Origin of the sequence: Flavonifractor sp. HCP28S3_F3, assembly GCF_052065355.1 — a bacterium.
Classification (GTDB): domain Bacteria; phylum Bacillota; class Clostridia; order Oscillospirales; family Oscillospiraceae; genus Flavonifractor.
In genome coordinates this window covers 57672-105651 of record NZ_JBQHUF010000013.1, presented here as the reverse complement: position 1 = coordinate 105651, position 47980 = coordinate 57672, and the positions used below count along the sequence as shown (strand labels likewise).

General features: G+C 54.9%; 44 protein-coding genes (1 of these 44 running past the window's edge). 21 read left to right on the top strand and 23 right to left on the bottom strand.

Annotated features, from left to right (window positions below):
- Positions 1-177 precede the first annotated feature (177 nt).
- The 9 genes from ACTNB1_RS11955 to ACTNB1_RS11915 all read left to right on the top strand — a co-directional run bounded on the left by ACTNB1_RS11955 (position 178) and on the right by ACTNB1_RS11915 (position 6528).
- Entirely contained in the window at positions 178-945 is a 768-nt protein-coding gene (locus ACTNB1_RS11955) for a class I SAM-dependent methyltransferase (RefSeq protein ID WP_002586626.1), read from the top strand.
- Between the two features lie 171 nt (positions 946-1116).
- Positions 1117-1539: a sigma-70 family RNA polymerase sigma factor gene (locus ACTNB1_RS11950; protein WP_002586616.1), complete on the top strand. Its 423-nt coding sequence runs from the start codon at positions 1117-1119 to the stop codon at positions 1537-1539.
- A complete protein-coding gene (locus ACTNB1_RS11945; protein WP_002586615.1) occupies positions 1532-1744 on the top strand; it encodes a helix-turn-helix domain-containing protein in 213 nt (70 codons plus the stop codon). Before ACTNB1_RS11950 ends, ACTNB1_RS11945 begins: the two co-directional genes overlap by 8 nt.
- Before the next feature lie 497 nt (positions 1745-2241).
- The gene (locus tag ACTNB1_RS11940; protein WP_002596229.1) at positions 2242-2640 is read left to right on the top strand and encodes a plasmid mobilization protein; all 399 of its coding nucleotides are present in this window, start codon (positions 2242-2244) and stop codon (positions 2638-2640) included.
- Complete coding sequence (locus ACTNB1_RS11935; RefSeq protein ID WP_002596230.1) at positions 2612-4237, top strand: relaxase/mobilization nuclease domain-containing protein; 1626 nt, start codon at positions 2612-2614, stop codon at positions 4235-4237. Before ACTNB1_RS11940 ends, ACTNB1_RS11935 begins: the two co-directional genes overlap by 29 nt.
- A complete protein-coding gene (locus tag ACTNB1_RS11930; protein WP_002596231.1) occupies positions 4227-4613 on the top strand; it encodes a cysteine-rich VLP domain-containing protein in 387 nt (128 codons plus the stop codon). Before ACTNB1_RS11935 ends, ACTNB1_RS11930 begins: the two co-directional genes overlap by 11 nt.
- 15 nt (positions 4614-4628) lie before the next feature.
- Complete coding sequence (locus tag ACTNB1_RS11925; RefSeq protein ID WP_002596232.1) at positions 4629-5480, top strand: replication initiator protein A; 852 nt, start codon at positions 4629-4631, stop codon at positions 5478-5480.
- Positions 5477-6319, top strand: coding sequence for an ATP-binding protein (locus tag ACTNB1_RS11920; RefSeq protein ID WP_002596233.1), 843 nt, complete (start codon positions 5477-5479; stop codon positions 6317-6319). The genes ACTNB1_RS11925 and ACTNB1_RS11920 overlap by 4 nt, the downstream gene beginning before the upstream one ends.
- Before the next feature lie 14 nt (positions 6320-6333).
- Positions 6334-6528 carry a transposon-encoded TnpW family protein gene (locus ACTNB1_RS11915; protein ID WP_002596234.1) on the top strand — a complete coding sequence of 65 codons (195 nt, stop codon included), beginning with the start codon at positions 6334-6336 and terminating at the stop codon, positions 6526-6528.
- A gap of 64 nt (positions 6529-6592) precedes the next feature.
- Here ACTNB1_RS11915 and ACTNB1_RS11910 read toward each other — a convergent pair whose 3' ends face one another.
- On the bottom strand, positions 6593-6793 hold the full coding sequence (locus ACTNB1_RS11910; protein ID WP_002596235.1) for a hypothetical protein: 201 nt from the start codon (positions 6791-6793) through the stop codon (positions 6593-6595).
- Between the two features lie 225 nt (positions 6794-7018).
- On the opposite strand from ACTNB1_RS11910, the gene ACTNB1_RS11905 reads away from it, so the two are divergent.
- Complete coding sequence (locus tag ACTNB1_RS11905) at positions 7019-8635, top strand: recombinase family protein (RefSeq protein WP_002596236.1); 1617 nt, start codon at positions 7019-7021, stop codon at positions 8633-8635.
- 63 nt (positions 8636-8698) lie between these two features.
- On the opposite strand, the gene ACTNB1_RS11900 is transcribed toward ACTNB1_RS11905, so the two are convergent.
- Entirely contained in the window at positions 8699-10795 is a 2097-nt protein-coding gene (locus ACTNB1_RS11900; RefSeq protein WP_441169743.1) for a fibronectin type III domain-containing protein, read from the bottom strand.
- A gap of 178 nt (positions 10796-10973) precedes the next feature.
- On the opposite strand from ACTNB1_RS11900, the gene ACTNB1_RS11895 reads away from it, so the two are divergent.
- Entirely contained in the window at positions 10974-11582 is a 609-nt protein-coding gene (locus tag ACTNB1_RS11895; RefSeq protein WP_441169742.1) for a TetR/AcrR family transcriptional regulator, read from the top strand.
- 56 nt (positions 11583-11638) lie between these two features.
- On the opposite strand, the gene ACTNB1_RS11890 is transcribed toward ACTNB1_RS11895, so the two are convergent.
- From ACTNB1_RS11890 to ACTNB1_RS11840, 11 genes are all read right to left on the bottom strand, one after another.
- Positions 11639-12970: a trypsin-like peptidase domain-containing protein gene (locus ACTNB1_RS11890; RefSeq protein ID WP_441169740.1), complete on the bottom strand. Its 1332-nt coding sequence runs from the start codon at positions 12968-12970 to the stop codon at positions 11639-11641.
- A gap of 29 nt (positions 12971-12999) precedes the next feature.
- On the bottom strand, positions 13000-13758 hold the full coding sequence (locus tag ACTNB1_RS11885; RefSeq protein ID WP_441169739.1) for an HAD family hydrolase: 759 nt from the start codon (positions 13756-13758) through the stop codon (positions 13000-13002).
- Positions 13759-13760: 2 nt separating this feature from the next.
- The gene (locus tag ACTNB1_RS11880; protein WP_441169738.1) at positions 13761-14813 is read right to left on the bottom strand and encodes a cysteine protease StiP family protein; all 1053 of its coding nucleotides are present in this window, start codon (positions 14811-14813) and stop codon (positions 13761-13763) included.
- Positions 14797-15939, bottom strand: a complete 1143-nt coding sequence (locus tag ACTNB1_RS11875; protein WP_441169737.1) for a phosphoribosyltransferase domain-containing protein — start codon at positions 15937-15939, stop codon at positions 14797-14799. Before ACTNB1_RS11875 ends, ACTNB1_RS11880 begins: the two co-directional genes overlap by 17 nt.
- Before the next feature lie 20 nt (positions 15940-15959).
- Positions 15960-16526, bottom strand: a complete 567-nt coding sequence (locus ACTNB1_RS11870; protein ID WP_441169735.1) for a rhomboid family intramembrane serine protease — start codon at positions 16524-16526, stop codon at positions 15960-15962.
- 64 nt (positions 16527-16590) lie between these two features.
- Positions 16591-19233 (bottom strand): calcium-translocating P-type ATPase, PMCA-type, encoded by a 2643-nt coding sequence (locus tag ACTNB1_RS11865; protein WP_441169734.1) that lies wholly within the window; start codon positions 19231-19233, stop codon positions 16591-16593.
- A 97-nt stretch (positions 19234-19330) separates the two neighbouring features.
- Positions 19331-19936 (bottom strand): TerD family protein, encoded by a 606-nt coding sequence (locus tag ACTNB1_RS11860; RefSeq protein ID WP_441169732.1) that lies wholly within the window; start codon positions 19934-19936, stop codon positions 19331-19333.
- 85 nt (positions 19937-20021) lie between these two features.
- Positions 20022-20603: a TerD family protein gene (locus ACTNB1_RS11855; protein ID WP_441169730.1), complete on the bottom strand. Its 582-nt coding sequence runs from the start codon at positions 20601-20603 to the stop codon at positions 20022-20024.
- Positions 20604-20617: 14 nt separating this feature from the next.
- Entirely contained in the window at positions 20618-21199 is a 582-nt protein-coding gene (locus ACTNB1_RS11850; RefSeq protein ID WP_441169729.1) for a TerD family protein, read from the bottom strand.
- A gap of 35 nt (positions 21200-21234) precedes the next feature.
- Positions 21235-22389 (bottom strand): toxic anion resistance protein, encoded by a 1155-nt coding sequence (locus tag ACTNB1_RS11845; RefSeq protein ID WP_441169727.1) that lies wholly within the window; start codon positions 22387-22389, stop codon positions 21235-21237.
- A gap of 2 nt (positions 22390-22391) precedes the next feature.
- On the bottom strand, positions 22392-24662 hold the full coding sequence (locus ACTNB1_RS11840) for a YceG family protein (RefSeq protein WP_441169725.1): 2271 nt from the start codon (positions 24660-24662) through the stop codon (positions 22392-22394).
- Positions 24663-24884: 222 nt separating this feature from the next.
- Between ACTNB1_RS11840 and ACTNB1_RS11835 the strand changes: the two genes are divergently transcribed.
- A complete protein-coding gene (locus tag ACTNB1_RS11835; RefSeq protein WP_441169723.1) occupies positions 24885-25850 on the top strand; it encodes an HpcH/HpaI aldolase/citrate lyase family protein in 966 nt (321 codons plus the stop codon).
- 413 nt (positions 25851-26263) lie between these two features.
- Here the strand turns inward: ACTNB1_RS11835 and ACTNB1_RS11830 are convergent, their stop codons facing one another.
- A complete protein-coding gene (locus tag ACTNB1_RS11830; protein WP_441169721.1) occupies positions 26264-27205 on the bottom strand; it encodes a glycyl-radical enzyme activating protein in 942 nt (313 codons plus the stop codon).
- A gap of 24 nt (positions 27206-27229) precedes the next feature.
- Positions 27230-29599, bottom strand: coding sequence for a glycyl radical protein (locus ACTNB1_RS11825; RefSeq protein ID WP_441169719.1), 2370 nt, complete (start codon positions 29597-29599; stop codon positions 27230-27232).
- Positions 29600-29796: 197 nt separating this feature from the next.
- Between ACTNB1_RS11825 and ACTNB1_RS11820 the strand changes: the two genes are divergently transcribed.
- Entirely contained in the window at positions 29797-31665 is a 1869-nt protein-coding gene (locus tag ACTNB1_RS11820; RefSeq protein ID WP_441169717.1) for a helix-turn-helix domain-containing protein, read from the top strand.
- Positions 31666-31777: 112 nt separating this feature from the next.
- On the opposite strand, the gene ACTNB1_RS11815 is transcribed toward ACTNB1_RS11820, so the two are convergent.
- Positions 31778-33478, bottom strand: coding sequence for an FAD-dependent oxidoreductase (locus tag ACTNB1_RS11815; protein WP_441169715.1), 1701 nt, complete (start codon positions 33476-33478; stop codon positions 31778-31780).
- 201 nt (positions 33479-33679) lie between these two features.
- Here ACTNB1_RS11815 and ACTNB1_RS11810 point away from each other — a divergent pair, with 201 nt between their 5' ends.
- The 5 genes from ACTNB1_RS11810 to ACTNB1_RS11790 all read left to right on the top strand — a co-directional run bounded on the left by ACTNB1_RS11810 (position 33680) and on the right by ACTNB1_RS11790 (position 38408).
- Positions 33680-34237: a C-GCAxxG-C-C family protein gene (locus ACTNB1_RS11810; RefSeq protein WP_441169713.1), complete on the top strand. Its 558-nt coding sequence runs from the start codon at positions 33680-33682 to the stop codon at positions 34235-34237.
- A gap of 30 nt (positions 34238-34267) precedes the next feature.
- On the top strand, positions 34268-35035 hold the full coding sequence (locus ACTNB1_RS11805) for an SDR family NAD(P)-dependent oxidoreductase (protein ID WP_441169711.1): 768 nt from the start codon (positions 34268-34270) through the stop codon (positions 35033-35035).
- A 152-nt stretch (positions 35036-35187) separates the two neighbouring features.
- Positions 35188-35571 (top strand): VOC family protein, encoded by a 384-nt coding sequence (locus ACTNB1_RS11800; protein WP_441169709.1) that lies wholly within the window; start codon positions 35188-35190, stop codon positions 35569-35571.
- A 33-nt stretch (positions 35572-35604) separates the two neighbouring features.
- The gene (locus tag ACTNB1_RS11795) at positions 35605-37107 is read left to right on the top strand and encodes an alanine/glycine:cation symporter family protein (RefSeq protein WP_441169707.1); all 1503 of its coding nucleotides are present in this window, start codon (positions 35605-35607) and stop codon (positions 37105-37107) included.
- 92 nt (positions 37108-37199) lie between these two features.
- The gene (locus ACTNB1_RS11790) at positions 37200-38408 is read left to right on the top strand and encodes a MalY/PatB family protein (RefSeq protein WP_441169705.1); all 1209 of its coding nucleotides are present in this window, start codon (positions 37200-37202) and stop codon (positions 38406-38408) included.
- A 324-nt stretch (positions 38409-38732) separates the two neighbouring features.
- Here the strand turns inward: ACTNB1_RS11790 and ACTNB1_RS11785 are convergent, their stop codons facing one another.
- Positions 38733-40664: a hypothetical protein gene (locus ACTNB1_RS11785; protein ID WP_441169703.1), complete on the bottom strand. Its 1932-nt coding sequence runs from the start codon at positions 40662-40664 to the stop codon at positions 38733-38735.
- 54 nt (positions 40665-40718) lie between these two features.
- On the bottom strand, positions 40719-41741 hold the full coding sequence (locus ACTNB1_RS11780; RefSeq protein WP_441169701.1) for an LCP family glycopolymer transferase: 1023 nt from the start codon (positions 41739-41741) through the stop codon (positions 40719-40721).
- 509 nt (positions 41742-42250) lie between these two features.
- On the opposite strand from ACTNB1_RS11780, the gene ACTNB1_RS11775 reads away from it, so the two are divergent.
- The 3 genes from ACTNB1_RS11775 (at position 42251) to ACTNB1_RS11765 (ending at position 43370) form a co-directional block, all read left to right on the top strand.
- On the top strand, positions 42251-42382 hold the full coding sequence (locus ACTNB1_RS11775) for a hypothetical protein (RefSeq protein ID WP_441169699.1): 132 nt from the start codon (positions 42251-42253) through the stop codon (positions 42380-42382).
- Positions 42383-42578: 196 nt separating this feature from the next.
- Entirely contained in the window at positions 42579-42914 is a 336-nt protein-coding gene (locus ACTNB1_RS11770; RefSeq protein WP_441169697.1) for a phage integrase SAM-like domain-containing protein, read from the top strand.
- A gap of 9 nt (positions 42915-42923) precedes the next feature.
- A complete protein-coding gene (locus tag ACTNB1_RS11765; protein ID WP_441169695.1) occupies positions 42924-43370 on the top strand; it encodes a site-specific integrase in 447 nt (148 codons plus the stop codon).
- A gap of 730 nt (positions 43371-44100) precedes the next feature.
- On the opposite strand, the gene ACTNB1_RS11760 is transcribed toward ACTNB1_RS11765, so the two are convergent.
- The 5 genes from ACTNB1_RS11760 to ACTNB1_RS11740 form a co-directional block, all read right to left on the bottom strand.
- Positions 44101-44478 carry a hypothetical protein gene (locus ACTNB1_RS11760; RefSeq protein ID WP_154250731.1) on the bottom strand — a complete coding sequence of 126 codons (378 nt, stop codon included), beginning with the start codon at positions 44476-44478 and terminating at the stop codon, positions 44101-44103.
- Positions 44479-44582: 104 nt separating this feature from the next.
- Entirely contained in the window at positions 44583-45152 is a 570-nt protein-coding gene (locus ACTNB1_RS11755) for a DUF6935 domain-containing protein (RefSeq protein ID WP_204859624.1), read from the bottom strand.
- Positions 45153-45201: 49 nt separating this feature from the next.
- Complete coding sequence (locus ACTNB1_RS11750) at positions 45202-46344, bottom strand: hypothetical protein (protein WP_441169693.1); 1143 nt, start codon at positions 46342-46344, stop codon at positions 45202-45204.
- A 15-nt stretch (positions 46345-46359) separates the two neighbouring features.
- Positions 46360-47676 carry a TPM domain-containing protein gene (locus ACTNB1_RS11745; RefSeq protein WP_441169691.1) on the bottom strand — a complete coding sequence of 439 codons (1317 nt, stop codon included), beginning with the start codon at positions 47674-47676 and terminating at the stop codon, positions 46360-46362.
- 17 nt (positions 47677-47693) lie between these two features.
- Positions 47694-47980, bottom strand: partial view of a hypothetical protein gene (locus ACTNB1_RS11740; protein ID WP_204859627.1) — the final stretch only. The gene runs 850 nt beyond the window's last position; only the last 287 of its 1137 coding nucleotides appear in the window; its start codon lies beyond the right edge, outside the window; it ends in the stop codon at positions 47694-47696.

Here is a 47980-nt window from a genome sequence, read left to right as displayed (position 1 = left end):
CGGGCGGAGCGTATGCCTTACAGAGCTGAAAGGATATCAGGCCGCTGTCGGTCAGCCGGTCATCCAGCCCCGCCGTCCAAACAGCCGCCTGGACAAGGTGCGCCATATGTTTCAGAAGGTAATGTAAAGATACATAATCGTCAAGACGGCAACAATCAGAAGTTATGGAGGGTAACAATGGAATATAGTAAGGAAGATTTAATGGAAGCAAAAAAGCAAATTTGGGGAGTGGGAGAGAACATGGGAACAGAGGAAAGTAAAAAAATCTGGGAGGAGAACGCACAATTTTGGGATAATGCAATGGGTGACGAATCTAATGAATTTCACAGAGAGGTAGTGCGTCCCAAAGTAACGGAACTTCTATCTCCTAATCCTGCGGATTACATTTTGGATATTGCGTGTGGCAATGGAAATTATTCTTCGTATCTTGCACAAAGAGGCGCTTCGGTTGTCGCTTTTGATTACAGCAAAAAAATGATAGAATTGGCTAAAAGACGGCAATCACAATATGCAAAACAAATTGAATTTTGTGTGGCGGATGCGACCGATAGAAAAAGTATATTAGAATTAAAAAGAAATCGAGCCTTTACGAAAGCAGTTTCTAATATGGCAATTATGGATATTACGGATATTGAACCACTTCTTATGGCTGTTTATGAACTGTTGCAGGAAAGCGGAATTTTTGTCTTTGCAACGCAACACCCTTGTTTTGTCACGTTGACTGAAAAATATATGACACCGCACAGTTACTATGATATAGCGATTGAAGGGCAACCGAAAGAGCAGATTTATTATCATCGTTCCATACAAGATATTTTTAACCTTTGTTTTAGAGCTGGATTTGTCATTGATGGATTTTATGAAGAATGTTTTAAAACCAACAAAGAAATTCCTATGGTAATGATAGTAAGGCTTAAGAAGGTAAAACGTGATAGCTTAAAATAAATTCAAGTTTGTCGGGTAAATAGCAAACCCAGCCGAGCCAGTCAACGGTCAAGATGAACGGCGCATATGCGCAGCCGTTGACAGCCCCGCCCGCCTTTGCTGGTAGGCAATCAAGGGGCGACAGCAAGAAGTGCCACCGCCCCGCACTATTATTCAGAAAGGGGAATTTCCATGACCGACCAGATAGCCTATCAAGAATATATCCAGCGCAGGTACAACGCCTTTTGCAAGACTGTTATCCGCTGTGCCGCCTTGGACAAGATTTTGAAGCTTAAACGGCAATGGGAACGGCAAGTTTCCCTTGACTATCTGATGAACGAGAAGTTTGTCCAGTTTGCCGCGTCGGAGCCGGACGAGGAATACCCATTTACCGTCTGCGGTCAGACCGTCCTGCTCTGCAACGCCGCCCTTGCCGACGCGATCTCTGTTTTGCCGGAGCAGACGCGGGAAGAAATCCTGCGCTATTACTTTCTGCGCCAGCCGCAGCGCGTGATCGGCGCGTGTATTGGCCGGTCACGCAGCACAGCGGGGCGGCATATCCAGCTTGCCTTGCAGCGGCTACGCGAAGAAATGGGGGTGAGCCGGTATGAGTAGACTTCTCCCCTATGAAACAATCCTCAAAGCCCGTGAGGGCGACCCAGAAGCCGTGAACGCTGTCCTGCTCCACTACGCCGGATATATCCGCTATTTCTCAAAAGTGAACGGGCAGGTCAACGCCGAGGTGGAGGACTATGTAAAGCAGCGGTTAATTGACTGTCAATTCAAGTTCCGGCTTGACGAACCACCGGACAAGTCATAAAAACTGAATACCAGCCGCCACCGACGCGGCCAGCGAAAGCAGTAAGTCTTGAAAAAGATTTACTGCTTTTTTTGTTGTCCGGCTCCGCTCCCGGCCATTTTGCCCCCTGCCGGTTGTAGTAGTAAGCGAGGAGGGAATTTTTCTGCCCTGGTGTTTGGCATTTGGAGCATTTACCCGTAGTAGAGGGCAAAGAGAAAGGATTTCTCCAACACCGGGTAGAAACCACTGCGTCCGGTGTCATTTTAGCGAAAGCGGGCAGGAATGCCCTTTACAGGATTAGTAGTAGCAGAAAAAGAGAAACAAACTTTTGTGGTTGCAGTTTTCCAAAAAAGTGGCGGACGGAAGTGAGAGAAAGTTTGCAGTCACGGAGAGCAAGTTTCTACCACGGTGCCAAAATCCGCAATTCTGCAGTTTTGCCCCTCGCGGGAAACTTGTTGGGGAGTGCCTTCCCCAAACCCTGCTCATGCGCCCTTACGGGCGAGAAAGGAGGTCACACCATGCGAAAGAAATACAACACGCCCCACCGCAGCCGCGTTGTGAAAACCCGGCTGTCCGAAGATGAGTATGCCGACTTCACAGCGCGGCTTGCGCCCTATGGTATCAGCCAGTCCGAATTTCTCCGGCAGGCGATACGGCGGGCGACCATACGCCCGGTTGTCCATGTGTCGTCGGTCAATGACGAGTTGCTTTCCGCTGTCGGGAAGCTGACAGCCGAGTACGGCAGGATCGGCGGCAACCTCAATCAGATTGCCCGGTATCTGAACGAATACGGCGTACCCTACAACACCCTTTCCGGCGAGGTACGCGCCGCCATATCCGACCTTGCCGTCCTCAAGTATGAAGTCCTCAAGAAAGTAGGTGACGCGGTTGGCAACACTCAAGCATATCAACTCTAAAAACGCCGACTACGGAGCCGCCGAGCAATATCTTCTCTTTGAGCATGACGAGTTTACCATGAAGCCCGTCCTTGATGAAACCGGCAGGCTTATCCCCCGCGAGGACTACCGGCTGTCCACGCTGAACTGCGACGGGGAGGATTTTGCCGTTGCGTGTATGCGGGCCAATCTCCGCTATCAGAAAAACCAGCGGCGGGAAGATGTGAAAAGCCACCACTACATCATCAGCTTTGACCCGCGGGACGGGCCGGACAACGGCCTGACCGTAGACCGGGCGCAGGCGTTGGGGGAACAATTCTGTAAAGAGCATTTTCCCGGCCACCAGGCCCTTGTCTGCACCCACCCGGACGGGCATAACCACAGCGGCAACATTCATGTGCATATCGTCATAAACAGCCTGCGGATTGAGGAAGTGCCGTTCCTGCCCTACATGGACAGGCCGGCCGATACGAAAGTCGGCTGCAAGCACCGATGTACCGACGCTGCCCTGCGCTACTTCAAATCCGAAGTCATGGAGATGTGCCACCGGGAGGGGCTTTATCAAATCGACCTCTTGAACGGCAGCAAGAACCGCGTCACCGACCGGGAGTATTGGGCGCAGAAAAAGGGACAGGCCGCGCTGGACAAGCAGAACGCCCCCATGATTGCCGATAGTATCACGCCCCGGCAGACCAAGTTTGAAACGAACAAGGAGAAGCTGCGGCAGACCCTACGGAAAGCCCTTGCCACCGCCGCCAGCTTTGACGAGTTTTCCTCTCTGTTGCTGCAGGAGGGTGTGACCGTCAAGGAGAGCCGGGGGCGGCTTTCCTACCTCACGCCGGACAGGACAAAGCCAATTACCGCCCGGAAGCTGGGCGACGATTTTGACCGCGCCGCTGTCTTTGCCGTTTTAGAGCAAAACGCCGCCAGAGCAGCCGAAGCGCCAGCCAGATCCCCCGATCCCCCACGCACCATAAAAGACCGCTTGCAGGTTGCCAGAGCCGAGATAGCCGCCCCGAAACAGGACGGAGTGCAGCGGCTTGTGGACATTGAGCAGAAAATGGCCGAGGGCAAAGGCCGGGGCTATGAACGCTGGGCGAAGATACACAATCTGAAGCAGGCCGCCAAAACGCTGTCCGTCTACCAGCAATACGGCTTTACTTCCCCGGAGCAGTTAGAAGCCGCCGTTGACACCGCCTATCAGAAAATGCGCCAGACCAGCGGCGAACTGAAAGCACTGGAAACGAAGCTGCAAGGGAAAAAGAAGTTGCAGCGGCAGGTGTTGGCCTACGCCCAGACCAAGGCCGCCCGCGACGGGCTGCGGGCACAGAAATCCGAGAAAGCCCGCGCCGCATACCGGCAGGCCCATGAGAGCGATTTTATCATAGCCGACGCAGCAGCCCGGTATTTCAAGGCGCATGGCATTACCAAGCTGCCCGCCCGGAAAGCGTTGCAGGCCGAGATCGAGCAGCTTATCTCCGAGAAAGACGGCCTGTATAACACCTATCACGAACAGAAACAGCGGTTCAAGGAGTTGCAGACCGTCAAGCGGAACATCGACCAGATTTTGCGCCGGGACGAGCCGCACCGCAGAAAGGAGCAGAGCCATGAGCGATAACCTGCCCCACATGGACTACCGCCAGCACCGGCGGGCGCGGCGGCTGGTACATGAGTGCTGTAACTACGATGAGGGGAACTGCCTGCTATTGGACGACGGGGAGCCTTGCGTGTGCGTCCAGAGCATTTCCTTTTCCCTCATGTGCCACTGGTTCCGTGTGGCTGTCCTGCCCCTTGACGGGGAGCTGGCCGCAGCCCTCTTGTGCCGGGGAAGCCGGAAACGGTGTGCCGTCTGCGGGGCGGCCTTTGTCCCCAAATCCAACCGGGGAAAATACTGCCCCGACTGCGCCGGGCGCATGAAGAAAATCAAAGCCGCCGAGAGAAAGCGGAAACAAAGGCAGAGATGTCACGCTTTAGAGCCTTTCAAACCCGCATAAATCAAGGCTTTTTTCGTGGGTGTCAAAGGGTACGCGATACATTTATCCTTTTCCCCCGGAAACGGCGTTTTAATGCGTGACAATACGCCAAAATCAACCCGAACACAGGGAGGTGATCCTATCGCTGATTATATCAGGGCAGACACGCGGCTGCCCGCCTATCTGCCGTATCCCCGTTTCCTGCTGAAAATGGAGATTTCACAGACCGCCAAGCTGCTGTATTCGCTGCTGTTAGACCGTTCCACCCTCTCCCAGAAAAACAAGTGGCTGGACGACGAGGGCAGGATTTATATTATCTATCCCATCGCGGAGATAGCAGAAATACTGGATAAAGGCAGCACCACCATCAAGGGGGCGCTTAATGAACTGGACACGGCGGGGCTGTTGGAACGGGAACGGGGCGGCTTCTCCGCACCGAACCGGCTTTATGTCAAAGTACCGCCAGTGCCACAGGTACAGTTTTCAGACCAACTGATGGCCGGAAGTCCGCCCCTCATAGAGCCGGAAAACCGTCCTACTGATGGTCAGAAAACCGACCTTATGATGGTCGGAAAACCGTCCCCTAACCAAACTACTATAAACAACCTTACAGAGAGCCAAACAAAGGGAGTGAGTGGGGGGCCGTCCGCGCCCTATGGCCGATATGGAAATATTTTTCTGTCACAGACCGAATACGACGAGTTGCAGGCAGAGTACCCTGACAGGCTGGAACGGTTCATCGAGGAAATGAGCCGCTACCTTGCCGCCAACGGGAAAAGCTACCAGAACTATGCCGCCGCCCTGCGGATATGGGCGGGGAACGACAAAAAGGAAGCCCCTAAAAAGGGCATACCAGACTACTCATGCAAGGAGGGCGAGAGTTTATGAAGAATGAAATCAACGCGGTTTTGGAGAATATGACGACCACCATCCCGGAGCCGGAGGACTACACCGGCGAGGACGGTTTACTGTACTGCGGCAAGTGCCGCAAGCCGAAAGAAGCCTATTTTGCGCCGGATAAGGCCGCTATCTTCGGGCGCGACCGCCACCCGGCAGAGTGCGACTGCCAGAGAACCGCCCGCGAGGAACGGGAAGCCGCCGAAAAGCGGCGCAGACACCTTGACACCGTGGAAGAACTGAAACGCCGGGGCTTTACCGACCCCACCATGCGGGACTGGACTTTCGAGAACGACAACGGCAGGAACCCGCAGACCGGGCTTGCCCGCCGGTATGTGGAGCATTGGGAAGATATGCGGACAGACAATATCGGCTGCCTGTTCTGGGGCGGCGTAGGCACCGGCAAAAGCTACCTTGCAGGCTGTATCGCAAACGCCCTCATGGAGAAAGAAATCCCCGTCCGCATGACGAACTTTGCTCTTATCCTCAATGACCTTGCCGCCAGCTTTGAGGGGCGCAACGAGTACATTTCCCGCCTTTGTCGTTATCCGCTGCTGATCCTTGACGACTTCGGCATGGAACGCGGGACGGAATACGGGCTGGAACAGGTGTTCAATGTGATTGACAGCCGTTACCGCAGCGGCAAGCCGCTGATCGTCACGACCAACCTTACGCTGGACGACCTGCACAACCCGGAGGACACCGCCCATTCCCGGATTTATGACCGCCTGCTTTCCATGTGCGTCCCGGTACGCTTTACCGGCGACAACTTCCGGCAGGAAACCGCCAAGCGGAAAATGGAGAGCATGAAGAAACTGATTACCGACTGAAAGGAGTATTGCCTATGGCAGATAACAAGCAGCACGACACCCGCACCACCCGCCGCCCTGACTGTGTGACGGAAATCCGCATGGGCAATTCCGTCCTTGTCGTGTCCGGCTATTTCAAGAAAGACACCACAACCACAGCCGCCGACAAAATGGCGCGGGTACTGGAAGCGGAAGCCGCTGCTACACAGGAGCCGACTTATCCGGCGTGAACCGGGGCATGGAAAAGCGGCCATGCCAGGGAGCATGACCGCTGGAACGAAAATCGGAAGTGCTTTAGCAATTCTTAATCTCATTCTCTATAAAATAATTTGCAATTTCAAAGGCTTTTATTCTTCTCTTTGCCAATGTGATTTGTGATTTATAACGCTCGGAATTATCCTTTGATTCAAATGTTTTTACTGTTTCTCTTAGCTTGTGCAGAGTTGAATCAATTTGCCTTTTGGCCGCGGTTAATTCATCTATTGTATACTTCATGTTTTCTCCTTTAACTTCTGATTTTTTTGTTAAATCAGAGTATACCACGGAGTTATGAACTTTTCTACTGCAAATATGGGACGACAACCCATACCATAAAAATCGGAAAATTGAAAAGCTGTAAAGAAGCAAATTTAACGCTTTTGCCGCTGTACAGCCCCCGCCGTTCCGTGGTACAATGAAACCACGGAATAGTGGGGCTGGCTGTCGGAAACGGAGGATTTTATGTTAAGACAAGCCACCCAAAACCTCATTACCGCCCTTTATCCGAGATTGTCCCACGAGGATGAATTGCAAGGCGAGAGTAATTCCATATCGAACCAAAAAAGGATACTCGAAACCTACGCAAAACAGAACGGCTTTACCAATCTGCGCTGGTACACCGACGACGGTTTTTCCGGCGCGAACTTCCAGCGGCCCGGATTTCAAGCCATGCTTGCGGACATTGAAGCCGGGAAAGTGGGTACGGTCATCGTCAAGGACATGAGCCGGTTAGGGCGAAACTACTTGCAGGTAGGGTTTTACACGGAAATGCTGTTCCCTCAAAAGGGTGTGCGTTTTATCGCTGTCAACGATAATGTGGACAGTGCCAGCGAGGGCATGGACAACGATTTTACCCCGCTGCGAAATCTGTTCAATGAATGGCTGGTGAGAGATACGAGCAAGAAAATCAAGGCAGTGAAAAAGTCAAAAGGCATGAGCGGCAAGCCTGTTACCAGCAAGCCGGTTTACGGCTATGTGATGGACGAGGACGAGAATTTTATTATAGACGAGGAAGCCGCCCCGGTGGTGCAGCAGATTTACCAGCTTTGCCTTGCCGGGAACGGCCCGACCAAGATTGCCCGTATGCTGACGGAGCAGCAAATCCCCACGCCGGGGACGCTGGAATATCAGCGGACAGGCAGCACCCGCCGTTATCACCCAGGCTATGAGTGCAAATGGGCGACCAACACCGTCGTTCATATCCTCGAAAACCGAGAGTACACCGGATGTCTGGTGAACTTCAAAACGGAAAAGCCTTCTTATAAGGTCAAGCACAGCATAGAGAACCCCGTCGAGAAGCAGGCCATTTTCGAGAACCACCATGAGCCGATCATCGACAAGGAAACATGGGAACGGGTGCAGGAGTTACGCAAACAGCGCAAACGCCCGAACCGCTACGATGAAGTGGGGCTGTTCTCCGGGATTTTGTTCTGCGCCGACTGCGGCCATGTGCTGTATCAGCAGCGGTATCAGAACAAAGACCGCAAACAGGACTGCTACATCTGCGGCAGCTACAAGAAGCGCACCCGCAACTGTACGGCGCACTTTATCCGCACCGATCTGTTGACCGCTGGTGTCCTGGCAAATCTCCGGCAAGTGACCGAATACGCAGCCAAGCATGAGAGCCGGTTTGTGAAACTACTTGTCCAGCAGAACGAGATCGGCGGCAAGCGAAAGACCGCCGCAGCCATCAAGCAGCTTGAACAGGCGCAGGAACGCATTTCTGAAATCAGCCGCATTATCAAGCGGCTGTATGAGGACAATGTAAACGGCAAAATCAGCGATGAGCGTTTCATGGAACTGTCGGCTGACTACGAAGCCGAGCAAGCGGAGCTGAAAAAGAGAGCCGCCGCCCTGCAAGCCGAACTGGACAAGTCACAGGCAGCTACCGTCAACGCCGAGAAATTTATGGGCATTGTCCGCAAGCACCTTGCCTTTGAAGAACTGACCCCCACTCTCTTGCGGGAAATGATCGAGAAAATTGTGGTGCATGAGTGCAGCTATGATGAGAACGGCACCCGCAGGCAGGACATTGAGATTTATTACAGCTTTGTCGGCAAGATTGACTTGCCCGAATAACCGCCCGACCTATCCGACACAATGGCCAAGTGTCGGATAGGAACGGCAAAATTTTTTGCACTTCTATTGCTTCTTTATCACACATAAGCAAACGGCCAGGGTGACCCCGCTGATCTCCTCCACTGCCTCCGCCATGTGGTCGGCCACCTTGCTCAGGCCCAAATCGGCGGGGTCGTTGATTACGATTTTGGAGCCGTCCGTCAGCGTAAATTCTCCGTCGTAGCCAAACCACTCCTGCACGGAGGGCACAATGCCGGGCTTGGCATTGGCACCGCAGCTGTCAAACCAGCCGGTCCCCTCATAGGCGGCGCTGCCGCTGTGGTCCGGGATGGTCACATCGATATTCTTCCGCGCAGTGTCCTCGGGATCGGTATCGCTGCTCAGCTCCAGCAGCAGCGTCACCCGCCGCTGGCCGATATTGGTGCCCAGAATGGTGCCGTCATTGGACACGATCTGTTCCAGCTCGCTGCCGACGACCTTCAGCGTATATCCCTCAGCCACCTCGGGCAGGGGGATCTGGGTATCCGCCTCGCCGATGGCGGGCAGCGCGGTGATCTTGTCCATCTCCGAACCGGCGTCCACGGGCGGCACATAGACATTGCCCTGGATGGAAATGTCGTCATAATAGCCGGGGGCAACGCCCTGCGGATTGGTCCAGTCGTCACCAAAGGTCAGTTTATTAAAGGACGTGATATCGGTAGCTGTGTTGATCAGCTTCCCGTCGATGTACATCTTCAGGCTCTGGCCGTCGGAGCAGTCCCATTTGAACTCATGCCAGCCAGCCGTCCGCGCAACACCCGTGGCCTTGTAATTACCTGCACCCGGATAGCGCATCATATATTGGCCCTTGTTCTGTTTGCTGTTGATGCCGATACCCGCCATCTTACCGGGAGCATCCGAACTCTCCACGAACGCCACATGAAGCGTGACGCCGGAGGTCGTCTGCATGGTATCGTAATACCACACCGAGATGACGCCGTGCAGCACGTCTTCATTGGACCAGACCAGAGCAGTCTGCTCCGCACCGGCAGAGAAGCTCTTCCCGGTACCGGTGGTATGGTCCTGATCTTCGCTGGTCTCCGCCGTGGGATATTTGGCGGTCCAGCTGGGATCGATTCCGTCCTCAAAGTCGTCCCGGAACTCCACATCCCAGGTAATCTGAGGGGCGGCCTCTGTTGTAAAGCTAATGGTAGCAGGCTCCGATTCGTTGCCCGCCCCGTCGCAGGCGATTACTTTTGCAGTATACTCCGTTTCAGACGCCAGGCCCGTCAGGGTAAAGGTCTCCGCCGTAGGAGTGCCTCTGGGATCGCTTTCATCTCCTACGTACACCTTGTAGCCGGTCACCCCGACGTTATCCGTTGCCGGGCTCCAGGTCAGCACGGCCCCGTCGCTGGTAGGCTCAGCAGAAAGACCCGCAGGGGTGGAAGGTGCCTCTTCATCCGGAGCTACCGGCCCGTAAATCTCGATCTCCTTCAGATTGACATTGACGCCGGGCGCCTTTGCATTTACCTTTTCACAGTAAAAGCGGACATACCGGTCCACGGTCGTGATCTGAAGGCCGGGAACGCTCTCAGATGTAATGACGTCCACGTTGGCAGCCGTAGCCGGATTGGTGTTGCCGGTTTCATCCGCCACGTTCTGGCCATCGGCATTTTTGACCGCGCCGTCAAAGGAAGCGCGCTCTACCCGCACTACCGTTCTCCAGTCCTCCGCGTCCGCGCCGCCGGTGGGCGAGGTCTGGATCTCATAGACCATGGGCCATACCTTCATGTTGTAATACAGCTTGATGGAGCTGATGTCGTGGGTGCCTTCCCCCAGATCCACCTGAAGCCACTGCGCCGCCTGCTCGGCAGTATCTTCCACCGCGCCGGAGGGCTTCATATCGCCGGAGGCCCACTGTTTGTCATACTTTCCGTCCACTGCGGTCTCGGGCGTTGTGCCGTCCCCGCTCTCTGAGGCCAGCACAGGACACCCCAAGGCCAGGTTTCCTGTTTCGCTGTTTTTCTGCTGCCCGTTTTGCACAAGCATTTCCGAACCTTCGTCCGCTCCCCAGGCAGGCCTCTCTGTACCTGCCGCCAGCGCGGAGAAGGGCAGGCAGCCTGCAAGCATGAGCAGGACCAACAGCGTACTCAGGATGCGTCTACTTGATGTACATTTCATACCATATCTCCCCCCTAAAATATAGACCTACTGGTCTATATTTTAGGGGGGCACTTTCTCCGTGGCAAGTATGATTTTTTATCATACTTATGAAGAATATTGAAACTTTTTTCGTTTTATGGTATACTGTAAAAAATTTTTTCTACAGATTATGACCAGCATAAGAGGTGATACAGGGATGACACAGGAAGAGCGCCGGACGCAGATGCAGGAACGGATCCTGTCCGCCGCCTGCCATGAATTTGGACGCAAAACATATGAAGGGGCATCTGTCAATCTTATATGTGAGCATGGAAAATTTTCAAAAGGCGTCCTATACCACTACTACCCAAGCAAGGACGATTTGTTTTTAGGGTGCGTTGATCATTGCTTCCAGTCGCTAACCAGCTACTGCATCACCCACCTGCCAGATCCCATCCCCTGCTCTCAGGAGGTCGTCAACGCCTATTTCCAATGCCGGTATGATTTCTTTTTGGCTTTCCCTGATTTGGAAAAGATATTTTCCCGTGTTCTGGCCAATCCTCCCGTTCATCTTATTAAGCAGATCAGCGCGCTCAGGCGGCCCTTCGATGAATTAAACTATCGGTTGTTGTCCGGCCTGGTGACCCATAAAAAACGGCTCGCCAGCATGCCTCTTTCTGATATATTGGCTCTGATGGAGCTTTATCAGTCTTATTGCAACAGGTCTCAGCAAATGCGGGAAGCGGTCAAACAGGGCATGCAGGCCTGTGAAGAATTACGGCAGAACTACCTGGACGCATTTCTGCACGGAGTGCTTAACGACTAACAAGAAAGCGCCCCCTGATGTAGCTTCATTTTCCTACATCAGGGGGCGCTTTCTCGTTACAGCAGTCCTTTTGCAAACTCTAAAATTGCCTTGTAATCAACCGCCAAATTAAGGTTTTGTCCATCATCAAATCCGGCTGTAATGATACCGATCAGATTTCCGTACAGGTCTAACAGTGCTCCGCCGCTGCTGCCGTGCGAAGTCGGCGCAGTAAACTGAATCATGGACCGCTTTCCCACTGTTCGGAAGCCGGAAATGATGCCGTCAGAAACGGTGTTGAACAGTCCCAGAGGGCTCCCGATCGCAACGACCTTTTGTCCTCTGACCAATGCAGACGTCTCCCGGCATACAGGGATCGGCGCTCTGCGCTTGTCCATACGTAAAATCGCCAGATCAAGATCCTGATTATACTTGATCAATTCGTCGGTATAGAATACATCCGGCTCTTCTTCCAAAAGAACGCCATAGTAATGTCCGCCTGCCGCTACATGAAGGTTCGTCAATATATAGCCGGATTCATTGATAATAACGCCGGAGCCGGTTTTAAAGCACTGATTCTGTGCGTCGAAAACCTGCAGCATTACCACAGACGACGCCATCGCAGCAAGCTCCACATAGCTCAGCGGCTGGCGCTCCTCCGCCGGCCTTTGCGGCGTTCCGGCGTTGGAGCGCTGCACGGTACTTTCCCTGGGACGAGACTGGGGCGGAGACTGGCGAATCACAACAGGTGCAGGCTGTTTGTCCGGGGCCTCCACGCGCACGGAAAGCGCCAGCAGCTCGGGGTCATCCACGCAGACGTCCTGCTGCTCACTCAGATACAAAACATCGCAGCCCATCCGGTAGAGCAGAAGGAGAAACAGATATTCCGGCAATTTCACCGTGCCGCAGCAGACAAACTTGGGAAAGCAGGCAATTTTTTGCGTTTGAGTAAACAGGCGGGGAAAGTATTGGTCAATCCAGTAGAGCATTTTGATGGCAAAGTTGCGGACAATGGATTCTTCCGCCCGCCCGCTGCTCTTTTGAAACAGCTGCAAGCTCTCGCGAAAGCCGGCCTCAAACGCCTCTTCCAGGATCCTGTTCTGAAAGGAAAAGGGCAGCTTGTACTCGCCCTGATGATACAAGGCGACATACTGGGCCAGCTCCCCCTGGCCGGGCTGCTTAGGCAGCGCAGGAACAAACACATACCCGCCGCAGTCCTCCCGGGCATCCTCCTGCCATATGTGCAGTCTCTCTACAATACCGCCATATTCGTGCTTGCTCAGATAACGGATAAAGTAGGTTTCTTTGCGGAAATTGGAATATCTTCCGCTCCGCGCAAAAAAATCCTCCGCCGTGTGCTCAGAAGGCGGGCAGAGCACCGCCTGAAAATACTGTGTGTAGTCTGCCATGCACAGGACTCCTTTCCCTTGGGTGTCCGTCACCCGATCCGCACCGCCGCCTGCCGCAATACAAATTCATAAAAGCGCTCTCCCGGTCCGCAGACGACCGTCTCCCGACAAGGGAGGCCTGCGGCCAGGTCCTCCTGGGGTACGATGGCCACATCGGCCTGCTCCAGCATGGGGCGGTCAATGGGGCTGTCTCCGGCGCAGATCACCCGTCCGGCTCCAAACCGCTGCCGCAGTCTGCGTACCGCCGCGCCCTTGTTCAGCGGCGGCGGGAAAAAGTACACCTTGCGTCCGGTGACCGCCACATCCAGAGCTGTGGACCCGGCCAGCCGTTCCCGGAGCGTTTGGGCCTCTTCCGGGTTATCACAGGCGGCAAACACAAACATATCGTCCACCATACGAAACCGCCTGGCCTGGCTCTGGCGCTCCAGGGCCGACAGCATCTCCTCCATAGCCCCTCGCCAGGGTTGGACTGCCTGGATAGAGACCTGCTGCCAGGCTTGATCGATCTCCCCGTCTATCAGCAGCAGCCCGCCGTTGGCGGCCACCGCATACCGGGGACGGCACTGGACGGGAAACTGAATCCTGCGGTACTGCTCCACCGACCGGCTGGTAATGGGAATAAACAGAGCGCGGGTCATCAGCCCCTCCAAACAGGCCGGCGCCGTCGGAGGCAGGTAGCCCTGAGGCTCCCCCTCCAGGTATTCCACACACAGATCGGTATCCAACGCGTGCTTTTTGGAGAACAGCAGGGTATTGTCCAAATCGCTTGCAAAGATCGTTTGTTCCATAATCAGTTGTCGGCCAGCTGCCGGATCAGGCCGCAGGCCCGATAATGGACCAGCGGATACTCCACCAGCGGGACCCCCTTCTCCTTTGCCAATTGGTAAATATGGCCCAGATGCGCCTCGTCCTCCATGCTGTGAACCAGGATCTTCCAGGGCATCCGCCGCAGCAGCACCCGGGTGGCCTCTCCGATGCTGGGCTTGACCAGGTTGCGGTCGGAGATGGAAAAGACCCGGCACAGCCCGTCCACCTCCTCCAGAGCGCTGAGGGCAGGCGCCTCCTCCTCCCTCTCCTCCCCGGCATCCGGTTGGAAGTGGGCAGCCACCGTGTCGATAAACTGGTACGTGAGGTCCTGGTCCAGCAGCTGGGCATAAAAGGCCGCACCGTGGAAGTCGTGCTCTCCGATGATATCCGTCCGGTAAACAGTACGGCTCAGCAGGCCGGACACCGTGGAGTTGAGGCAGGAGCTGGCGATGAGGAAATCATCGTGGGTCCCCCATTTTTCCGCCAGGCGGGCCGGGTCGGACAGCACCGCCAGCCCGGCACTGACGCCGGGGTAGTCCTCCATGGCCCGGCTCAGCTCATTCTGAATGGCCCCCTTGCCGGTCCAGCCGTCCACGAACTGGAGCTGCTCCGGCCGGTGGCGGGCCAGCAGATAGGCCATGGCGTTGCGGTCGATCCCCTTTCCCCGGATGATGGAGATGGTATAATGCTTCACGTCGGCGTGATAGTACTGGGCGATATACCGTTTGAGCAGCACACCGATGGAAGTGCCCGCCCTGGCCAGGGAGACCAGCACTGCGTCCGGTCCCTTGTCCTGCCAGATCTGCCGGGACACAGCGGCCACCGCCCGGGCGGTCATGGGAGCGTAGCGCTCCAGGGCGTCATGGTAGGCCGCCAGATAGGCCGGTGAGGGCTCGTATTCAATGGGCAGCATTTCAGAATAATGCACCCCGCTCTGGATCCGCTTCTCCCGTTCCGCCGTGGGCAGAGGCTTCACCAACCCGGTGACATCCTTCAGCAGGATTTCCACATCCTGCGGCTTATAGGTACCAAACATTTTGCCCTCCCTGGACATAATAGATCTTCCGGTCCTCCGGGAGCGGAAAGGCTCCCAGCAGGCTGGTCAGTGCCTCCGTCCCCTCAACCGGCGTGTCGGAGACCACAATAATGCTATCACAGGCATCCATATTATAGAGATAGGTGGTACGGCTCTTATCATAAAAGCTGGGCAGCTTTGCTCCGGAACGGATGGGATAGCCCGCCTGGGCACAGATGCCGATGGGGCTTCTGGTTGTGGCGTGGCAGCGGACCTGACAGCCCTCCCGCTCCAGCGCCTGTCCCAGCACCAGGGCAGGGTACATACATTCCTCCGTCCCCAGCACGATCACCCGGCTGCCAGACCGGATACTCTGTCCCGGCCCAGCCAGAAAAGCCTGGGCCAGTCCGGCGCAGCTGTCCTGGTAGGTCCCGATGGGCATACCCAGTCTGGGGTCCAAAAGTTTTCCACACGTCAAAGTCCGGCTGTGGAAAACTTTCGGCACCGGCGCCGCCGGAGACGCCTCTGCTACCTCCAACCCCTCTACCAGGGCAGTATAGTCCTCCTGGGGGAGTTTGACCAAGTATTCGCTGCGAATCCCCGCCTCCTCCAGCAGCTGCTGGTTCTCCGGAGAGACCCGATTGAGAATGGAGGCGGCTACGATTTGCTTCTCCGCCAGCTGGGGATATCTCCGCCGCAGCTCCGCCACCATATTGCGCAGGGTTTTCCCGGTAGAGATCTCGTCATCCACCAGAATCACCGTGTGGGTGGCTGCCAGCCACTCCGGCAGGCAGTCGCCCCTCAGCTTCTGCTCCACCGCGTGGCTGTGTTCCTCCCGGAATTCCAGCCACTGCTCTGCGTGAGGAAAGGCCTCCCGGGTGGTGTGGAGATACATGCAGTCCGGCCCCATGGAGGCGGCCACCGCCGCGCCGATTGCGGTGGCGGTCTCCGCGAAGCCGAGCACCAGCCTGGTGCCGGGGTATCGCTCCGCCAGCAGGCTGCCCAGAGCCCCCATCATGTCCAGGGCTGCCGAGGGGCTTACCGGGATATGCTTGGCTTGCAGCGGATTCACCAGCAGGTAAGACCGTTTGCTGTTCTGAAACCGCTTGGCCAGCCGGAGCGTATTTTCTTTGGTGTAATCAGGCATAGCTATTATCCTCATTGTTATCAAAACTTTCGTCGGCCGCCCAACAGGAAGCCAAAGGCTGTGCCGCACAGGCCGCCCACAATGTGCATCAGATTGGCCACGTTGTCCCGCACAAAGATCATGGCGTATACCTCCTGCCCCAAGTACAGGATGCCCACCAGCAGCAGCGTCAGCGGTATTTTTCCATCCCGCATGCCGGAGAGAGAGCCCAGCATGATAAGCATGAACACGATGCCGCTGGCGCCCAGCAGGGCAATATGGGGAAACAGGAAAAAGTGCAGCACCCCGGAAACCAGCGCCGTCAGAATGATCGCAGCCAGCAGGGACCGGCTGCCGTATTTTTCCTCCATAGGGGGGCCCACTACCAACAGCAGCAGCATATTCCCTAAAAAGTGGCTGCCGTCGGCGTGGCCCAGCACGTGGCCCACAAAGCGCACGTAGGTCAGGGGGCTGGCCAGGGACGACCGGTACACCGAAAACAGGGCGGAGGTCGTCCAGCCCTTTGTCAGGTAACCCAGCAGCAGAGCCAGCAGGGAGAGAAAGAAAAAGCTGAGGATCACCGGCGAATTGTACTGCAATTTTTTCATGTGACAGGGCCTCCCATGTTTGAAAAAAGGGGTACTCCTATGCAGGAGTACCCCTTTTCCGGTCCTATTTCGGGGTGACAGCTTTCCGAATCATATCCACGGGGATCATGGTCACCGCCAGAATCCCCACCACCAGCCAGCCCATGGGCGGGAAGGGCACGCAGCTAAACATGCTGCTGATCCACGCGCAGACCGGCACCAGTGCCGCGTTGACGATCAGTGCCTGAATGACCACGATGGCAATAAACACCTTCATAAAGCCGGTGTTCTCGTTCAGGCCCTTAAAGATGGCAAAGCCGTCGTCACGGACGTTAAAGCCATTGAACAGGGCGCTCCAGATAAAGAGCACAAAGTAAGCCGACAGCTTCTGGTCCGTGTTGGCAAAGAACTGGTCGAAGAAGGGGAGCTTCAGGAACAGGAAGCTGAGGGCGGTGAGCCACAGACCCATGGTGAGGATCTGCACCATCATGGGCTTGCTCACAATGCTCTCGTCTCTCCTGCGGGGCTTTTCGGTCATATACCGCTCCTGGGCGGGCTCGTTGCCCAGCATGATGGCTCCCAGGCCGTCCATCACCAGGTTGACGAACAGCAGGTGGGTCACCTTCAGAGGCTCCTCTACCCCGAAGAAGGGGGCAATGGCGCTGACCACCACGGCGGCCACATTGATCACCAGCTGGAACTTGCAGAACTTCAGGATGTTGTGGTAGATGGTCCGGCCGTACCAGATGGCGTCCTTGATCGACTTGAAGTTGTCGTCCAGGATGACGATCTTGCCGGCCTCCTTGGCGGCCTCGGTACCGCTGCCCATGGCAAAGCCCACGTCGGCCCGCTTCAGGGCCGGGGAGTCATTGACGCCGTCGCCGGTCATACCCACCACCAGGTTCATCTCCTGGCACAGACGGACCATGCGGGACTTATCCGTGGGCAGAGCACGGGCGATGACCCGGATACGGGGAATGATCTCTTTCACTTCATCGTCCGTCAGATCGTTCAGCTGGCCGGATGTGAGCGCAACGTCATCTTCCGTCTTCAGAAGGCCTGCGTCCTTTGCAATGGCAACAGCCGTTTCCAGCCGGTCGCCGGTGATCATAACCACCTGGATTCCGGCATGCTGGACGGCCGCAATGGCTTCACGGGCCTCCGGCCGGACATCATCCCGGATTCCCACAAATCCGATGAGTACGGTATCCTCGTGGATCTGGTTCTCCACCAATTCCTGCTCGGAGTAGCCAAAGGCCAGGACGCGCATAGACTTGCTGGCCAGCTCATCGATTTTCGCGTTGATCACGTCCAGAGAGAGGGTCCGCTCTTCACCGCCGATGCTGAGGTATTTGGTGGAGGCGGTGAGCAGCCGCTCCGGCGCGCCCTTGTAGAAGGTTTTCTTCAGCTCACCCACATATGCCTGGCTGAACTTATTGGCTGAGTTAAAGTTTTGGGCGAGCGTCACGGAGCAGGAAGTTTCCAGCTGCTTGAACGTATCCGCCCCCAGGAACTTCATCAGCGCCTGATCGGTGGCATTGCCGCCGATCACATTTCCCGCCGCGTCAAACATGGACTGGGTGTTTTTGCCGATGGCCAGATCCATCAGCCCCTTCAGCTTTCCATGCTTGGGAAGCTCCGCCAGAGGAATGGTAATACCGTCTCCTGTAAAAAACTCAACGACTTCCAGGCGTCCCTTTGTAATGGTGCCCGTCTTGTCGCTGAACAGGATGTTCAGCGAGCCGGCGGTCTCAATACCCTCGGCCTTGCGCACCAGCACGTTGTGGTCCAGCATTTTGCTGGTGTTCTGCATCAGCACCAGGGAGATCATCAGCGGCAGTCCCTCGGGAACCGCGCACACGATGATGACCACCGCCAGGGACACTGCCTCTACCACATCTTTAATGATCTCTGTGGCGCCGGAGGCGAAATAGGGGCCGAAGCCGCCGGCGGAGAAAATGTAGAATCCAAGGTACAGCGCGGCAATAACGATGGCGCCGATATAGCCGAACTTGGAGATCATACCGGCCAGCTTGGACAGCTTTACCTTCAGGGGAGAGTCAGGCTCATCGTCCTGCATCTCCTCTGCCATCTTGCCCATCATGGTGGCCAGGCCCACCTTCTGGACATCCAGCACGCCCTCACCGTCAAAGAGCACCGCCCCGCGGAAGAGGGAGTGCTTGTCCACAAAGGTGTCGCCGGTAATCTCGTCGGCCAGGCGGAAATCCCCCTGGGCCGCCGTCTTGGCACATTCCTCCGCCTCGCCGTTCAGGGCGGAATTGTCCACCTTGATGTGGCCGTGGACCAGCACACCGTCTGCGGGGATCTTGTCACCGGACTGGAGCAGGACCTTGTCCCCTACCACCACGTTGTCAATGTCGATGACGGTAATCACGCCGTTTCGGTAGACCTTGCACTGGTCTTTTTTGGTACTCTCCTTCAGCTGGCGATACTTGGTATCGCTGGCCACGCCGGTCTTGGCGGAGACAAACGCCACGATGAGAATAGCCACAATGGTGCCGATGGGCTCATAAATATCTGCATAGCCCAGGATACACATGACGATCATCAGAACTGCGATCGCCAGGAGGATCCGGATCATGGGATCGCCGAAGGTCTCTTTAAACTCCGCCCAGAATGTGGTAGGCTCAGAGTCCGGTATGACGTTGCTGCCGTATTTTTGTCGAGATTCGGCAACCTCTTTGTCCGAAAGCCCGTTATAGTGCATAGTTCTTTCTCCCGTATATGCAGGAAAAGAGAAGCAATGGTAAAATTCGCTTCTCTTTCCTGTTCTTTATTTTTTGAAACAGAAATGAAGGGTCAACTTACATGTAGCGACGGCACAGCTCCGGCAGGCCGGGGTCGGTGGTGGCCTGCCCGATGGCGTTAAACTTCCACTCGCCGTTGTGGCGGTATGCCTCACCGAAGATCATGGCAGTCATGCCGTTGTAGTTCTCGGACAGGTTGTACCGGCACAGCTCCTGGTTGTTGCGGGCATCCACAATGCGGATAAAGGCGTTGCGGATCATGCCGAAATTCTGGTTCCGCTGCACTGCCTGGTAGATATTCACTACGAACACGATGCGGTCGTACTCGGCAGGCACCTGCTGGAGCTGGATGACGATCTGCTCGTCATCTCCCTCACCCGCACCGGTCAGGTTGTCGCCCATATGTCTGACCGACCGGGACGGATGCTGCAGGTTGCCGAAATAGATGATGTCCTTTCCGTCCATCAGCTTTCCGTTCCGCAGCATAAGAGCGGAGGCATCGCAGTCGATGGCCTGGGGCTTGGCGCTGAACAGTCCGCCGAACAGGCCGCCCTTGCTGGGCTGAGCCTCGTCCCAGCCCAGGCCCACAATTACCTGATTCAGGCCCTCCTTGCCCTCCTTGGTCAGGCTGACCTTCTGGCCCTTTTGCAAACTAACAGACATATTTTTTCCTCCTTACTTCCCCCGGCCATCCAGGAACGTCCCCGATGGAACGCCTGGTCCAGGGTTCGATGGCCATGGTTTTCTCTTATTCTACCTCAACCCCATAGTTGGCGCACAGGGCTGCCAGGCCACCCTGATAGCCGCTGCCGATGGCGTTGAATTTCCATTCGCCGTTGTTCTTATAGAGCTCGCCGAACACCGCCGCCGTCTCAATGGAAAAGTCCTCTCCCAGGTCGTAGCGCAGCAGCTCCTGGCCGTTGGTCTCGTCATAGATCCGGATAAAGGCGTTGTTCACCTGGCCAAAATTCTGCCGGCGCTCCTCCGCCTCATAGATCGTGACGGTAAAGGCCACCCGGCTGATGTTCTCAGGAACCCGAGTGAGATCCACCTTGATCTGCTCGTCGTCGCCGTCGCCCACACCGGTCAGGTTATCGCCCAGATGCTCCACCGCACCGGAGGGGTGCTTCAGATTGCCGTAGAATACAAAGTCCTCGCTGCGGGTGGTCTTGCCGTTGTCGCCCAGCAGAAAGGCCGCCGCGTCCAGGTCAAAGGCCCCGCCGGTATCAAACGCGTTCACATCCCAGCCCAGGCCTACCACAACCCGGCTCAGGCCCGGATTGTCCTTGGTAAGGCTGACCTTTTGACCTTTTTTCAAGCTGACAGGCATCGTATCCTTCCTCCTTACGCCACTTCGATTCCGTAATGCCCGCACAGGGCCGCCAAGCCGCCCTGGAAGCCGCTGCCGATCGCGTTGAACTTCCACTCGCCGTTGTGGCGGTAGAGCTCGCCTACTACGATGGCGGTCTCAATGGAGAAGTCCTCTCCCAGGTCGTACCGGATCAGATCGGTGCCGGACACCAGGTCCTGAATGTGGATGTAGGAATTGGAGACCTGGCCAAAGTTCTGGTTGCGGCTCTCGGCGTCGTAAATGGTGACGGTGAAAGCAATGCGCTCCACATTGGCGGGCACCTTGGAGAGATCCACAACAATCTGCTCGTCGTCGCCGTCGCCTTCGCCGGTCAGGTTATCACCCATGTGCTTGACGGAGCCGCTGGTGTGCTCCAGGTTACCGTAGAACACAAATTCCTTCTCGGTGGGGCACTTGCCGGAGGCGTTGGTCATGAAGGCCGCAGCGTCCAGATCGAAGGCCGCGCCGGAGTCAAAGGCATTGACGTCCCAGCCCAGGCCCACCACGATCTTGGTCAGCCCCGGATTCCCCTTGGTCAGATCGACCTTCTGTCCCTTAGTCAGATTGATAGGCATACTTTTAATCCTCCTTATTTCCCAAGTCTGTTTCTTTATTTCTTCTCAGGCATACTATACCTGGAATTGAAATCCGCCTTGATGGCCTCCAGCCGCTTCTGGTCGTCCACCCGCTGCTTACGTGCGTTCTCCTGAATCTGCCGGGTCTCGTCGATACCGGAGACGATGGTCTGCCAGGTACGCTCCAGGGTTTCGATCTTAATGGAGCTGCCCGAAGCCAGACGGGCAGTCATCTTGGACTGCTCGGCGGTATTCTGGGCGTTGCGGATGAGCATCTCGTTGGTCTTGGCGTCCAGGGCGGACATGGCCTCCGCCTGGATGCGCTGGCGCTTGAGCATGATGGCCTGAGTCAGGGCCTGCTTGAACACCGGCAGGGTGATGATGAAGGCCGAGTTGATCTTGCGCACCAGGTTCATATTGCTGAACTGCATGGTCTTGATCATGGGAATGGCCTGCATGGCCACGTTCTCGGCGGTGCGCAGGTCCTGGGTCCGCTGCTCCAGCATCATCAGAGCTTGGTTGAGGGTGGTCAGCTCAAACTGGATGGAGTTGTCCCCGGTAGCCTCCATATCCGCCTGCCGCTGGGCAATATAGGCCTCCAGCTCCCGGCAGCCCTGCTCACCGGCCAGGATATACTTCACCAGCTCGTGGTAGTAGTTCACATTGGCCTGGAACATCTCCTCCAGCTTGCGGTTGGACTGCTTGATCTCAGTCTCATACTGCTTGAGCTGGACATAGATCTTGTCCACCTCCTGGCCCATGGTGTGGTACTTTGCCAGGATCTTGTCCAGCTGCTTGCGCAGGTTGCCAAAGAGCTTGCCGAACAGGCCGGGATTCTCCTTGATCTCCTCGATATCAAACTTGTCCATGATCTTGGCCAGGGTGGTGAGCATGGCGCTGGATTCGTCCAGCTGGGACATATTCATGCTGTTGAGCACCACGTCGGAGCATTTGGAGATTTCCTCCGCTGCACCGGCACCGAAGGAGACAATGGTCTCCAGGTTATAGACCTCGATCTGGCTAGCCAGCCGGTCCACCTCGGGAGAGTTGGTCAGGGCCTGGTTCATCTCCTGCCGGTCGGCCACAATGTCATACTGCTGGTAGTTCTCCTGCTCCGCCGGAGGCGCAGCCCCGGCCTGTCCCTGATCGGGCAGTGCACTGGAGGTCGGTCTGCTGAAATCCAATCCCATAGTCAAGTACTCCTTCCAAATAGTCTTCTGATGGAACTCAGTCCGCTCTCCTGGACGGAGTGGAAGTCCGGAACGGACAAGTCATACAGGTATTCGCCGATCTGCTGTTCGTTCACATAGCCCTCCGGCAGGTATTTTTCAACACACTGGTATCCGGTGGGTACAAAAAACAAAATGTCAAATCCTATTAGGTTGAGGTAGGCTACCAGGATGCTGTCCTCCAAAGACAGGATCTTCTCCGTGGTATTGATGATAATGAGCTTGGGATTCTTTTTGGTAAAGTCAAACTTCTGGATGAGACGCAGCAGGTCACGGTTCAGATTGAGGGCGGTAGCCACCACGGTATACTCTGTGCCGTTCTGGTAGGTGCCCGCCACCACCTTCTGGTCCAGCAGCAGCTGGAGCTTGTCCAGCAGGTGCTCCTGCATCTCTCCCCGGAGAATGCCATAGGGATAGGCCTTATGTTCCTTAATTTTATTGCGCTGCAGCCGCCCGTTTTTGAGAAACTGGGTCGCAAACGGTTTCATGGGGTTTGCGTCCGTCCCCTTCAGCCAGGGCACGTCCCGGACCACCAGGGTATCCGGGGTAAGCAGCTTTTTGATCTCCAGCCAATAGGCGTTGATCTGCCCGTCCTTTACACCGCAGATCTTTTCCAGCAGTACCGGCATGGTAACGGTCTGATCCACCACCGAAAAGCTGGGGCGGTACTTCAGCTCCTGGTCCCACAGGATGGAGATCTCCTCGTACATGGTACGCAGGGTGACTGCCTCCGCCTTGCCGTACTGCTGATTGCGGTACATCCCCGAGTCCTGATACATCAAGGTGTCCAGGTCCCGCTCGGCCTGATAGGCCGCCGTACTCACCCGCACCTGGGAGGGTTCCACAGGAAAGCGCTCCATGGAGAGGGACTGCTCATACCGCAGCTCCAGCAGGGCGGGGTCCCGGAGAGAGCAGCCCTGGTTCAGGTCGGGCAGCAGGACCAGCACATCCACCGGCAGCCGGGCCAGCAGCCGCAGGAACAGCGCCTCGTTGGCGGTGGCACACCGGCCGAAGAGGAGGAACACCCCCACCTCCGGCATCTGCCAGTTGGAGAACAGCTCCTTCTGGTATCGCCGCAGCCACGCCAGCAGATAGACCGCCTTGTTGGTCAGTCGGGAGACCGTGCTGCCCGGCTCCCGGGCCTCCTCCAGCACCAGGTCCAGGAAGGCCTTCACCATCAGCCGCTGCAGCTCCAGGTTGGCGGCGTACTGGATATTGGGCACCAGCCCCGCCGCCAGCTGCTCCACATTTGTATAGTTCTGCCGCTTGATGGCGGAGATCTCCTCCGGCGTGGGAGCGGGGATCCCGCCGTTCACCAGACACACCCGCCGTTGTCCGCTTTTCAATTGCTTATAGAAGGAGAACATGTCGTTGGAGAAGAGCAGCTTGTCCTCCACACCGTACTGGATCAGAAATCCATTGTAGAAAAAGCCCGGGTCGCTTCCCCGGCCCTGGGCGCCGGTAAGCAGTTCTTTGACCTCCGGCTGTTTCATCCAGGCGTTGGTGCAGGCCCGGACGGCAGGCGCCGCGCCGTACAGCCGCTGGCGGTTTGCCTCCCGGTTCATCTCCTCCTGAAGCCACTTTAAATTAAAGGTATCGGGAAAAGCCGTCATGCCCGGCTCCTGATACAGGGAGGACAGCTCCGACCGGGGGTCCAGCTGCTGATAAGGGGCATCTCCTCCCCGCTCCAGCAGAACGATGTCGGCCCCTGCCCGAGACAGCACAGTGAGCAGCTGCAGCTCATATTGGCTGATGGCGCCGTCGTACAGGATCTGGGGCAGGGTGTCCGCCCCCAGACGGTTGACGATCCGCTCAAACTTGTAGTAGAGCCAGCACATGTACTTGATGTAGGCGTTGCGCAGCATGTTTTCATTCTTGCCGCCCCGCAGCATGTCCTGCAGGGTGGAAAAGATGGCCTCTACCACGATCTGCCGCTGGGGGGCAGCCATCCGAGGCAGCCATTTGCACAGCTTGCCGTCCAGAAAGGTCCGGTCCAGCTGAAAATCCTGCCCCATCATCTCTGAGAAATAGGCCAGGTTGTTCACGTCGGGGTTGGGGATTTTGCCGTCAATAATGACCCCCGTCCGTCTGGCCGACTGGTAGTAGGCTTTGAGAAAGTCCACCACCGCGGGGGAGCAGCCTGCAATCCGGCAGAAATAAACCCCCCGTTCTCTCCGGCCGGAGAGGGGCAGGAAAAGGTCATTCAGTTTTTCCGGTATGATATGTCTCAGCATGCCATTAAAATTCCCCAACTGAAGTATTGAAGTATCACCATTATAGCATCTCTCAGATTTTTTTCAACTTGAAGAACCATCCACGGCCCAATAAAACGGCCGATTTGCGCCATCGGAAATTTTAATATTCTTTTCATTTCTTCCCGCTCTTTTTTGTGGTAAAATTATTAGGTTGTCCCCCTGCCTGCGGGGTATGATTTTTACTTGTAAAGGGGCATTGTGATGATGGAGCAACTCAGCGGTTATGACGTGGGCGCTCTGATGTACTGTCCGGCCCGCGGCCATGAGACCATTGCCAGCGCACTGCGGCGGGAGCAATATCCCAAGCCCTTCTCCCTGGCCTTTTGTCTGGAGGACACTGTGCCAGAGAACGCGGTGGAGGCAGCCGAGCAAGAGCTCCTCCAGAATTTGGCCGAAATCAGCCGCAGCCGTGCAGAGGCGGACTTCTATCTTCCGCACATTTTTGTCCGGGTGCGCTCTCCTCAGCAGCTGCGAAAGCTGGCCGCCGCCTGCCGTCCCTTTGCCCACATTCTCCGCGGCTTTATCCTGCCCAAATTTTTCATTGAAAACTGCCAGGCCTATATTCAGGCCATTCAGGACATTGCCGCATTCTGCCCCGACTACCGGTATATGCCCATATTTGAGTCCCCCACCATGCTTCCTCTCCACACCCGCTATGAAAACCTGGCCCGTGTAAAGGAGGAACTGGATGCCGTATCAGACCAGATCCTAAATATCCGGGTGGGTGGAAACGACCTCTCCCATGCCTTTGGACTGCGGCGGACAGTCCATGACACGATTTATGACGTCAAGCCGGTGGCTAACCTGCTGGTGGACATCGTTACCACCTTCTCCACCCAGTATGTTGTCTCCGGTCCGGTGTGGGAGTATTACTCCGGCGAGGGCTGGGAAGAGGGTCTGCGGCGAGAGCTGTCTCTGGACCTGCTCAGCGGCTTCATCGGAAAAACGGTGATCCACCCGAACCAGATCCCGGTGGTCAATGATATGCTGAAAGTCTCTCCTCAGGACTATGAAGACGCCTGCGATATTACTGGCTGGAGCCAATCCCGTGACCTGCTGGTCTCCTCCAGCACGAATGCTACGCGGATGAATGAGTATAAGACACATTTCAATTGGGCAAATAAAGTGCTTCACCTGGCCCGCACCTATGGCATACGGGATACCTGATGTGCCACATGTTTTCTCCGTATATAAGCAAAGGAAGCCTGTCCCGCTGGGACAGGCTTCCTTTTTCATGCACTTTATTTAGTTTTCAATTATCTCCGCCATGTATGCAGTTGGTTATGTAATTAAGCCATAAAACAGGGCATCGCCGCTTAAATCGCCGACACCATCTGAACTTCCAAAATTAATAGAGCTTCGAATTATAAAGCTGGCCGCAAGCAGGTTAACCACTCGCAGATATAATCGGCGGACCCGGCATGCCGTAACAGTCAGGTGTTAGCGACATCGTGCCTCACTGGGCCGCATTGCATCAGAAGCGGTGCCGAAATCCGCTGGAATCTTACAATTCCAGCGGATTTCGGCCTACGAGGGAGGGGTTGAACTTTGGGATAACCGAAATATGCCCGTACGCATATTTATTGCCTGGCAGCCCCTAAAATTTCCACGTCCATATCTGCCTGAGTCTCAAAATACCGCCGAATTTCCTCTATGCGCTCTGGACGCGGTGGGGAGAACCGCTCCGGCGCTTGGCCTATGTTGATACTCTTGGACACACCTAAATCGTGGTAGGGCAGCAGGGTTACCCGCCGAAGGCCATACTGGCGATAGAGCTCAGCAGTCCGGCAGATGATATCCTGAAGGTCGTTCACTCCGCTGATTAACGGCATACGCATCAGAATTTTGTCGCGAATCAGAGGATCTGAAGCCAGTCGCCTTAGATTTTCTAAAATAAGTGAGTTGCTGCGGCCAGTGTATCCTCTGTGTATCTGATCGTCAACAGATTTCATGTCGTAGAGAATATCTGTCACGACCTCCCGTCTGGCCAGACTCATTAGTGCATCGCCGTCACCATATCCGCAGGTATCCAGGCAGACGCGGATTCCGGCCTTGCCTGCCAACTCCGTCAGCTCTGACACAAAAGGCACGTGACTAAGTATCTCCCCGCCGCTTACCGTCATACCGCCCCCGGTCTGGTCGTAAAAGTCCTTGTCCTGAACGACTTCCCGGAGGACTTCCTCCGCTGTCATAGGACGTGCAACGGGGCGCAGCGCATCAGCATAGCAGAACTCCGTACATGTCATGCAGAGGTTACACCTATCCCGGTGAATGTTGATGCGCTCGTCGCTATCCACATAGAACGCATCCTGGGGGCAGTGTTCCAGGCAGTAGCCGCAACGGATACAGTTGTTGGGCATGCGAATCAGCTGCTGTCCGTAACCAATTAACTCCGGATTGTGGCACCAGCGGCAGTGCAGAGGGCATCCCTTCAGAAATACGGTTGTGCGGATACCTGGGCCATCTTCCGTGGAGAATTTCTGTATGGAACCCACCAGAACACGCGGTTCTTTCTTCTCCATAAGCTCTCCTTTGGTCCCTGTCATTTATGCGTGCTTTAAATGCGTTGTGCGGTAAATAATGGCGTCTTGTGCACTCTTATCCAGTTCAGTAAAGTAAGCCATATAACCCGCCACGCGAACCATCAGGCCCTTGTGTTTCTCTGGGTGCTTCTGGGCATCCAGCAGCGTCTCGTCATCTACCACGTTGATTTGAATGTGCTCACCGCCATTGGCAAAGAACGTCTTGATAATGCCCTCAATAGACTGCAGGCCTTTTTCTCCGGCCACTCCCTGAGGATCAAAGCGCAAATTGAAGAGTGCACCATCGTGAAAAGCGGACTGCTCCATAGCTGCCACGGATTTTACAGTAGCAGTGGGTCCCTTAACGTCCCGCCCCATCATAGGGGAGGCGTTGTCGCACAGGGGCTCCCCATCCAGCCGGCCGTCAGGCGTGGCGCCGCAGGCTGCACCGTGAGATACATTTACCGTCTGGGAGTGGACGTTAAACGAGTAATATCCGCCTCTGGCATCACGCCAAGTCTGCACATGATCAGCCACAAAGTGCATCATCTCCCGATAGATGCCGTCTACATGGGGATCATCATTGCCGAACTTAGCGGGTTTATTCAGCAGGAGCTGGCGCATGCGTTCTTCACCCTCGAAGTTTTTGCTCAAAGCCTGGATCAACTGATCCATGGTAAAGTCCTTATCCTCGAACACGCACTTCTCAATTGCCACAATGGAGTCTGCCAGATTGGCTGCGCCGGTAACATACAGCCCGGCGGTACTGTACCTGGCACCGCCCTCCTGTACTGACCGGCCACTCTCCACACAGCCTCGGGTGACCATACTGGCAAAGATGACCGGATAACGTATCATATGAATGCTCTGCATGATGTTGTATCCGGTGCGGACCAGGTCATAGTGATAGAGAATCTGGGCTTTGAGGGCATCTTTGAACTCCTCCACGGTCTTGAAGCCGCGGGGATCGCCGGTCTGAAGTCCCATAAGCTTGCCGGTCTTCGGATCTACTCCGTTGTATAGGACGAATTCCAGCATTTTGCCCATGTTGACATAGCCTGCGTCAGGGGAACCGTCGGTACCACCACCGCCGGGGCCTGGCTGAATGCAGCCCACAATGGTCCAGTCCCGTGCCTCTTCCAGAGTACACCCCTTGCCCATGGCCATTTTCATGGCGGTGTCGTCGTTGAAGAAGCCGGGGTTGGCCTGCCCCTCTTGTATCATTTTGCAGCCCTTGCGGATTAGGGCCTCCGGTGTACCGCTCCACACCCGCACCGCCATGACCGGCTGGGTGGTCCGCAGCTCGTCGGCGGCATCCAGGCATAGATAGGACAGCTCGTTGGTGGCGTCCTTCCCGTCAGGGGTCTGTCCCCCCACGATGAGGATTTCCCACATAGGATAGCCTGCAAAAGAAGTGGCATACCACTGATCCCGGACTTCAAAGACCTCGCATGCTTTCAGATAAAGGCACTCCAGCAGTTCCATTGCCTCGTCCTTGCTGAGCGACTTGTCAATCAGTACATCTTTCTCATAGAAAGGCCACATATACTGGTCAAAGCGGCCAAATCCACAGGCAGTGGTGCACACCTCAATGTGAAAGTAGACGTGGACAAACCACACCAGCTGGAGGGCTTGATAGAAGTTTTTCGGGGGATTTTCCGGTACGACCCGGCAATTTTCCGCGATAGTGAGCAGCTCAGCCTTCCGCTTAGAATCAGCGCAGGCGGCAGCCTGCCGCTCGGCCTCATCAGCCATGCGGTGGGCATAGGTAATCAAACCATGGCACTGGATAATGCAGGCATTCCAAAAATCAATTTTTTTCTGGTCTTCCCAGCAGGTGCCGGGGGTGTTGTCGATATTGCGCTGACATTCTTCCATATAGCCTTTGAGACCCACAGACAGCAGCTTGGCGTGGTCGCAGAGGGTCTCTCCGGAAACACCGTTGGTTAAGCCAACGGTAATAATGTCGTCGCTGCAGGCCTCCAGAATATGCTTAGGCAGAGCGGTCTTGGAGAGATCCTCCATGGAACGCCCTTCCCAGTACTTGAGATTTTCCAAAATAGATGCCCGGTCTTCCGAAGAAATATCATAGGGGTCCTTGGTTCGGCTGGGGAATTTGTCAATATCACTGACATACCAGGAGCTGGACTGGAATTCAGGATGGAGGTTAGCGCCCCGATATTTGTTGGTGGGCGTACCCACAATTAGTTCGTCGTCCATGATCAGGGTTGTCATGTGCTCCATGATATAGTTGACCACCTTGGCCCGGAAAATAGGCGTGGCATCACCGGCAAATTTCTGATAGGCCTGTGTAGCCAGTTCCAAACGCTCTGCTGTAATGCAGGGGCGAGAATTGTACAGCTTGTTTCTCATTCTCTGCAGCCGTTCGTTCATCTAAAGCAACCTCCTTGCTGGCCATAACCGTATCATTATCTTTCATTGCAGACCTATTTTATATGGCGCGCTTCTTCCCAGCAACATTTAGTTTGCTGTAAAATTAAATTATTTTGCGATTCTGAGCGGAGCAGAGGTTGCAGGCAGGAGGATTCTGATATAGTATAGAAAAAACTCTGTCGAAAGAGGGTGATAACATGCTGCTGGAGCGCCTCACCTATGCAGATGATTTCCCTATGAATATCACCGTGGCAAATATCACGGAAGACCCGCTCCACTACCACTTGGACATTGAGATCATCTATGTGCTTCAAGGTTCTATACGGTTGAAAAACGGCTATTGCTGGTACGAGCTACATGCTGGGGATACATTTGTAAATTCTGGCCACGAGGTGCATAGTCTCTACGCCATCAGCCCGGATAATGTAGTAGCTCAGCTTCAAATCAGCACCCACTATTACTCGCAGTTTTTTCCCAATCTCAGCAAGTCATGCTATCGCACATACAGCCGCCGGCCAGAGGGAAAGAAACACGACTTGCTGCGAGAACTGCTCCTGCAGATCCTGCTTAAGCACACCACCCGCAGCTTTAACTACAGAAGCGAGTGTATCTACTTAATGGCAAATACCATCAAGCATCTGGACAAATATTTTAACCTGTTCTCTTTTGACAAAGATGTGGTAGTGGACTTTGATAAAAGCAATCCTGTGGCCATTGAGCGCATCAGCCGCATCAGCCAGTATATCTACCAGTACTATGCAGACAACATCACGCTGGAAGATCTAAGCGCCATGGAACACCTCAACACCTTCCACCTGTCTCACCTGATAAAGCGCTTCACAGGCATGAACTTTCGTGATTTTCTGTGCTTTGCCCGGGTAGAGTGGTCTGAAATCCCTCTTCTGGACAGCGATGCAAAAATCAGCCGCATTGCCCGTGAGGTGGGCTTTTCCACCACAGCGTATTATAAGAAATACTTCCAGAAGTGGTTTAAGCGCACTCCGGAGGAACACCGAGCCTACTATATGCCTCTGGTGAAAGGGGATCTTCGCCCGGCCGTTATGAAACCGCTGCCCGGAAATCAGGCTGTCTCCTTGATCCGGCGGGTTTATGCCAATTACAATATGAAAAAGTGCGACGACGCTGTAATATCCAGTATTAATCTGGAGGTCAACGTAGATGCCGACGCACCCGCCCAGGGGTATTTTGAGCAGAAACTGACAGTGATCGTTACCGTGGAAGACTACCAGGCGCTGGGTATGCGGATGTTTTCCCTGCTGGAGAGTCTGGAGCCATGGCAGGTGGTGCTGCTGTATCAGGACGGGGACGATCCTGAGCTGCTTTCCGCTGTGACTCAACTGCTGCAGATGACCGGTCTCTCCATACAGAGCCGGGCAAAGTCCGGCACCCTGCCTGCTGTGTCTGCTGGGTACGACACCATCCTCTATCCCATTTATCTGTTCCAACATTGTCTTCAGGGGAACGGCGGCACGCTGGAGGTTTTCCTGAGAGACTCGGATACTGGTACTGGAGTACTCCGGGGCGAAAATGCCCTGGTAACCGCTAATGGGGTCTGCAAGCCCGCCTTTTATCTCTGTCAAGCTATTTCTCACACCAGGGGCAGCATCATCAGCAAGAGAGGCCAATGCTGTGTGATTCGTGATACAAGGGAGAAGCAGCCAGTGCTTAAACTCTTTGTATCCAACGCAAAGGATCAACTGTTGTCCTTGTGTCAGCCCGGGAGCGGCATGGATCAGGTGAAAAGCGCCATCCACGAGTTTAAAGATGAAATTAGCGTGGACGTATGTATTCGCCTGCCCCCGGGTGCATATGCCGTGAGCAAATACAGTCTGAATAAGGAGGAAAACATCTTTGCCTATCTGTCAGGCATGGATTTTCCTCAGCAGGCCGCTGCCTTTTCCGGCCGCTGCCCGGAATGGTGGTCTGGAACCCCCAGGATGGAGAGTTATTTTGACGATGTGCGCACAGTACTGAATATCCACTTTCTTGTCAGAGGTGCCGGCATCCAGATGGCCACCATTTGCGCCATGAACGACAGAAGGTAACAGTCCTTTCGTGCCTCTCTCCATAATTTGAGAGCACAACAGCGGGCAGGAAGAAGCCGCTAATGCTTCTTCCTGCCCGCTGTTATTTATACCTGCGGAGAGATTCTCTGTATTAGTTAAAATTGTAGGCCGTCACAATGGGCTCCCGGCCCTCCTGCTGGTCGGTAAAATACTCATACAGACTGATGCCCAGGAAGGACCCGCTAATGTTGAACACCTGCTCGAAGCCGTGCCCTCTCAGGCAGCAGCACGCATAATAAGAGCGCTGGCTGGAGCGGCAATGCAGGTATACCGGCCGGTCCCGTGGAATCTCATCCAGCCGCTGGCGCAAGGTAGACAAGGGAATGTTATGGGCTCCTTTGATGTGGCCGTTTTCAAATTCCTGGACCTCGCGCACGTCAATGATATAGGCACCGCTCTCTGCCAGGCTCCGCACCTGGCTGACAGGCACCTGCCGGATTCGGCCTGAGCATACATTAGTGGCCACCATTGCCGCCATGTGCACCACATCCTTAGCGGTGGAGAACAGGGGGGCGTAGCAGTGCTCAAAGTCCAGCAGATCATCCAGCGTACCGCCCATACCAATCAAGGCTGCAATAACATCCACCCGCTTGTCTGCCTCACCGAGTCCAATCGCCTGAGCACCCAGCAGTCGGCCTGTAGGCACCTCGAAAAGAAGTTTCAGGGCCAGATAGTGGCTGTCCGGCATAATTTGCACCTTATCAGAGGCAAAGACAGTAACCTGATCCCACCGAATACCCGCAGCTTCCGCGCTCCGCTCATTGAGACCGGTTACCGCCCCGTTGAGGTTAAACACACGGATGCAGGAGGACCCGATGAATCCCTTATAGGCTGATGGAAGGCCGCAGATATGATCCGCGGCAATACGGGCCTGCCGCTGGGCTGGACCAGCCAGGGCCAGCCGCCCCGGTTTTCCGGTTTGCCGCGAGAAAATCTCGACCGCATCGCCCACAGCATAAATGTCGGGGTCGCTGGTCTGCATGTGGGCGTTTACCTGAATGCCGCCGGTAGCTCCAAGCTCCAGGCCGGCTTGTCGGGCCAGCTCGCTCTCCGGTTTCACGCCAATGGACATGATTACCGCGTCGGCCGGGACAGTAAACCTCCGGCCATCCCGCTCGGCGGTCACTCCATCTGGGCCAATGGCAGTGACCGTACTGCGCAGATGAAGCGTAACCCCATGGTCCAGCAGCTCCTTGTGAAGCATCTGCACCATATCGGAGTCAAAGGGAGTCAGGATCTGCCCCGTACCTTCCAGCAGGGTGACCTTTTTACCGGCCAGGCACAGATTTTCAGCGGCCTCGATGCCCACAAAGCCCCCGCCGACGATTACCACCTCCCGGGTGTCCTGCTGATCCATACAAGCCTTTACCCGGGCAATATCAGTAACGTTTCGAATGGTGTACACTCTCTCGCCATTAATACCTGCAATATTGCGGGGCAGAACAGGTGCCGCACCAGGGGCCAGAACCAGCTTATCATAATTGTACTCGCTGCATTCACCTGTCACAGTATTCTTCACAGTTACCCGCTTGTCGGCCCGGTGGATGGCCACCACTTCGCTGTGGACTTTGACGCAAATGTTATGCTTCTTCTGAAACTCCTCCGGTGTCATCATGAGCAAGTCATCCTCATCCTCCACGATGCCGCTCAGATAATAGGGCAGAGAACAATTGGAAAAAGATACATGAGCACCACGTTCTAAAATGGTGATTTCCGCTTGTTCATCCAGTCTGCGCACACGGGCCGCTGCGGAGGCACCGCCGGCAACTCCGCCTACGACAACCAATTTCATAATTACAACACCCCTTATGACAACATATCAATGTTTCCTTTTAACTAGATAAAATCTCACAAAATAATCCTACCCGAAATCCTTCCTCCAGTCACCTGGTTATTTGCTAATTAGTTTGCTCTTAACTGGAATTCCCTTGTTTTCACCAAAAAAGCCATTACAATGAAGATGCACATCAGCATGTTGAAAAGGGGGACCTGTATGCGGGATTATACCGTGCTTCCGGCTGAGGAGAAGGAAGCGCTTGTCAAAAAGGCAATGGACATTGGATTTCAGACAGAAACGGACTACGGCAACTGCATCCAGAGCTGCCTGAACGGTCTGGCGTGCGCCTTTCCGGACATTGGAATTACGAAGGAGATGCTCCAAGCCAGCTTCGGTATCGCCGGCGGTTGCGGCTGTTCTCTGCTGGGTACCTGCGGAGCGCTGAATGCGGCAGCTTGGGTGGTCAGCCTGTTTTATGGTCGTCCCATCGATGATCTGGGCGGAGACTACCAGGAGTGCCACAACATAATTCAGAAGCTGGTAGAGCAGTTCCGAACTCGGTACGAGGGTATCCTCTGCTACGAGGTGATGAATCACAACATGGGAGGGGTGTACGATTGGCAGACACCTGAAGGAGACGCCGCATATATGGCACACAATGGGACCTTCCACTGTGCCACCACGGTGGCTTTCTGCGCCGAGCTTGTGGCCAGAATGATCGTGGAAGGCAAACTCAAAGCTCCGGAAGAGACTCATGTATCGACCGATGCATAAAACAGCGAGAAGCGAGGGGAGCGTGGAAGCATGAATTTTACGGACAAAGTGGTTGTGGTGACAGGGGCCGGCGGCGGAATTGGTGCCGCGGTGGTAAAAAAATTTACAGAGCATGGTGCTCGGGCCGCTCTGGTGGACCTGCGCAAGGAGCTCTGCCAGCAGGCGGCTGAAAAGCTTGGACTAGACAGTACCCAGGCCTTCTGTCTTGGCGCAGATATATCCGATCAGAAGCAGGTCCGTGCCGTTGTTGCTGCCATTCTGGAGCATTATGGCCGCATTGATGCTTTGGTCAATGCCGCTGGTATTCCCGGCCCCAGTGCCCGAATGGAGGACTACTCTTTTGCCGATGTCAAGAAGGTCTTTGATGTCAACGTATTTGGCACGTTTCTGATGATGCAGAATGTTTTGCCTATAATGCAGAAGCAGAAAGCCGGCGCCATTGTCAATTTGGGTTCCGTCTCCGGTATGTGTGCCTATCCTTATGAAATTGCATACGGTGCCAGTAAGGCAGCTGTCATCCAAATGGCGAGAAACGCCGCCAACGAGAACGGCGGAAACGGCGTGCGGATCAATGCTGTCTCGCCCGGCTGGGTAAATACCGGTATGATGAAGACCATTCTGGCCAGTTATAAAGATGTCGGTATCGAAAACAGCTCTGACAATGTGACTTTAGGGCCCTTGGGTCGCCCTGGAGAGCCTGAGGAAATTGCCCAGGCTATTGCCTTCCTCTGTTCCGAGGAAGCCTCTTATATCAACGGGACCAACTTTTTGGTGGACGGCGGCATGACCTTAGGATAATAGGATTTTGCCTCTGCCTCAACGACAGCATATTCGTGTAGTTCGCAAACAAATGAAATTTTATAGCAAACAGATTATTTTGTTCCCCTGACAAATATAATAAAATCATCACAAGCAAAGCCAAAACGCTGTAGAGAAAGGGAGGAAACAAAATGTTTATCGGCAATGTAGGTATGTTTGTCAAGGATCTGGAGGGCGCAAAAAAGTTTTTCACAGACTATTTTGACGCCAAGTTGGTAGCCACCTACAACGAGGAGGAAAACGGATATTACTCCTACATTATGCAGATCGGGGACGGTGCCAAGCTGGAGATTATGACCAAACCCGACATGGTAGACGTCCCCCAAGACCCCAACCGCGTAGGTCTGGCACACATCAACATCAAGGTCGACACAGTGGAAAAGCGGGACGAGATTATTGCCAAGCTGAAGCAGGACGGCTATAAAATCCTCTATGAGCCTGCTACCACCGGCGGTACTGAGTGCCGTGCAGTCACGTTTGAAGGCATTGTGCTCGAGATCAATCTCGCTCAATAAGGGAGTAAATCGGGAGATAAAGGAGGAATCCCTGTGGTAGAAATTATTACGATGATAGATGGCTGGCTGTGGGGGGCCCCCCTTACCGTGCTGATGTTTGGCTCCGGCATATTCTTTACCGTAATTTCTGGATTCTTTCAGTTTCGCCACTTTGGTTGGATTTTCAAGCGCACCATTGGCTCCATATTTAAGAAAGACGAAAGTGCAAAGAACACACCTGGTATGCTCAAGCCTTTTGAGACCGCATGCATCGCCATCGGCGGCACTGTAGGCTTCGGTAATATCGCAGGTGTGGCCACGGCAGTAGCCTCCGGTGGCCCCGGTGCCATCTTCTGGATGTGGGTCTGCGCCCTCACAGGCATGATCATAAAACAGGTGGAGGTTACGCTTGGTTGCTACTACCGAATGCGGGATAAAGGCAGCGAGGATACTTATGGCGGCCCTACCTACTACATGCAGCAGGGTCTAGGTGTTGCACATCACTGGGGTAAGCTTTGGAAAATTCCTGCTATCCTGTTCGGCTTTGGCATCGCCACTACCTTTGTTTTTACCTCCGGTACGCTGACTACTGCTCAGGTAGTTTCCGGTGCCTTCCATGTGCCTGATATCCAGATCGGCGGCATTACCGTGGAGGGTATCATTCTGATCGGTGCAGTCATTGTGATTATCGAGTACCTGATTACCACCGGCGGCTTCCACGGCGTAGCCAATGTCTTCAGCAAACTGGTTCCCTTTATGAGCATCGCCTACATTTTGATGGGCATTGGTATGATTCTGGTAAATATTACTGCGGTTCCTGCCACACTTGCCACTATCTTTGGCGGTGCTTTTACCGGCACTGCGGCCATCGGCGGCTTCGCCGGCGCTTCGGTCAGCAAAATTGTCAGTGTGGGTCTGGCCCGCTCGGTGTATTCCAATGAGGCTGGTTGGGGTACCTCCCCTATGATCCACGCCTCGGCTAAGACCCCGCATCCTGTGGAGCAGGGGTTGTGGGGCTCCTTTGAGGTGTTTTTTGACACCATCATCGTCTGCAGCATCACCGGTATTTCCACTATCATCTCTGGACAATGGGTCAGTGGCAGTGATGGCGGTGCTTTGGCAGTACAGGCCTTTGCTGAAGGCTTCGGCTCCTTCGGCGCCTTTGCCCTCGCCATTATTATGATCGTCTTCACGGTTACCACTGCCGGTGGCTGGTTTACCTATTACATGATTTGCCTCAAGCAGGTGTTCAAGCAGAGCGGCAGCATTATGGAAAAGATCATTGTAAAGGGTTATAAAATTTTGCGCTTCCTGCCTGGCCTGTTCTGGTGTATCTATTTGGTAAAGACCAATAACCAGGGCTTTGTCTGGACTCTGGTGGATGTATCTTCTGCAATTCCCACCTTTGTAAACATGTTTGTTATCCTTGTGCTTTCCGGTGATTACCTAAAGCTGCTTAAGGATTATAAAGCACGCCACTTCCATGTGGGTAAGGTGGATCCGGATTTCGACCTATTCTTTGAGGATAAGTTGAACAAAGAAAGCAAGTCCGTTTAACATACCATGCTGAGCATGAGGGCTCCAGGTTGATGCGTCATTATCAGCTTGGGGCCCTCTTTTCCACACTGCACACAGGAAAGGATGTATCTATGAAATACAACTTTGACGAGATTGTGGACCGTAGAGGAACTAACTCCATGAATGTGGAGGGATTCAGAGGGTATATATTCGGTACCTACCCAGGTATTGAATTCCCTTATACAGATGACGAGTTTATTCGCATGTGGGTTGCGGATATGGAATTCTCAACCGCGCCCGAGATCATTGAGGCTATCAAAGAGCGGGCTGATCGCAAAATTTTCGGTTACACCAACCTCTACGACGACCGATATTACCGTGCCTTCAGTGCCTGGTGCCGGAAACTTTACGGCTGGGACTTCCCCCAGGAGCAGCTGGTATTTACTCTGGGTGTGGTGGCAGCCCTGTATGAGCTGGTGGGGGATTTGGTACCCGAGGGGAAAAAGGTTCTGACACTCACGCCGGCATACAGCTATTTCCTTCATGCAGCGGAGCACAATCAGCGCGAACTGGTCAGCTCCCCATTAAAAAAGGATGCTCAGGGGCATTTTACTATTGACTGGGAGGATTTGGAGCAAAAAGCAGCGGATCCTGATGTAGCTGTACTGATTTTTTGTAACCCTCATAATCCCACGGGCCGTATCTGGACCTGGGAAGAGTTAGATCGTTTGAGCCAGCTGATTCAGAAAAATGATTTGTGGGTAATTTCGGACGAGATCCACTGCGATGTGCTTCGCAGCGATCGGCGTCACACCCCGTTAGGTAAAGTTATGCCCGACTATCAAAAGCTGGTCACCTGTATGTCCGCCAGCAAGGCCTTTAATTTGGCTGGAATGATGATGTCCAATATCATCGTCCGGGACGAGGCGCTCCGAAATTTGATGCATTTTCATGAGACCTGCGACATGAATCCCCTGTCCATCGCAGCGGTTCAGGCAGCCTATGAGAAAGGTTATGATTGGTTGATGGAGCTGCGGGCTTACCTGGACGCTAATTTTGACTATATGGAGCGGTTCTTTGCCCAAAGGATTCCTGCGGCAGTTGTTACAAAAGCTGAGGCAACTTATCTGGCTTGGATCGACATGAATCAGGTACTGCCCGGTGTAGAGGATTTGCCGCTTTTCTTTGCGCAGAAGGCTGGAGTACTGTTGGAGGGAGGCAACAGCCTCTTCGTGGGAAATGCAAAAGGCTACATCCGTCTTAACCTGGCCATGCCCAGAAGTATGCTTGCAAAAGGTCTGGAACATATCGCTGCTGCCATCGAAGGATACCAGGCTTAAGCCATTAAGGGTGCATGTTACAGCATGCAGCATATGAGTGAGAAACGCCTTATGCAAAGCTCTTTCATTTCTCTTAAACTCGCTCAAAAATCAAAAGAAAACCACTTAAATTCAAACATTTAAGTGGTTTTCTTTTTTGCCGCTATCGAAAAATAGCTCATCAAATATAGCCCTCCAGGATCATAGCAGGTAAAACGCTGGTTCCGCTTTGGGCTTTATACTGCTGTATACAGCGGCAAGGATCTGCTTCGGCACCCACCTGCTGATCTAGATCCAGCCGCCATGCTGTCGTTCCTGCTCCCTCTGGCCGCCTGCGAAATCCTCTCAGGCGGGATACCGTATCCCATCTGTGAGCACATCTCCGGAACCGTCTGAAGCCAGCGTCCGCAGTACACCGTTCTGATCCAGGCAGAGGAAGCAATCCCAGGCATACATCCACGCTGCGTAAGAGACCTGCTTTCCGATCTGCCGGAGCGTACAGTCCTGCCCATCCGCAAGAACTTCCCACAGGGCACCGTCCTCCTGGAGCAGAAAATGGCTGTCCACGGAGCGCACCCCATCCAAAAGGTGCGTCCCACTGTTCCCCTCCAAATCGTCATAGAGCCAGGCCGTTCCATCCTCTTTCAGAATAAAAAAAGAATCCTCCCACCGGCAGGCGTCCAGTACGCCCTCCAAAACCTGCCGCTGCCGGATCTCGCAGGTCCCGTTTTTCTGAAGGATAGGCTCCCACCGCCAGAGGGTGTGATCCCCCTTGATATAGAGGCCGCCGGGATAGGCCTCGCAGGAGGCGGACAGGACCTGGTCATCAAGGTAAACCGGCTCCTTCCAGCTCTCCGCCCCCAAAAGGTCGCCCCAGGCCCACAGGGTGCCGTCCTGCTTGACCATGGCATAGGTCTCGGAATACTGGGCGACGGAGGACACCTCTTCCAAGATGGGGACAAATTCTGCGGGAGCCTCTCCGTAGTAGGCGCCCGGCAGACGGCTGCCCGTATCGCCTCCCATCCCCCAGAGAGTCCCGCTCCGATCAATGGCGTAGTTGACCCACTGGCCGGCATAGACAGCAGCTGCATTTTCCAACAGTTCCGTATAACTGCCGTCCTTCTCCACCTGGAGCAAGGTTCCGTCTTCCCGGATGGCATAGCACTCGGTCAGGGCGGAGACCGGTACCTCCGCCACCGGAAGAACACCTGTCTCGGGAGAGGGCCCTGGTATTTCTTTCGTGGAATATCCAGCCAGCAGCGTGGGTACATCGGAATCCGGCGCAAGCATCCAAAGCTGTCCTTCTTTATCCAGAGCGAGGATCCCTTGCTCCCCCCTTACCGCACTGGCTGCGTTGTCCATGAGACGAACAGGGGTATCATCATCCAAGCTCCAGAGTGTATGGTCCTCCGTGATAGCCAGATCAATGGTAAAGAAGATCACATCCTCCATCCAGAGCTCCAGGTCGGTGTAAGCGCAGCTCTCCTTTTGCCACCAGCCCATTCGCCACAGACTGTTGTCCGCTTTCCGCACCAGGAGCCGACGTCCAGAGGAGGCTACGTCTGTTACTCCCTCCAAAATCTGCCGCGGCTCCAACCAAGGCTCTTCAAGGTCTGTATTCAAAGGCAAAAGCGTCCCCCACACATAGAGCGTGCCTTCCGTATCTATGGCATAAAAAGCAGAGGAGTTTGCCTCTATTTTTACGATATCGGTTAAAATCTGCTTTGGCTGAAAGCTCTTGCCTCCGCCACACTGCCACACGGTGCCGTCAGAGCGAAGGGCACATGCGCTCTCACCCGACGGGGCAGCCATAATCACGTTGTCCATCAAAAAGCGAGGAGTGTATGGGTCCGCTTCCGCATCTGCTTCCGGAAGCAGGCCAGAGAGGCTGGAGCCGATCCCCCAAAGGGTTCCGTCCTGGCATAGCACCAGCGTGACCCACTGTCCCGCGTAGACAGCAGTGACATCCTCCATCATCTCCACTGCCCCGTCATAGGTCATCCCTACCGCAGGACTGTTGATAAGTCCACGGTAGTTGTCACCCCAGCCCACCAGCGTGCCGTCTTCCCGAATGGCATAATAGGTCATATAGCTGCTGGCAATCGCTGTAAAAGCATCCTCCCGATAAGGCCCCTCGGGTGCAGGGGCCGGGGTGGAGGCAGAAGGGGATGCAGGCTGCGAAGGCAAGCTCGGATCCGCATCAGCGGAGGTACAGCCGGAAACGCTGAGGAGGAGCAACAGGCAAATCAGCGAGAGATACAGTCTGCTTACTTTCATGGCACGTTCCTTCCTTTACCTCACAAAAGGCACAAGTAAACCGACACTTCCGTACTATTTTGCTTGAAAAATGTCCAGATTCTGTTCTGTCAACGACTTTGTATATGGATTTAACATTTCATTTACGATCTCCAGAGTTTCCTCCGGGTAGAGTTCATAGCACCATTCCACCCCTTTATATTTTACCGTCCCATCACCTGGCAGCGTCGCAAAGGAAAGGCCGGTTTCCAGCGGAAAGTCCAGGAGCGACGAAACAAACCACGCCATATGCTCCGCCTTCAGATCCGTAACCACATTTTCCTTCCAGATTTCTATGTACTCAAATATCTTTTGCGGGTTCTTGAGCAGCTTTTTCGCGATGGCAACCAAAACCTGCTGCTGTGTGCGTGTCCTTCCGATATCCGAGTCGGGATAGGCCATGGTGCCGTCGGAGTTTTTCCTCAGGCGGCAGATTGCCAGGGCTTCTTTCCCGTTGATGTGCTGCATTCCGGGTTCGAAATGGATGTGCAGATCCTGAAGCGGATCATCATAGGACATATGGATGGGCACATCAAAGTCGATCCCATCCACCGCGTCCACCACTTGAACAAAGCCATCCACATCCACACAGATATAATAATCAATCGGGATACCCAGCATCCGGGATACTTCATCCCGCAATGCCTCGATCCCGTCGTGGTAGACCGCGTTGATCTTGGGAAAACGGCGGTCCACCAGCGTATCTCTCGGAATGGACACCAGCCCCGCCGTCTGCTCTACCGTGTCATACGTCAGCACCATAATGGTGTCCGCGTTTGCGCTTGCCTGGTCTGACGCCACAAGCAAGAACGTATAGCACAAGCGCCTGCGCTCAAAATTCCCCTGCGTGCTTGACGGCGCCGGCGTGTGCACCGCGTCTTCTCCGGCCTGTACCTGTGTTTCCGCAGGAGAAGCCTCCGCCATGGGAGGCGGTTTGATCACTGCCTTCCACGCGAGATAGGCGATCACGATAATCGCTGATAGAACGACAGCCATCAGATACAATCGTTTCAAGATGCGGGGAAAAGATGATGCTTTGCGTGCACGCTTTCCAGGCATAAAATCAACTTCTTTCCGGCTATATAGAACTGCCTATTATCATTATTTACAGTCTTGTGGAAAACCGGACAGCCATCGACAAAGTTATTCGAAGTTCCCTTCCTCGGGCCGGCTAAGAAAGCCATGTGCCCTCCTGGTTCTATTGGGGAACTCCAGTAAACAAAGGCGGTTCTCATACGCTGTCAACAGAGAGAAGCAGGAGAAAAAATCATCGTCTCTCCCCGCAGTACGGATAGTCTCCTGCTTCTGGATAGATGCCGGCAGTGGTGAGGGAGCGATTTCACCCACCCATGGGTGGGGCAAGCAGAACATTTGGCTTGCCGCAAGCGGCTGCCAAACGCGTTTTTGCGGGCAGAAGCCCGCACCCACTTTTGTTCTGACCAGCGGCGTAACCGCCTGTGGGGTACTGTGCGCCCTGCGTTGGGATGGGGAAGGGCAGCTGGAACTAGCGGAGGTTACAACGACCCGCAGTGCGGGACTGTCTTGGGCAGCCGAAACGGCGAAAGCTGATGCAGCTGGTGGATGCGGAAAACCCGCTGCGGGAGAAGCTCTCTCTGGCCAGCTTTATCGCCGGATTCAAGCTAGCCCAGGAAATTGCAAAAGAACTGGAGGTGACACTGCTTGGAAAAGAAATGAGCTAACGGAGAGGGCAACATCAGGAAGCGGAGGGATGGCCGCTGGGAGGGCCGGTACACGGCTGGGTATAGTCCCAAAACCGGAAAACAGATCATCAAGAATATCCTAGGTAAGACTCAGGGAGAAGTCAAGGAAAAGCTGAAAAAAGCTCTGGAGGAGTGCCAGGGTTTAGACATCAGCAAGGCAGCAGACGAGTACACTGTGACTACCTGGCTGCGCACCTGGTATAAGCTCTACGCCAAACCCAATGTGCATATTGCCACGGCAAATCGCTATGATCTCATTATTGAGACCTACACAATCCCTCACATCGGTGACATCAAGCTAAAGAAGCTGACCACCAGGCACCTGCAAAAGCTCTACAAAGAGTTATTGGAAGATGGCAGAATACACATTGGAAAGGCGCAGGTAAAGGGGCTGAGCACCACCACGGTCCACAGCGTGCACCTAATGCTCCATGCAGCTCTGGAACGAGCGATCAAGGAGCGGCTGATACCCAGGAATCCCACCAAGGACTGTATTGCTCCAAAGCCCTGAAAGATCAAAATGCAGATTCTGCCGCCCAAGGCCATGCACGCCTATCTGGAAGCCGCCAAAACCCAAGATCTCCTTCCCATTTTCTATCCGAAACTGGTCAGCGGACTGCGGAAGGGAGAGCTGGTGGCTTTGCGGTGGGATGACGTAGACATCCGAAGCAAAACGATCTCCGTCGGCAAGCAGTATATCCGCAACCCGGACGGCTCCCTGGAGCTCACCCGGCCTAAAACGGAAAACTCCGTCCGCTTGGTATCCATCCCACAGACAGCAGTGAATTTACTTATCCAGGAGCACAGCAAGCACCCGGACGGCCCTTACCTGTTTCTGTCTCCTATTACCGGGGAAATGTACCACCCAGATTCGGTGGTAAACCTGCTCCTGAAGGACGCTGGGCTCCCTCACATCCGCTTCCACGATCTGCGGCGCACCTTTGCACAGCTCTCCAGAACGGCGTAAACGTAAAGACGGTGTCCTCCATGCTGGGGCACTATGACGCAGAATTTACACTCCGCACCTACACCCATGCAACAAGACAAAAGCAGGACGAGGCAGCAACCGCCATGGGCAGCTTTATGGAGCAGGTCATGTAAGACAGAGAGAAAAAGCCGGGCAGGAATCGCAAACTTCCTGCCCGGCACTGTTTAAACCTTTCCGGCCATTTCGGCGTGCGGGTCACGGTGTGGCTCAGAAGGTTGACCCACATTTTGACCCACACCAAAAAATCAAAAATCGCAACAAAAAAGCCCTGAAAGCCAAAGTTTTCAAGGCTTTTTGGAGCTGCTATCCGGATTTGAACCGGAGACCTCATCCTTACCAACGCTAAATTTTTAATTTTTTTAATCTTTTTCTCTTGTTTACGGGTATTTTCGCTCTGGGAAAATTGCTTTCCAACACTTTTAAAACGCAAAATTTCCGGCCATTCCGGCCCTGTCTGTGGCTGTTCGTGTGGTCAGTAAGCTACAAAACAGTTTTGAGATATTTTGATCAAAGTGATTTTAATACACTGTTAACAAAGATAGAAACCAAGGCGATGTGGACACAGCAGCCCGCCGGATACCGCCACCGCCTATCTGAAATCCGTTCCGCTATTGCTCCCCCCAATTTCATAAGCATCGTCGCAAAAGCAGTAAGAAGAGCGGCTCTGAATTTCTCAAAGCCGCTTCAAAATCATATTTAGCCAATAGAATTATAATGCCTCCAGCTTTGCGAGCAGATAGGTCAGGGAGCTGTCATAAAAGACAAAGTCATCTGCCAGACCGGCATTTTTTGTGTCCACAGCCACTTTGCGCACAACGGCTTGTTCCGGCCTGACCAGGAGCAGGATCTTTATATTCTGCTCATTCTGCCGAATGGAACGGCAGATCTCAACTGCCAACTCCACATCCACCTGATCCACAACATCCAATATCACCACATCAGCGTGGAAAATATCAACTCCCACAATAGCCTGCGGATAATTGAGTTGGGCCGCCCACAGGAAGCCAAGCTCCGATTTGGATTGAATGGCTGCCGATAGCCCCTGTCCCAGCATTTTATTGGATGATATAAATAGAAGTGTTTTCATGGTCGGCACCCTCTATCCAATGCAAATGTTTTTCTGATTGCTCCCGGTAGGCGTCCCGGCTCTCCGCCACACGGTTCGCTCCCACCGGGAGCTTTCCTTTCGGCTTACGCCCACGGGTCGGCGGACTTAGGGGTGCGGACACCGGTGAGCAGATATTGCTCCCAGAGGAACCATTTCCCATCGCTGCCCCGCTGTCGGAGTTTGATGGGGCGAGGGCTGTCCGCGCCGCCGCAGGGGATAAACAGTTTCATATAGCCCTGCTCCTCACCGGAAACATGGTTGCTTTCCACCCGGATGGTATAGGGCTGGGCGGGTGTGTAATTGTTGTCGGGGGTAGAGCCGGCAAAGTAGGTGAATGGAAGGTAGGTCTTTCCGTCACGAAAACGGTCGTTTAAGAAGGATATCTCCTGTCCGCTCAAAGGACGGGGCCCCCGCAGCCAATTCAGCATATCCGTGCCGATCTGCCGGTCAGCGGCATAGGCGCACAGGGCCAGCACGGTCAGCGCCGCCGCCTGAAAGGGGGTGTCAAGGGCCGCCTCCGGGAGAGCCTGCAGCTGGGCAAGGCTCTCAGGGAGGGCCGCAAAGGTAAAGGTTTCCCGCTTGTTTCCAATGGCTGTGGCTGCCGTCGCCGCGGCATCCACGGCGGACTGCTTTAGCCTGTCAAAAATACTCATACAAATACTCCTTTCACGCCTGTCCCACACTCGTGCGCCTGATGTTCTCTCAGCCATAGGCGCGTATCAGTTCCATACAGGTCATGCCCTCGCCAAAAAAGGGTGGACACACACCGGTTTCACGATCCTGCTGGATATGGAGAGATTCGCCGGAGGGGTCGATCAGCACCGGGAAGCTGCCGCTCATGCGGGTGCCCGCGCCGTCCGAGAGGTCCAGATACAGGCAGTCGCCCTCCATACGCCAGATGCCGGAATACGAGTACGCATACTCCTGCCCATCCTCCGGCTGATGGTAGAGATCGATGCGTCCGGAATAGTCCGGGTCGCTGTCGCCCCAGCCGAACTCCATGTACCACTGCTCGCAGGTCCAATTTGTGTAAGCCAGCCCCCAGTCTGTGGGCGGCAGCCACCAGTCGTCCCCGGACGGCTCCCAGTCCTCGGGGTAGTCCAACCCGGTCACATAGCCCCAGATGCCGAAATCCATCAGCATGGGAAGGTAGTTCTCCCCGGTGGGCACGATGGGAATGCCGTATTCATCGGTCAGCGGAAGCCACTTCACCTCCACGCCATCGTTTGTCACAAGGACGATCTCCGTGTCCGGTTCATCCCGCCATTGCTCATAATTTACGAATATCAGTACAGACTGAGCACACTCCTCCCGGTAGAGCACCTCACCCGGTACAGGCCAAACGCCGTTACCAAGAGATTCCCAGGTGACATGGTTCACGGCAAGGCTGGTATTCTTATCCCGGGGAACGATGCAGAATAAATCACCATAGCCCGGGCCAAGGATATGTTCGGCCGGTATATTTAGTAGAAACGGCATGGCCTCCACCAATCCGGCACAATTCTCCACCAGCCAGTCCGACAGCGGGGTGGAGTCCCCCTGCTTCCTGTATCCCAGATAGGCGACCGCGCCGGCGTACTGGTCATCGTATGCCATGGCGTCATACAACAGGTTCAGGGACTCCTCCGCCAGCTTCGGGTCCACCTCCGCCGTTACTTCTCCGCTGCCGGACGGTGTTTCTACCCGGTTGTCCTTTTCGCCCTTGCTGCCGGAAAGCGTTCCCGCCGTGCTGCCTGTTTCCGTTTCAACGGGCTGTGCGTCTTTGCCGCCGCAGGCAGTCAGGCCCAAAGCCAGCATCATGCACAGAAATACCGGTAGGAGCCGGCGTTGGAGCAAATGCTTCATGGCGCAGCCTCCTTCTCAGAATTTCCCGCTGCGGCCACTGCCGCCTCCGCCGCTTTCACTTCTGGTACCGCTTGCGCTGCTCTTTTCGATTTTGGTGCGCGTCTCGATGGTGTGGGAATACCGGTCATACTGCTGTGTCAGGTGCAGCCCGCCTTCGGTAAGGTAGGCATCGGCCTCTTTCTTTTGATGAACCGACTTCATACTGCGCAGGAGGAGAACGCAAATTCCCCCCGCGATCAGGCAGGAAATACCCACGGCAATGGCAGCCTTCGGCCAAGGGGAGCTGCGCACCGGCTTCCCTTCTTCTGCCTTTGTCAGAAATTCGTCACAGGCGTCCAGATAGTGGGAGATGCCTCCGTACCAGTCGTTGTCCCCAAAGTCACCCAGGAACCGCTCCTCCAGTTCTTCCTGTCCGAATTCATCAAAGGCATATTCGGCGTACCCGCCGTAGACGAACATGCCATAGTCCCGCTCCTCCATACTGAACAGAACAATAATACCATCCCGGTCAGTTCCGAAACCGAGCTCACTGCCGTGGTAGAGCTGATAGGTGACCTCATATACGCCGCCGTCTCCATAGTCGGTGTAGTCATCTACCAGGGCGAAATAGACGCCGCAATGCTGGCGGCTGGAAATATCTGCGGCCCGGGTCTCCAGCTCCTCCCACTCCTCAAAGGTGAGCAGGTCACTGATATCAAACACATACTGCATGCTGACGCTGTCCGGCTGGGACGCTTCGGGTGTTTCCGGTGTCTCCGGTATGTCCGGGCCGGAGGCGTCCGGCGGGCAGTTTGTGAGGATGTAATCCTCCGCCGCCTGTGCCATGGCATCCACCGCCTGAGTCAGCGCCACAGCGCTCATGGTAATCTCCTCGCCGTTCCAGGCCCGCTGGGCCATGGAGGGCTCCACCGCGTTATGGATGGCGTCGGCCAGGGCCTGGCTGCTGCCCCGGTCTTCGCTCAGGTTTGCGTAAACGCACCAGCCATCGGCAGGCATGGCGTAGGTGCCCGTATCCTGCGGCTCCATCAGGATGGTCAGCGTGGCCCCTTCCCTGTCGTCTCCATAGCCATACCCGTACGCATCGTAGATCCCCGCGGCGGTATCGGCAATGCTGTCATAGCTGATCTGGGTCAGCACATCCACCCGCAGGTCGATACCCAGCTCCTCCGAAAGCTCCGGGAGGGTCTGCTCGCCCTGCATGGTCAGCGTGGCGGAGCCCAGTTCCTCTGTTTCATCATAAATCACGCCATATTCCGTGAAAGCCAGAGCAGGCGTGCAAAGAGAGAGGGCCAACAGGAGGAGCACCACAAAAACAGAGCATGTTTTCTTCATATCCGATCTCCCCCTTCTCACAGCAGAAAGACCGCCAGCACCGAGCCCAACACCGACAGAGGGGCGGCTATAGCAGCAAACAGGCCCCAGAACCTGCCCCAGCTGACCGGCAGATCGCCCACCAGTTTTCCGGTCTGGCCGTTCATGGCAAAGAGAAAGTCCTTCCCCTTCCATTTGGTGTTCAGCATCCAGACGGGCATCAGGGCGTAGTGCACCTTGCCCCGTTTCAGGCTGACGGTTTCATTTACGAGCGTACAGGTCCCATAGCCTGTTACCGTGGCACGCAGCGTTGCGGACAGGGTCC

Coding starts and splice junctions, on each gene's coding strand:
- ACTNB1_RS11865 (WP_441169734.1), bottom strand. CDS start 19,233: ATGCACTATAACGGGCTTTCGGACAAAGAGGTTGCCGAATCTCGACAA.
- ACTNB1_RS11940 (WP_002596229.1), top strand. CDS start 2,242: ATGCGAAAGAAATACAACACGCCCCACCGCAGCCGCGTTGTGAAAACC.
- ACTNB1_RS11905 (WP_002596236.1), top strand. CDS start 7,019: ATGTTAAGACAAGCCACCCAAAACCTCATTACCGCCCTTTATCCGAGA.
- ACTNB1_RS11955 (WP_002586626.1), top strand. CDS start 178: ATGGAATATAGTAAGGAAGATTTAATGGAAGCAAAAAAGCAAATTTGG.
- ACTNB1_RS11945 (WP_002586615.1), top strand. CDS start 1,532: ATGAGTAGACTTCTCCCCTATGAAACAATCCTCAAAGCCCGTGAGGGC.
- ACTNB1_RS11745 (WP_441169691.1), bottom strand. CDS start 47,676: ATGAAGAAAACATGCTCTGTTTTTGTGGTGCTCCTCCTGTTGGCCCTC.
- ACTNB1_RS11805 (WP_441169711.1), top strand. CDS start 34,268: ATGAATTTTACGGACAAAGTGGTTGTGGTGACAGGGGCCGGCGGCGGA.
- ACTNB1_RS11790 (WP_441169705.1), top strand. CDS start 37,200: ATGAAATACAACTTTGACGAGATTGTGGACCGTAGAGGAACTAACTCC.
- ACTNB1_RS11765 (WP_441169695.1), top strand. CDS start 42,924: ATGCAGATTCTGCCGCCCAAGGCCATGCACGCCTATCTGGAAGCCGCC.
- ACTNB1_RS11775 (WP_441169699.1), top strand. CDS start 42,251: ATGCAGCTGGTGGATGCGGAAAACCCGCTGCGGGAGAAGCTCTCTCTG.
- ACTNB1_RS11830 (WP_441169721.1), bottom strand. CDS start 27,205: ATGGAGAAGAAAGAACCGCGTGTTCTGGTGGGTTCCATACAGAAATTC.
- ACTNB1_RS11915 (WP_002596234.1), top strand. CDS start 6,334: ATGGCAGATAACAAGCAGCACGACACCCGCACCACCCGCCGCCCTGAC.
- ACTNB1_RS11815 (WP_441169715.1), bottom strand. CDS start 33,478: ATGAAATTGGTTGTCGTAGGCGGAGTTGCCGGCGGTGCCTCCGCAGCG.
- ACTNB1_RS11910 (WP_002596235.1), bottom strand. CDS start 6,793: ATGAAGTATACAATAGATGAATTAACCGCGGCCAAAAGGCAAATTGAT.
- ACTNB1_RS11780 (WP_441169701.1), bottom strand. CDS start 41,741: ATGCCTGGAAAGCGTGCACGCAAAGCATCATCTTTTCCCCGCATCTTG.
- ACTNB1_RS11930 (WP_002596231.1), top strand. CDS start 4,227: ATGAGCGATAACCTGCCCCACATGGACTACCGCCAGCACCGGCGGGCG.
- ACTNB1_RS11810 (WP_441169713.1), top strand. CDS start 33,680: ATGCGGGATTATACCGTGCTTCCGGCTGAGGAGAAGGAAGCGCTTGTC.
- ACTNB1_RS11895 (WP_441169742.1), top strand. CDS start 10,974: ATGACACAGGAAGAGCGCCGGACGCAGATGCAGGAACGGATCCTGTCC.
- ACTNB1_RS11760 (WP_154250731.1), bottom strand. CDS start 44,478: ATGAAAACACTTCTATTTATATCATCCAATAAAATGCTGGGACAGGGG.
- ACTNB1_RS11785 (WP_441169703.1), bottom strand. CDS start 40,664: ATGAAAGTAAGCAGACTGTATCTCTCGCTGATTTGCCTGTTGCTCCTC.
- ACTNB1_RS11845 (WP_441169727.1), bottom strand. CDS start 22,389: ATGGGATTGGATTTCAGCAGACCGACCTCCAGTGCACTGCCCGATCAG.
- ACTNB1_RS11920 (WP_002596233.1), top strand. CDS start 5,477: ATGAAGAATGAAATCAACGCGGTTTTGGAGAATATGACGACCACCATC.
- ACTNB1_RS11800 (WP_441169709.1), top strand. CDS start 35,188: ATGTTTATCGGCAATGTAGGTATGTTTGTCAAGGATCTGGAGGGCGCA.
- ACTNB1_RS11950 (WP_002586616.1), top strand. CDS start 1,117: ATGACCGACCAGATAGCCTATCAAGAATATATCCAGCGCAGGTACAAC.
- ACTNB1_RS11850 (WP_441169729.1), bottom strand. CDS start 21,199: ATGCCTATCAATCTGACTAAGGGACAGAAGGTCGATCTGACCAAGGGG.
- ACTNB1_RS11860 (WP_441169732.1), bottom strand. CDS start 19,936: ATGTCTGTTAGTTTGCAAAAGGGCCAGAAGGTCAGCCTGACCAAGGAG.
- ACTNB1_RS11825 (WP_441169719.1), bottom strand. CDS start 29,599: ATGAACGAACGGCTGCAGAGAATGAGAAACAAGCTGTACAATTCTCGC.
- ACTNB1_RS11880 (WP_441169738.1), bottom strand. CDS start 14,813: ATGTTTGGTACCTATAAGCCGCAGGATGTGGAAATCCTGCTGAAGGAT.
- ACTNB1_RS11840 (WP_441169725.1), bottom strand. CDS start 24,662: ATGCTGAGACATATCATACCGGAAAAACTGAATGACCTTTTCCTGCCC.
- ACTNB1_RS11900 (WP_441169743.1), bottom strand. CDS start 10,795: ATGAAATGTACATCAAGTAGACGCATCCTGAGTACGCTGTTGGTCCTG.
- ACTNB1_RS11755 (WP_204859624.1), bottom strand. CDS start 45,152: ATGAGTATTTTTGACAGGCTAAAGCAGTCCGCCGTGGATGCCGCGGCG.
- ACTNB1_RS11820 (WP_441169717.1), top strand. CDS start 29,797: ATGCTGCTGGAGCGCCTCACCTATGCAGATGATTTCCCTATGAATATC.
- ACTNB1_RS11875 (WP_441169737.1), bottom strand. CDS start 15,939: ATGCCTGATTACACCAAAGAAAATACGCTCCGGCTGGCCAAGCGGTTT.
- ACTNB1_RS11890 (WP_441169740.1), bottom strand. CDS start 12,970: ATGGCAGACTACACACAGTATTTTCAGGCGGTGCTCTGCCCGCCTTCT.
- ACTNB1_RS11870 (WP_441169735.1), bottom strand. CDS start 16,526: ATGAAAAAATTGCAGTACAATTCGCCGGTGATCCTCAGCTTTTTCTTT.
- ACTNB1_RS11855 (WP_441169730.1), bottom strand. CDS start 20,603: ATGCCTGTCAGCTTGAAAAAAGGTCAAAAGGTCAGCCTTACCAAGGAC.
- ACTNB1_RS11750 (WP_441169693.1), bottom strand. CDS start 46,344: ATGAAGCATTTGCTCCAACGCCGGCTCCTACCGGTATTTCTGTGCATG.
- ACTNB1_RS11835 (WP_441169723.1), top strand. CDS start 24,885: ATGATGGAGCAACTCAGCGGTTATGACGTGGGCGCTCTGATGTACTGT.
- ACTNB1_RS11885 (WP_441169739.1), bottom strand. CDS start 13,758: ATGGAACAAACGATCTTTGCAAGCGATTTGGACAATACCCTGCTGTTC.